This window comes from Paenibacillus sp. 7516 (assembly GCF_002272715.1).
Lineage (GTDB): Bacteria > Bacillota > Bacilli > Paenibacillales > Paenibacillaceae > Paenibacillus > Paenibacillus illinoisensis_A.
Map to the genome: position 1 here is coordinate 1 of NZ_NPBI01000025.1, position 57,671 is coordinate 57,671.

Consider the following 57,671-nt stretch of genomic DNA (forward strand, 5'->3'; position numbering starts at 1 on the left):
CTTGGTCTGCCGGGCTTTTTTGCTGTGTTTCGCAGAAATGACTTCCATATTTATGTGAAGTAATCGTGATTTATTGGATGATTTTATGTAGATTATCCGTTAATTTTTGTAAACAATGATCACCGTTCGTGTGATATTGAATATAGTATAGGACTATAGTAGTGGTGATAGTTACCACTAATAGACCCATTTTTGACCAGTTCAAACCAAATTATTTCCGAGGAAATGACAAGATCGATATCGAAATAGCGCTCTTTTATGTCGTTTTAGTCACAAAATCCCGATGGTTTAAAATTAAAATATTTTCAAAGTGGAAATCAATGTAATTGACAATGTATGATAAAAGAGCCTATATTCCATAGAGTCAGCAGAGATTGCAGCTGCGAAGATGAATTCCATGATCATTCACAGCCAGATTGTGCTGCTCGATGAAAGGGCAACACGAAGGATCTCCATATGGGATACTTCAGCGGTGAATCAGTTGTGTTGTGCTGGAACAAACCATTCTTATGACTTTTAATTAGGATGACAAGCAAAATTACGCTGGTTGCTGCAACAAATGTGGAGGTAATGAATATATGGATATTGATCTGACGAATCAGTTGAACCAGTCATTAAGCACAAATGGGTTAGTTTCGATTGTTGTCTCGCTATTGTGCATAGCACTCGCTTGGTGGGCGCTGCAGAACCTGAAGCTTGATCTGATTATCAGACAGCCGAAGGGTGCCCAAGGAAGGTTGCTGCATTTGCTGCTTGCCATTATTCTGGGTCATGCCGTATCCGGGTTTGTTATTGATTATTTATCATGGACCCAAATGCTGCGTCATTTGTTTTAATGTTGAGATGGTTGGTTAATCATCTGTTAGGTTCTTCATGCAGGCTGATTGTCGAATAACATCGATTGATTGTGTCAACAATTAGAGTATGACCAACCTGTTAACAATTAAGAAAAATGTGTGACATGTAATTGGTTGGATTGAGATGTTTTATGTAAAAATGCTTGTATCGTACAATTCAAAAATGTTATGATGGAAGTTAGGGAATTAACAATTGTTCACTTTAACCTGAGGTTATAAACGGGATCCCCGGTAGTTTACCGGCTAATAATTATCCCAATCCGTCTGTCCTGGTGTTTTGCTGACCTGTAGGCCTTAATTACAAGTTTGCAGGCAATCAGCACGGCAAGTGTTATCATCAATTTTGGATTATAAACCAATTCTTTTCTGAACAGACATCAGGCGTTTTTTGCCGGGCAATGTCGAAATTCCACACACAGCAACAGTCCTTTCTAACACAGAGGGCTTACGTATTCCGGAATGAAGAAAAGGGAATAAAAGCGCGGAGGGAACCATGATGAGCAAATTTATCGTCCGCGGTGGCAAAAGGTTGACCGGAAGTGTCAAAGTTAGCGGCGCTAAAAATTCTGTTCTTCCGATCATCGCTGCCTCTCTACTAGGGGAAGAAGGACAAAGCGTTATTATTGACGCGCCTCCTCTAGACGATGTGATGACGATTAACAAAGTGTTGGAATCGCTGGGAGCGGGTGTTACATACCGGGACGAAGTGATTACCGTGAATGCGGAAAAACTTACTTCCTGCGAAGCCCCGTATGAATGGGTAAGTAAAATGCGGGCGTCTTTTCTGGTCATGGGGCCTTTATTGACGCGTATGGGTCATACAAGAATTTCGCTTCCTGGTGGATGTGCCATCGGAACACGGCCGATTGATCAGCATTTGAAAGGTTTTGAAGCCATGGGTGCCGAGATCAGCTTGGGCCAAGGCTATATCGAAGCTCGCAGCCAAGGAAGGTTGCGTGGTGCAAAAATTTATCTGGATGTAGCCTCCGTAGGAGCTACTCAAAATATTATGATGGCTGCAACGCTGGCTGAAGGTGTAACTGTGCTGGAAAACGCAGCAAAAGAACCTGAGATTGTGGATCTGGCCAACTTCCTTAACGGAATGGGTGCCAAAGTCCGTGGTGCAGGTACAGGAGTTATTCGCATCGAAGGTGTGGAGAAACTCACTGGAGTGAAGCACACGGTGATTCCTGACCGGGTAGAAGCGGGTACTTACATGGCTGCTGCTGCAATTTCTGGTGGCGACGTGTACATCGAAGGTGCAATCTCCGATCATTTGGGTTCGGTTATTGCCAAGATGGAAGAGATGGGAGTGACCATCCTGCCAGATGAGAATGGGGTACGTGTCATTGCGGACCGTCCACTCAAGGCAGTAGATGTGAAAACATTACCATACCCTGGATTCCCTACTGACATGCAGTCCCAGATGATGGCGCTCTTGCTGGCATCAGAAGGAACAAGTGTCGTAACAGAGACGGTGTTTGAGAATCGCTTCATGCATGTGGATGAATTCCAGTTGATGAATGCGGAGATCAAAGTGGAAGGCCGTTCGTCCATCATTACCGGTAATGCGAAACTGAAGGGTGCCAAAGTTACAGCTACCGATTTGCGTGCGGGTGCTGCACTCATTATTGCGGGTCTGGTTGCTGAAGGCACAACTGAAGTCGGCGGTGTTCATCACATAGACCGTGGCTACGTTCACCTGGCTGAAAAGCTAAATGGACTGGGAGCCGACATTTACCGTATTTCGGTTGAAGAACCGAAACTGGACGCAGCTAAGCCTGCAACCGAAAAAGCTGAGGAAGAAGTGCCGATGTTCAAGGTACAACCGACTTGGGCTTAAATCATGTGATTAGTAAAAAGCTAAGCCATCTGGCTTGGCTTTTTTTAATGCCCTTTTTTGACACTATACTAGTAAAGTATGGCCAACAATTCAGTACCTGATTCTATTAATAGCTGGTCCTAATGGAAGAACTGTGGGTCCAACTTTTGAATATATACAATGGAATAAAAGAACATCAATAGAGAATGCAGTGCATGGTTAGGCATGACGGAAATGGCGGTATAGCGGCGGTTTATCCACTATAGCAGAGCAATGTTAATCTAACATTAAAAAGAACCAGAAGCTCTTTCTTTCTCTCAAATCAGGTTCTATCAGATCGAAACAGCTCATACCCTAAACTATGGATTTGAACAAAAGGACCGGTCTATGACGGCCTATGTACAACGGAGGGTATGTCGAAATGAAAGAAGCTCGTATACAGGTTAAGGTGCCCCTTGTCCCCCGTCCAATGATGGAGGAGTCCAAGCAGACTTCGGATGCCGGAATGGAGAAAGACAAGCTCGCAGCGATGAATACCAGAAATTCATCTGCAGAAGCCAAAAGAACAATCAATCCAAAACCAACAGGAGCATCAGACCAGTCTGAGCGTGAGTCAAGGGGAATCCGCGGACCGGTCATAGAACTGGATCAGTTCCGCCCAGTAAAGAGACGTAGGATGAGGACATTTGGAAGAGGACGCAGGTGGTCAAGCGGAACCAGGCGCTGGCAACCAGCTGCTGCTGTATCAGGGCTCTTGGCCTTGGCGCTCCTGATCCCTGCTATATTAGTGTGGCCCCGGACGAGTGATCCGGTGAAACCGATCCCTGTTGCACCATCAACAGGCAGTGTAACGAACACCGTCCCTGCCCCAGCTGTGCCAGTGACATACCCAGAACCCAATGTAAGAGTGTATCTGTCTGCAACGGGAACAACAATGAATCTTCCGCTTGAGGAGTACGTGACGGGTGTTGTTGCTGCAGAGATGCCTGCCGAGTTCAGGCTTGAGGCACTGAAGGCACAGGCCATTGCCGCACGGACCTTTATCGTCAGAAGGCTGGCAGCAAACGATACCAGCGGTGTACCTTCAGGTGATGCAGATGTAACGGATACGGTTAGTCATCAGGTGTTTCTTCCACCGGATCAGGTGGAGAAGGAGTGGACACGGTTGGGGAAAGCCGAAGAATGGGAGAAGTTACAGCAGGCCATCCGCGAAAGCCGGGATGCCGTGATGACATATCAGGGTAAGGCCATTACCGCATCCTTTTTTTCTACAAGTAACGGTTATACGGAGAACGCTGAGGATGTATGGGGAAATGTCGTACCCTATTTGAAAAGTGTAGCGAGTCCATGGGATCAGAAGTTAGCCCCGGGATTCAAGGAGACCGTCACAATGAAACGCAGCGAAATTCTCCAGAAGCTGAATTTGAGTGCCAGTGCTATCCCGGTCACTGCCCAGGAAGGTGGCTCCTGGATGGAAGTACTCTCTACAACAGAAGGTCACCGGATTAAGGAAATGCAGATCGCAGGTTCGACTTTCAGTGGACCAGAGGTGCGCAAGCTGCTTGGATTGAGATCCAGTCAATTCAGCTGGACGACAGAGGGTGACGAGGTGCAGATTACGACCTACGGTTACGGACATGGTGTGGGTATGAGCCAGTGGGGAGCGAATGGCATGGCGCAGGAGGGACACACCGCGACACAGATTTTGAAACACTACTATACAGGTATATCCTTTGGACAGGCATCGAAGATGCTGGCCTCGAAATAAGAGACATCATGACGGATGAATAAATGCGAATCAATCTGAATGGATCCGGATATATCCGAATAAATGCGAGTTAATCCCAATGAATTGAATGAATTGAAGTGTACGGAGATGAGTAGGTTAGGCTGTGCCTCTTATACCCATTGACTCTAACGAATCTGAGATACCATATTAGGCCATATCATTCAATTGGAAACTTTACCGAATCTCAGACATGTTATATCAAGAAATATCACCGAATTAAACCCACTAATAGCGTCCAAGGAGAATTAGAGTATCAACGATTCGTTAGAATTCCAAAGATGCGAATTTTTTGCTATTAAGGCCACTTGGGTTCGTTAGAGTCTAGAGCACAATAAGCTGGTTAATCCAATTACATCCTATATCGTGTCGTGTCACTTTCAGCCGATAAACTCACTTTAGAGAAGGATTGGCCAATACAGCCCATCCGGGCTTCTCTACCAACCACCCATTCCGGAGCTTTTAAGACTTGGCTATATCAGTCTGAACCATAGTTACACCGGAACGGAGAGCGCAGAAAAGACCTGTAGAAGCGAAGCGTCCGCCTTTACTCCCGGATTTTACCTTTTAAGAAGGTGATAGAAAAAATCTGGGAGTAACAGCGGTCGAAAGGTTGTTCTGCGCGCGGAGTGGCTCAGTGCAACTCCAATCAATCTTATATAGCACTCTCTGAAACCTCCGTGAAAAAAATTAGAGTCGCGCGTGTATAAAAGAGTTGCACCCGGTAACACTTGTTACTGAGGTGATCAAGATGAATGAACAAAACAAAAAAACAGTCCAAGAAGAAACTCCTAAAACAACTCAAGGAGTACCGGCCAGCCAGCCCTCTTCATGGAAAAGAGCAATGTCCAAACGTTGGGTCTTCCCGGCAGCCTACATCGCAGCAGCAGGCATTATACTAACATTAGTGTGGGTCTATCAGGGTACAGGCGAGAAAACGCTGAACTCCGATCCTGCTAGTGGAGTAGTAGAAACAGGAGCATCGGGTACAGAAGAAACAGCAGTTGGTGGAGAAGAAAGTGTGGAAGTTGTCGCCCAGTCGGAAAGTTTTGCATGGCCAGTAGCAAGTCCGTCGGAAATCTCTGTTGTTAAACCCTTCTATGAGAACGAAGGCTCTACCGAAGAACATGAAGCCGCAATGGTGCAGTACAACGATACGTTTATTCCGAACACAGGCGTAGACCTGGCGCGTGGGGATAACAAATCATTTGAAGTAAAAGCAGCACTCGGCGGTAAAGTGACACGGGTGGAGCAAAATCCGCTGACGGGTCAAGTTGTGGAAATCACACACAGTGATAACCTCAAAACCGTATACCAAAGCCTGTCTGACGTCAAAGTGAAACAGGATGATGAAGTGAAACAGGGAGATGCGATTGCATCCGCTGGCGTAAATGAACTGGAAAAAACGCTCGGCAACCACCTGCACTTCGAAGTATACGAAGACGGTCAACCGGTTAACCCGCAAGGATATCTTCCGGAAAAATAAATGATTTTTAACGCAGAATAAAAAGGGCAGAGGGGAATCCCCTCTGCTCTTTTTTGTGCTTTTCAGAAATTATTGGGACCTCCGAAGCTTGTCACACCTCTAAACCGCGAATATATAGGCATGCTCCTCATATAATGTACCAAACTATCCACACAGTAGGGAGGCGGGAGCGTGCACGATTACATCAAGGAACGGACCATAAAAATAGGTCGCTGCATTGTCGAGACGAGGAATACGGTCCGTACCATTGCCAAAGAGTTCGGCGTGTCAAAGAGTACTGTGCATAAGGACCTGACGGAGCGTCTGCCGGAAATCAACCCTGATCTTGCTGACCAGGTGAAACATATCCTGGAGTACCACAAGTCCATCCGCCACTTGCGGGGCGGCGAAGCCACCAAAATCAAATACAAAAAAACAAGCGGTAAAAAGCGTGAAGTACTGGCTTCCGCTAAATCGTAACCATCGCGAAAAGACGTAGGCCAAAAAGCTCACACATGGATTGAATCCCTCCCCTGAAGTATGATATGTTAAAAGCTGGTACAGGATCGAATTATGACATCTTATCAGCCCGATTTTTACATATATATGTTGCACTTTGTCGAACGAGCGGTGACGTGATAAGGGACTCTTTTTCACAGGATACGCTGACCAAATAATATCACTTTGGGGGCTCTTTTATGTTAAGCAAGGATATCGGTATTGATCTTGGCACGGCGAACGTGCTTATTCACGTGAAAGGAAGTGGGGTTGTCCTCGATGAACCTTCCGTCGTGACCATTGAAAGCGATACGAAGCGGGTCCTTGCTGTTGGGGAAGAAGCGCGTCGTATGGTGGGGCGTACTCCGGGTAACATTGTTGCCATCCGACCGCTGCGTGACGGCGTTATTGCGGACTTCGAAATTACGGAAGCGATGCTCAGACATTTCATTAACCGTGTGGGGGCGAGAAGCTGGTACAGCCACCCGCGTATTCTGATCTGTGCACCGACGAATATTACTTCCGTGGAGCAGAAGGCTATCCGTGAGGCTGCGGAGCGCAGCGGTGCCAAAGAAGTATTTTTGGAAGAAGAGCCAAAAGCGGCAGCCATTGGTGCAGGAATGGATATTTTTCAGCCGAGCGGCAATATGGTCGTGGATATCGGCGGCGGAACGACTGACGTTGCAGTCCTGTCTATGGGCGACGTAGTCACCGCCTCTTCTATTAAAGTCGCAGGGGACAAGTTCGACGAAGCGATTATCAAGTTTATCAAAGCCAAGTACAAACTCATGATCGGTGAACGCACGGCCGAGGATCTGAAGATTGCGATTGGTTCCGTGAACCCGGCTGGACGTCAAACCGAGATGGACATTCGTGGACGGGATATGGTATCCGGATTGCCTGTTACGGTAACGGTGTCGGGAAGTGAAGTACAGGAAGCGCTATGGGATTCCGTGCAATCCATTATCGTTGCAGCAAAATCGGTATTGGAGCGGACGCCACCAGAGCTGTCGGCAGATATTATTGACCGGGGTGTCGTGCTGACAGGCGGAGGCGCATTGCTTAATGGGCTGGACGAGCTGTTGTCCAATGAACTGCATGTACCGGTATGGGTTGCAGAGGATCCGATGCATTGTGTCGTAAAAGGGACAGGCATTATGCTCAATAATTTGGATCAAGTGGTTAAGAAAAAGTTCTGATCTGCCGATATAAATATCAAAGGTTCGCCTACGCTCGGGAACAGAACGGACAAGCAATGATCCTGCCGTGCAGGACAAGCGCTTGAGGAGAGGGGTTTATTCATGCTAAGAGGTTTGTACACCGCTACCGCGGGAATGATTACGCAACAACGCCGCCATGATACAGCGACTCAAAATATTGTTAATGCGAACACGACGGGATATAAACAAGTGAACAGTGTAAGCCGTTCCTTCCCCGAAATGCTCATTACGTTGGTCGGTGGAGATGCCAATGTTCCGACGAAGCGGCTGGGCAAGCTGAACACAGGGGTGTTCGCGGAAGAGAGTTTGTCCATGAATTTGCAGGGGGCGATTATGGAAAGTGGGCAGAAGAGTGACTTTGCCATCTCGTCCAATCTGTCCATAAATGATCCGCAGACGGGACAACCTGTCGCTTTTGACGGTTCGGGCAAATTTGTACGAGCTGATGGCACGGAGATCTATCAGCCTCAAGCGTATTTTACGGTGCGTGATGCGGAAGGCAATACAAGATATACACGTGATGGTCACTTCCAGGTTACCGGAACAGGAGAACTATTAAGCTCAACAGGAGCGCAGGTTCTGGATAATAATGGACAGCCTGTTGTGTTGACAGGCTCAGTGGACCAATTTAAAGTGGATGAGCAAGGCCGTCTTGTGGATGCAGTCACGGGTGCACCGACGGGGGTTACGCTTGGAATCAGCGTCATTGATCAGCCTAACCAACTGGTTCGTCAGGGTGACGGTAATTTTAGTCTGTATGACCAGGAAGGTGCTACAGCGCGAATGATGGCTGCGGGAGATAATGTGCAGATCCGTCAGGGCTACCTGGAAGGATCGAATGTGGATGCTTCTCAAGCTACGGTGGATATGAATGCCGCTTATCGTGCGTATGAAGCGAATCAGAAGGTAGTGCAGTTCTATGATCGAAGTTTGGACAAAGCTGTCAATGATGTAGGTCGTGTATAACGCGCGGCAATAGAGAGGATGATTTACTAAATGAATAATTCCATGATTAGTGCGAAGGTCTCGATGACCGCGATACAGCAACGTCTGGATGTCATTTCCGATAATATTGCCAACGTGAATACGGCAGGCTATAAAAGCAAGCAGGCGGCGTTCGAGGATGTACTAACCCGGGTGCAGCAGCAACCGGACAAGTATAAGCTCGATGGACGTTCCACCCCAATGGGATATAATCTGGGATTTGGTGCCCGTTTGACGAGTGTGACGAAGGATATGTCTCAGGGGACACTGAATGAGACAGGCAGTCCAACGGATTTGGCCATCGAAGGCAACGCGATGTTTGCCGTTGAAGCGAATGGTCAGAAAATGTGGACACGTCAGGGAGCATTCCATTTTGTCCCTGATCCAACACCTAACCCGAACCCCAATGCACCTCAGATGATGGTGCTGGTTAATGGGGAAGGCTACTTCGCGCTTGATCGTCAAGGTAACCGGATTACGGCTCCGAACAATAGTAAAGTGGCCTTCGACGAGAAGGGTAATCTATTGATCCGTCGCGGCAATGAAGCCAATGCAACGATTGGAGCCCAGCTGCAGCTTGTAGACATCGAACGTCCGGAAGGACTTGTGCAATACGCAGATAATCTGTTTGGTCTGGATGCCGGATTGACCGAGGATGATGTGTTTGGCGCTAATGCGGCTACACGTGATGCGGCAGCTACGATTCGTGCAGGCTATCTGGAGCAATCCAACGTGGATCTGACACAGGAGATGGCACTATTGATGCAAGGACAGCGGACCTATCAGCTGGCAGCACGTGCACTGACATCAAGTGATTCGATGGCAGGTCTTGCCAACACTATAAGAGCATAAAGGTGAATGCGATGACAGATACACAGAAGCAGAACAGCAAGCCGGAGAAGAAGGAAGTCAAGAAGAAGAAAAAGAGTGGATGGCGCGTCGCCAGATGGTTCCTGATCCCGGTCTTGCTTGTTCTTGCCCTCGCTGGCGGCATGGTCGCTGGTTATGTGGTACTGGGCAAACAGGATATTGGCTCCGTGTTCCAGTGGAGTACCTGGAAACATGTATATGATCTGGTGTTCGCTTCATGATCGTGAAATAGCGAAAACTCCTGCGCAGGCAGGAGTTTTCTTTTTCGCGTTGAAAACAGTATAATGATGGATGACGTTTGACGTCAAAAGAGGCCTCCCCTGCGAAAGACGATTGTCATCGCGAAGAGAGACCCCTTATCTCAACCTTCACTACTGCAGTCATGAAGGATATTAGTAGTGTTAACCGAAAATGCGTTTTTCATACCAAATAAAAAATAACCCATTTATATGTAATGCATTTAGCATAATGGTTTTGTTTTAGCGACGTAGTGGAGGGGACGGAATCGATTCTGAAGAAGCGAAGCGTTCGCCTTTGTCTCCAAATTTTTACCTTCAAAAAATGAATCGAGAAAATTTGGAGACAACAGCGATCGGAAGAACGATCCGTAACCGTAACGTCCACCGCGCAGACAAGCAATTATGTAGGGAATGATTCACATATAAATGACCTTGAAAGGAGATTACACTGTGCTCGATAGCAAACAGATTCAAGCCATTATCCCGCACCGTCCCCCGTTTCTGCTGGTGGACAAGATTGTAGAAATGGAGGACGGCAAACGCGCCGTTGGTCTGAAGAACGTCACGATTAACGAACCGTTCTTCATCGGTCATTTCCCGGAATATCCGGTAATGCCAGGGGTGTTGATCACCGAAGCACTGGCTCAAGTAGGCGCAGCAGCGATTCTTAACGTGGAGAGCAATAAAGGCAAAATCGGCTTTTTGGCGGGACTGGATAATTTCCGATTCCGTGGACAAGTTGTGCCCGGAGATACGTTGATGCTGGAAGTGGAAATTACACGTCTGAAGGGTTCGATCGGTAAAGGCAAAGCGACAGCACGTGTGGAAGACAAAGTCGTCGCTGAAGGCGAAATTATGTTTGCACTGTCTGACCCAAGCTGATTACAACCGTAGCATTTGCATCAGTGTGTATATAACGGATTGATGCAAAATGCTGAAGCAGCTCAGCAAACCATTGAATTTATATAGACGGAAGGGGTTTATAGGAATGGAACAGTTAAGCGGAACAGCAGCAGAGACGTTACAGCAGTGGTTGGAGGATGCTTCGATTGATGAAGCGACGAAACAGGAGCTTCGTGATTTGCAGGATCAGCCGAAAGAGCTGGAGGATCGTTTCTATCGAAATCTGGAGTTTGGTACAGGTGGATTGCGCGGGGTCATTGGCGCCGGAAGCAACCGGATGAACAAGTACACCGTTGGTCGGGCGACTCAAGGTTTTGCACGTTATCTGATCGAACAGCATGGGGACAAGGAAGGTAGACCTTCTGTAGTGATTGCCCATGACTCCCGTCACTACTCGCCTGAATTTACGCTGGATGCTGCGTTGGTTCTTGCCGGAAACGGCATTGTAGCCAAGCTGTTCACATCCCTGCGCCCTACGCCGCAGCTGTCCTTCAGTGTGCGTCACTTGCAAGCGACGGGCGGTATTGTGGTAACGGCAAGTCATAACCCACCGGAATATAACGGATACAAAGTGTACAACCATGAAGGTGGCCAACTGGTACCACACGAAGCGGAGAAAGTTATCCAATACATTCAGGAAGTTCCTTCCCTTGCCGATGTGAAAAAGCTGACCCAAGAAGAAGCTGAAGCACAAGGCCTGCTGGTATGGCTGGGGGAAGAGGAAGATCAGGCATTTGTCGATACGGTTGCCAGCGTAAGTCTGAGTCGTGATCTGATTCAATCAGGCGTAGGCCGTGACTTCAAAATCGTCTTTACTCCACTGCATGGCACAGGAAACATTCCGGTTCGTCGTGTGTTGGAACAGATCGGTTTTGAGCAGGTACATGTTGTAGCAGAACAGGAACAGCCGGATGCTGAATTCTCCACCGTGAAGTCTCCTAACCCGGAAGAACGCGAAGCATTCACACTTGCCATGAAACTGGGTGAATCCGTAGGTGCTGACATTCTGATTGGTACGGACCCGGATGCAGACCGCATGGGTGCAGTTGTGAAAGACAATGATGGCAAGTACTTCGTACTGTCTGGTAACCAATCCGGTGCGATCATGGTGCACTATGTGCTGAGCCGTCTGCAAGAGACAGGCAAGCTGCCAAGCAACAGCGCAGTTGTCAAAACGATTGTAACGAGCGAGATGGGCGCGGTCATTGCAGAGCATTACGGTGCAGAAGTGATGAACACCCTGACAGGCTTCAAATATATCGGTGAAAAAATGAACCAGTTCGAAGCAACCGGAAGTCATACATTCTTGTTCGGATATGAAGAGAGTTATGGCTACCTGGCAGGCAGCTACGCCCGTGACAAAGATGCCATCCTGGCTTCGATGCTCATTGCAGAAGCTGCTGCATATTACAAAAACCAAGGTAAAACGCTGTATGATGTCCTGCAGGAGCTCTATAGCCAGTTCGGTTATTTCCTGGAGAAGCTGGAGTCCCGTACGCTGAAAGGCAAGGATGGCGTAGCGCAAATCCAAGCGAAAATGACGGATTGGCGTTCCAATCCGCCACAAGAAGTAGCGGGCATCGCGGTACAAGATGTGCTTGATTACTCTCTTGGTCTGGATGGCTTGCCAAAAGAAAACGTCCTGAAGTTCATTTTGGCAGATGGATCATGGTTCTGCCTGCGTCCTTCCGGTACAGAGCCGAAGATCAAAGTGTACTTCGCAGTACGTGGTGAGAGCCTGGAAGATGCGGAAGGTCGCATTGAACGTTTGTCTTCCGCGGTAATGTCGCGAGTAGACGCACAATAAGTACGATTGTTGTACGAAGCACGAATGGTTAAAAGCCTCTCCGCACCGTAAGGTTGGTTGGCGGAGGGGCTTTTCTTTTAGGTGTGATTTTTGCAGAGGTTGAAACAGATTGATCGGATATTCGGAGGCTTGTTGACACAAGCTGTGTATATACCCGTTAATTATTTGAATGAATTACTTGAGCTGAACGTGGATTTGGTTCCAACACTTGAGGAGGTACATGTAGTGCGTCAAAAATGGCTTTATTGGAATACCGCTTCCCGGAAGTGGCTGTGGCTTGTTGTCATTATAGGACTGATCGCTTCCATCCCTGTCATCAGTGATCGGGTACAGACGGAATCGTCTGCCAAAAAGGTGGAGCTTGTATTCAATTATAGAGGTCTGTTGGATATATCGGCTTATCAAGCCCATCCCCAAGATTTTATGAATGAGCAATTGACTCGTCTGAAAGATGCCGGCGTAACAACGATGGCCGTATTCGAAAGTACACTGGATGAGCTTAGAAAGTCACGGAAACTGACCGTATATAACGGGCAGGATGTTGCTAACCTGACGCAGAACGTGGTTTCTCCTAACGAGAACTTCACGTATGTGTTGTTCACATCCGAAGAAAATGCCCAAACGTATACACCCATCATTGAACAAACGTTCGCGGATCGTCAGATTCCGGTGGTACCATGGGAATTTGAAGGTCGAAGCGGCTTGATTTTGCAGACTCCTCCGGAGAATGCCAACATGCAGCCAATGCAGCCTGATCCGGTTGCGATCAAAATGCTGCGTGATAAAGGATTTTACATTTTGCCAAGGATTGCAGATAGCGTGCCATACAGCCAGGAGTCCATGGAACGCCTGCTTACCTTCTTCGAAGAGAATGGCGTAAAGCGCATCCTGTTTGATGGCGATGCAGTGAAAGGGTACAATGATAATGCGGAAATGAAGAGTCTCGATCAATTCGCACAATTGTTGAACAAACATGACATTGGACTTGCAGCGATTGAAAACTTGAAGAAACCTCAATCCGGATTTGAAACCCTTGCCTACAAAACGGACTACAATGTTGCTCGTTTGTATTCGTTAAGTGAAGGAGACGCCAATCTGGATGTAGATGTCATTGCGGACCGTTTTGTGCTCGCTACCAAGGACCGTAACATCCGCATGCTTTATTTGAATGCAGGGCCTAGCCGGAATACGGCCAAAGCCATGATTACGGATCCGATTGAGAACCTGATTAACAGTCTGGGTGAGCCAGGGCATGCCATTGAACGCATGGAGAAGCGCGGATTCGAGCTGGGACAGGCTGAAGCATTTACAGTAAAAGAATCTTCGATTCAGCGTTATGCCAAGCTGGTTGCGCTAGTTGGTGCAATTGCCATGATTACCTTGATGGTGTCATACTTCGTACCACTGTTGACCTTGCTTGTGTTTGTATTAGGTTTGGTTGGAAGTGCGGGCTTGTTCCTTCTGAGACCGACCTTGCTTGAGCAGGGGATTGCCTTGCTCGTTGCGATCTCTGCACCAACCATCGCGATGGTGCTTGCGGTGAGAACCGTGAATTATCAGCAGCAGCGTCAACCCAATGCGTCTGCGGGTCGTCGATTGGCACAAACGTTGATCTTATATGTAAGAACGTCGATTCTGTCGTTCCTTGCCGTGCCATTTATGATCGCATTGCTCAACAGCATTACGTATAGTTTGGTCATTAACCAGTTCAGGGGTGTGAGCCTGCTGCACTTTGCTCCAATGGGACTGGTAGCTATTTATATCTTGTTTTATCGTGGATCGGGTACGATTTCCATTAAGCAGCTCAAAGGAATTCTGCGTACACCGGTTAATGTTCTGATGGTTGTTCTGGCGGTTATTGCAGCCGCAGCTGGATATTATTATTTGACACGTACAGGGAACTCGGGTTCAGTAACCCCATTTGAGATGTTCCTGCGTACAACGCTGGAAGATACATTTGGCGTACGACCAAGGTTCAAAGAATTTGTGCTGGGACACCCGCTGTTTATCGTTGGCGTGTTCGCCGCTTTAAAATATCGTCAAGTCATCTTTGTACTCATTATTGCAGCGATTGGACAGTTGTCCATGGTGGATACGTTCGCGCATATCCATACACCGGCTGTATTATCTCTCATTCGCGGAGTGATGGGACTCGGAATTGGCTTAATCTTCGGTATCATTGCTGTGGGTGTGTGGCAAGTAGCGGAAGGATGTTGGAAAAAATGGTCACCACTTCTCAAAAGTTAGTCATCTCGGGATATTACGGATTCCGCAATAGCGGAGACGAAGCGGTACTTAAGTCGATTCTAACTGCACTGGAAGAGGAGAGTCACAGATCTGGCGTCAACATTGAGCCGATCGTGCTCTCCATCGATCCGGAGTCGACAACCGCCATGTATGGGGTTCGTTCCGTTCACCGTATGAAATTGAAGGAAGTTCGCGAAGCGATCAAGGAAAGTGACGGATTGATCAGCGGCGGCGGAAGCTTGCTGCAGGATGCAACCGGACTGAAATCCATTCCCTACTATTTGGGTGTAATCAAGCTGGCCCAGTGGCTGAAAAAACCTACGTTTATTTATGCTCAGGGAATCGGGCCCGTTAATCGTAAATTCTTTAATCCAATGATCCGATCCGTATTCAAGGGTTGTAAGTATATATCGGTGAGGGATGAACAATCCGCTGATTATCTGCGCGGACTTGGATTGCAGTGGAATCAGATTCATGTTGTGCCAGACCCGGTTATGGGATTGCCTTTGCCTACGGATAGTAGGGAAAAGGATTTTACGACGGGGACTGCGCCGGATCAATCAAGCAATGGTTCATCTGTTGGGCAAACCAAGCTTCCGGTCATCGGTGTATCCGTGCGTTTCTGGGAGTCCGATCGGAAAGAACTGACGACGATTGCCTCAGGACTGAAAAAGCTATGTGCCAAAAAAGCAGTGCATCTGCGTTTTATGCCATTTCATTTGCCTAAAGACGAACAGGCCTCTAGGTTTATTATGGAGATGCTCGGAGACGTCACCAGTAAAGGCAGTTTGGTCAGCATAACTCCGAATCTGACTGATCCACAGCTCATGCTGGAGGAAGTCAGCAAGTGTGATGTTGTCATTGGCATGCGTCTGCACAGTTTGATCTATGCTGCATCGCAGTATGTGCCACCTGTGGCCATCTCATACGATCCCAAAATCGATCAGTTCATGCTTCGTCTGGATAGTGAACCCGTAGGAAGCACGACTGCACTCGATGGGGACAAGCTGGCGAAGAGCGTAGCCTCTCTGCTGGATCAACGTTCACAGTGGCTGAAGGAAAACGAAGATCGTATTACCGAACTGAAGCAGGAGGCCAGAGTGCCTGCACAGCAAATTATTAACTATTTAGGCCGCAAAGGGTGAGATAAAGATGAATCAGACCGGACCAATACCTACCGTTTCGATCTATGGCATTCCTTTTTCCAAACTGACGATGAAAGAAACGGTGGAGACTCTCCGGGAAGCCGTGTTGTCGAAGAAGCCGCATCAGGTCATTACAGCGAACCCGATCATGGTGATGGCAGCATTGGAGAATCCGTCTATGATGCAAGTGATGCAGTCTGCCGAAATGATTGTACCGGATGGTACAGGTGTCGTGTGGGCTGCCAATTATTGTGGTGATCCTGTAGCAGAGCGAGTACCCGGATTTGAGCTTTTACATGAATTGCTGCGGGTTGGAGAAAACTATCGCTGGGGTGTGTATTTGCTCGGTTCCACCCCTGAGGTGATTCAAGAAACGGCAGTTCGGTTACAACAGCAATATCCGGCGATCCGTATTGTAGGCTATCGCGACGGTTATTTTGGCCCGGCTGAGGACGAAGAGGTGGTGGCTTCCATTCGCGAAGCTGCACCTGATCTGCTGTTTGTGGCACGCGGCGCAGATACGCAGGAGCCCTGGATTCACAAGTATAAGGAGGCGCTTCAGGTTCCCGTAACCATGGGCGTTGGCGGCAGTTTTGATGTCATTTCAGGCAAAAGTAAACGTGCCCCAAAACTGTTCCAGAAGCTAAGACTGGAGTGGTTTTACCGACTGCTCCGCGAACCAAGTCGTGCAGGCCGCATGCTTGCGCTTCCAAAATTCGCGATTAAAGTGATCCAGGACAAAGAAAACGTGACTAAAGCCCGTTAAATACAGGCTATTACGAGAAAAATGCACGTTTTTGCTAAAAATTGAGGTTGGCGTTTCGCGTGTGATCAGCGTATAATTCATTCCGGATTACATGTGTGCCAAGAATGAATCAAACTGTTACACTTGGCACTACGATTGCAAGGCAACCTTCCGATTGCTGTTATCCCCAGATTTCTTTATTCCCTTTAGATAGGGAGAAATCCGGTGATAGCTCATGCTTTCGAAGTAGCTTTCCTTCAGAAAGCTTTTAGGCGAACGCTACGCTTCTACAGGTTATTTCTGACTTCTCCGTTGTAGTGCAAGTGTATTCATTAAATATGGCTAAAAATATTTCTTTATATATATAAAAGAGATCAGGGGATTTATAATTTCGTATGGGTATTATAATTGGGGGTCGAATGTTCAAATGGTAGCGATCTTTATCATTGGATTTATCGTGTCGATGGGACTGGCTCTTGCCCTGACACCGCTTGTCAAAAAGTTCGCGGTTAAAATAGGTGCAATGGACACACCGAATGCACGTAAGGTGCACACTCGGATCATGCCACGTCTCGGTGGTTTGGGAATCTTTCTTGCTTTTATAATTACAGTAGCTGCACTTCTTCCTTTTGTATCTGCATGGTTTACAACAAGAGATATGAGCTTTGTCAGTGCTTTTCTGATCGGTGGATCGATTATCGTTCTGATTGGCGCACTGGATGACCGTTTCGAACTGTCAGCCAAAGTTAAACTGCTTGGGCAGCTCGTTGCTGCTGCTGTAGTCGTATTCGGATTTAATATCCGAGTGGATTTCGTTAACATTCCTTTTCAGGATTCTTATTCCTCACTGGAAGCTTGGGTATCCATTCCGCTGACGATTCTGTGGATTGTTGGTGTGACGAATGCGATTAACCTTATTGATGGTCTGGATGGTCTTGCTGCCGGTGTATCCGGTATTGCGATTGGTACGATTGCCGTGATGTCCTTCCTGATGGGTAATATGATGATTGCCTTGATGTGTCTTGTATTGCTGGGGAGCATTATCGGGTTCCTGTTCTTCAACTTCCACCCGGCCAAGATCTTCATGGGAGATACGGGGTCTCTATTCCTTGGTTTCTCTCTGGCGATGCTCTCCATGCTTGGGTTTAAACAAATTGCTGTCGTGTCCTTCATCACGCCGCTGATCATTATCGGTGTACCACTCTCGGATACCTTCTTCGCGATCATTCGTCGTGCGGTACAACGGAAACCGATTTTCTCACCGGACAAAGGTCACCTGCATCACTGCCTGCGTGAACTTGGTTTCAGCCACCGTCAGACGGTGCTGATCATCTACGGTATTGCCGCATTCTTCGGTGTACTGGCGATCATTCAATCGTCGGCAGCTATGTTCGAAGCCAACTGGGTAACATTTGTCGTGATCTGTATCATGATGTTCTTCCTCCAGGTAGGTGCAGAAGTCATTGGACTTGTAAGTAAAACCAGAAGACCGGTTATTAATTTCCTGATGCGCATGCGTGTCAAAATTAATCCGGAGACTCGCTCGAAATCCTAAATAGATACGCTCGTTTACTGCAATTCTTGAATATTATCTAAGCCCCAAACCTTATCCGTTATGGATAAGGTTTTTTTGTTTAATTTGCTGTTTTTACTAAATAATTGGAACCTAAGCACCGATATAAGAGGTAACTGACTTAAAAAGAGGAGAGATGATTGCATGCAGCGTACGAAGAAGCCGATGATTTGGCTGATGATGGTGGCACTGGTTGTATCGTTGATACCGGCAGGCTTGACACCAGTCGCATCGGCGGCGGACAAACCAACGAGTTATTTTACTCCCGATATTTCGGAATTCAGAAATACGGTTGATCTGACATTGACAGCAGGGGCAAATCAGATAACACGAGATAAAGTATATAAAGTAACAGATGCTCAACAAGCGATTACGGGTACCTATACCAAAGTAACGGGTTCAACACTGGGTGCAAACATTCAATTGTTGAACTGGGACCAAAGCACAAATCGCTGGGTTGAAGATCCTGCACGTGTTGCTCCAGCAGTAGTCACATTAGATACAGATAGACCCGATAATCGTTTCAAGGCAAATCTTACTCTTTATCCGGGTATGAACCGCATCACATTCACTGGAGCACAAGGACAAAACGAACGTTCCGAAACGTTCTACATCTTGTTTGACCAAGTGCCCTACGTAGAAAAGTTGCAAGTACTAGGTGGATCCGATAACTTGGACCTTAATGAAGGGACTCAAATTGTAGTAAACAAGGACGAGATTACACTTCAAGGTACAGCTGTGAACGCTACGAAAGTGACGGTGTCTGTAAACAATGGCCAAGCTTTGGCAACACAGCTTTTACAAAATTATTCATTCTTCTCACCGCAGCTTAAGCTGAATCCAGGCGTGAATGATCTGAAGCTGGTTGTACAAAATGGTTCTGACACACTAACATTCAACTATTCACTATTATATTATGATGAGAAAAATCCAATCGTGAAGTTGGATCTGTTGGATTCCAGTAGAAATGCACAAAGTTTGCTTGGTGTAGAACCCGTATTTACTGAAGATACGGACCAGGCTAAAGTGCATGTGCAAATGTTGATTCCTTATGATGAAGTAAATAAAAACAAGTTCAGTGAAGGCGCTGAAATTTATGTTGACAACAATACGACAAAAGAGACACCTACTTTTACCGAGGAAGTTTTCATTCCAAGTCTGAAAGATAACACGCCTTCGTATTGGTTAGTTTCTTTTGATATTAATGCTGTGAATTTTAACAAGGGCACGAATGGCGAGATTTTAGAAGATCAAAATCATACATTGTCCGTAACTTACGGAACAAAGACTATAAGCAAAAATATGGACTTTCAGTACATGAAAGGTCAGACCGTCATTACTGATCTGAAGTATCTCAAGGGATATAGCGGAAGTGGGACCACTAATCTTCCGACAGGTGAGCCTTTGAACGGTGCTAAAGTGGACTCAGGTGACTTCTACATTATGGTCAACACGAACGGCAAACCAGCTGATCCGTTGACAGGATTGAAAGCCAATTACCTTCCACTCGGGACAAGCGGAATCACGGTGAACCATGTGGCTACAGTGTCAGATACCAGTTATATCTTCAAAGTGGTTGGATTAAAGAACGGTAACCAAACCGTTCGTTTTAACTACGATAGTTCAACAGCTTATAAAGATGTTACCATTTCATATGCATCCAAAAATTATATTTACGTTGAAAATCTGACTGATGGTCAAACGTATAATGTGGATTCTGGAGCAGGAAAAACACTTGCTGTCAAAGGACAATACATTGACTTTGAAGACACGATTAATAGTAATTATTTCGTTGCAGAAGTGTTTGCTAACGGTGTGAAGGTTAAATCAACCAACACTTCAGAGACTCTTGACCCTACCTGGTTAAATAAAACTACTGGCGCCTTCAATTTCACACTAAATATTTCCTTAGAGAACGGACCTTTGGTCTTTGGGGAAAACAGAATTATTTTGACAGGTACAGGTAAGGATGATAAAGGCCAAGCTCGTGAGATCCGCAAAGAGCTACGGATATATGTTGTAGATAATAATGTATCTACGATTACTAACTTCCAGCCTGCTGTGGGAAAAGATCGTCCTAGTTTTCCACCGAAAGAATTCAGCGCGGACAACCCGCAGCTTGCACAGATTTTCAATCTGACGCCTGAGTTTATTTACAATGATAGTAAGTACACGACTAGTTTGAAAAACTACGATTTGGTTCTGCGTGGTAGCGGTGCAGTCAAAATGAATTTAAATATGGGAACCAAAAATATTCTGTCTGTTGATTTGCCAGTTAACTCGGTAGATAATGCCGTGGTCACATTTGCCGGTGAACGCTACACTTATGATTTCGCAGGTAATCAAAAAGACTTTATTATGCGTATTCAGGATTTGGTTGCAGATGCCCCAGGAACATATGTGTACACCTTGGAGCTGATCAACGAGACCGGAGCGAAGACATCGCAAAAACTGGAGATTGTCAGAGAAGTTAGTGCCTATCGCATTCTGTCTCCACAACCAACGGTTGGTAATCAGATTGTAGTGAACAAAAACTTTGTTCACTTTGACATTGAAGCAGAAGGTGCAACAGAAGTCCTTATTGGTAAAGATCCTGCTGTGAAACGTACAGATTTGGGAGAAAACCGTTTTGTATATGACTATGTAGGATTAAAACAAGACAAGGAAAATAAAATCAAAATCACAATCACACGCGCTGGTACAAGTAACACGGATACCATTGAAGTGTTCTACACAGGTACTGTGGGTGTAGATGCTCAGTACATGGCACCTAAAGTGGCAACCAAATATACAGTATTTAACAAGGGACTTCAACTCAGTTTCCCAAAAGGTACTGTAATGCAAAGCACGAGCACAAGAGGTATTACGAAGTACTATCCAGATACGAAGCTTCTATTTGGTATTGCAGACCCGACTACGGGGATTGTAGAACGTCGCAATGACTATGGTAACATTATTGGCTTCCCTGGAACGGGTGAAAATAGTGGTGCTCCGGCTTGGAGTATTCCGGATGAGTACTTGCTTAACTTTGGATCAACAAGTGCATCAAGTAACTTTGGGGCAATCTCTGATATCTATTGGATTAATGGAGGTTTGGGTGAGTCGGGAGATCTGGGCTCAGCTACGTATGCAGCTCCAACGAATGGATTGACGCCTTACTCCGTAGAAGGATTGTTTGGTAATCCTCAGACACCTACAGAGCGCAAAATAACCCCATCACAGCGTGGAACTCTTACGCTCGCCTTTGATCCTAACGTGGTAGACGAAGCTGGTTCTACAATTACCGTATATCGTTATACAGCAACTCGTCAGTGGGAGAATATCGGTGGTGAGGTTGATACCAAAGCACATACGGTCACTGTGCCATTTGATGAATTCGGCTACTATAAAGTAATGAAGTTGAGTCGCAGCTATAACGACATAACGAATCATAACTGGGCTCGTAATATTTTGAATGGTCTCTATTCCAAAGGATTTATGAACAACTTGCGTTTCGAGCAATTTGGTACAGATGATCAGACAACACGTGGTGAGTTCGCGACACTGCTGGTTAAAGGTCTTAATTTGCCAATTAACTCGGACAATAATCGTACGTTCGTGGATCTCGTCCCAGGTGCGCGTTCTGCAACATGGGATTACGACCGTATTGAGACAGCGGCAAGAGCAGGGATTGTAACGGGTCTGACGGATGGTGTGTTTGGACCGGATCAACCGTTGACACGTGAACAAGCAGCAGTCATGATTGCTCGTGCTCTGAAGCTGAAATTGGCAGCGAATGATAGTAAGATGGATGCTTCACTAGCTAAGGCATTTTTGGATTCAGGCAGCATTGAGAAGTATGCAGGTCCATCGATCATGGCAGTATCAAAGGCTAAAATCATGGAAGGAGCCGCTATAACGGTTCCTGGCCAGAAGAAGCCACAATACAATTTCAATCCAAAAGGTAATTTGACTCGTGCAGAAGCGGGTAAAATTGCTGTTGAACTGCTCAAGAAAAGTACTAAAGTTTTCCCTAAAAACTTGAGCTAATTCATCAAAGTTCATTTATGCATTATTGGAAGGACCTGTCCCTTGTGCTAAAGGGGCGGGTCTTTTTGAATGTTAAGGAATTGGTGAAGAGCACTATTTATAATAGTAGAAAACTGTTTTTTACCAATAACTATTTTTGTAATTTGCTAGAGTTTAAGATACAATAACGGTAAATACACAATGATCTAGAGGGTGAAGTTAGCTAATGAAACCGATTTATTCGAAGGCCCAGTTGGGCTACATGAAGGCAAAGACACAGTTCGAGAAGCAGGCAGTCATTCTGGAAAAGAAAATAGAAGATACACGCAAAACACAGGAAGTAACCCAGGAAGTGATGGAAGGACTCGTGCAAGCGACTGGCTTCCATGACGCATATAACCAATTGGTAATCGCTGAGAATGAATTGATTGAATGGTCTCACACCACCATGAAGCATGAAAAGACATACCGTGAAAACAGACAACCAATTGATGATATGTATCTGAGACTGAATAGTGATCCAGAGATGCGTGCACAAATCATTGATCTTGCGATGAAAATCCGCTAAGTCTATATAGCAAGAACTGGATACGAAGGCATTCCTTACGGAATGCCTTTTATTTTTTGTTTTGGGACAATTTGTCGCTTCATGTACAGGCTGAGCGGGTATAAATAAACGTTCAGATCAATCCTGACTCAATAGAAACCCGTTATGGCTACCACAATAATACTGATTTTAAAGTTTTGGACCCAGTAAATTACCCGCACTGCATCAATACATAAATAAGTTCAAAACTTTTTTTGCAGAACCCGCAACTTTTTGAAATCTACTGCGTTTAAGATGTAGAGTCAAAAACATTGGGCCTCTTACCAAGATTGACCTCGTGAAGAATCTTGTCTATTTATTAGAAAAAATTGCTTTACGGCGAGAGTAACCCATTGTATAATACGTTAGGTAGGATTAGGAAACTACTCTATTTTCGTATGATTCTATGTTTAAGCTAGTTTACAAGTTTCTGTGATAAGCTCACAGACATCATTTATATTAACTTGCTCAGGACTCTGGAAAGGGGGTGCAACAATATATGAGGAACACGAGCGAAACTATTAAAGAAAATTCCCATGTTATGAACACCCAAGGAGGAGAAAAAAAGGTTATGAAGAAAATTTTATCCGTAGCTTTGTCTACAGCAATGGCATTCTCGATGTTTGCATCTGTAGCATTTGGTGATACAGCTACTACACCACAACAACAGTTTGATGCATTGAAAGCAAAAGGTATCTTCAACGGTTATCCGGATGGTACTGCAGGACTGAACAAAGAAATGACTCGCGCTGAGTTCGCTAAAGTCATCACTAAATTGCTCGGCCTGAAAGAAATCACTGGTGTATATTCTTACACTGACAAAAACTACAATGCTAAAAACTGGGCTGCTCCTTTCATCGAAGCAGTAACAGCTGCAGGCATCATGGAAGGTAAAAACACTGAGAAAAAAATCTTCGATTTCAACGGTAAAGTAACAATCGAAGAGATGGCTACCATCTTGACTCGTGCACTTGACCTTGAAGTTCCAACTGAAACTAACAACACAGCATCCGCATGGGCTAAAGGTTATGTTCAAGCGGCAATCAATGCAGGATTGCTTGATTCCAGCCTGAACTTCCAATCCAATGCTTCCCGCGAATTGCTCGTTGGCGCTGCTTATGCAGTTGATCAAGAGCAAAGCCTGAAAGTTGCTTCTTACGATGTAACTGAAGCTGGTAAAGTTGTTACTTTCAAAATGAGCGACGGTGAATCTGTTAAAGTAACTTTGGATAAAGCTCTTGAAGCTAACAAAGAAACTGAAGTGAAATTTACTTACAAAGATAAAGAGTTCACTGAGAAAGTTACTTATGTAACTACAGTAGCTCAAGCAGTACAATCCGTAAAAGCAGACAACCTGAAACAAGTTGTTGTAACATTTAACGGCACTGTTGATGAAACAACTGCTACTGAAGTGAGTAACTACACGATTGCCAACAAAACAATCGATAGTGCTACATTGTCTAGTGACAAAACTTCTGTAACATTGCTTTTGGCAGATGGAAGTTCCCTGAATTCTCAAAGAGCTACTGATCTGAAAATTGCTAACGTTAAAAATGCTGATGCTACAAAAACATTCTCTCAAACAGTAAGCTTTACACCAGCTGATATTACAATTCCAACTGTTGAATCTGTAACTGCACTGGGAACTAAAGCAATTAAAATCAAATTCAGTGAGCCAGTTGATAGAGCTCAAGCTGCCGTTTCTGGTAACTACCGTGTAGATGGTAATGTTGTTGCAGCTTCCGTAAGCTACAGCTACCCAGATACAGTAATCTTGACAACTAACCTGACTGAAGGCGAGCACACGCTGACAGTAAGTAAAGTTCAAGATTTCTCTGGTCTGACAATTGTTCCTGTTGATAACAAATTTACAGCAACTGTTGATACTGCAGCACCAGAAGTAACATCTGTAACTTCTACGGATCTGAAAAAAGTAGTAGTAACATTCAATGAGCCAGTTAAAAATGTAACTAGCGCATATGCTAACACTACTTCCAACTCTGCAAGTATCTCTGTGTCTGACAATAAAGTGACTCTGACATTTGCTAACAACTTGAACTTGTCCGAGAATGCTATTACACTTAAAGGTGTAAGAGACTACAGCGATAACTCTGCTGATCGTACAACTACAGTAACACCAACGTTGGATACTACTCGTCCAACAGTTGTATCTACTGGCTTTGCTCAAGATGCTAACGGCAACTACATCGCAACATTGAAATTCAGCAAAGACGTGTCCAGAACTTCTGCTGAAACACGTTCTAACTACGTTTTAACTGATAAAGATGGTAAAATTGCTAGCATTACTGGAATCAACACTTACGGATATCCTACAGGTGCTATTGAGTACAACAGCACTAACAAAACAGTTAGTGTAAACCTTGGTAAATCTATTGGTGATGATACTTACACATTGACAGTATCCGGTATTCAAGATACTTCAACAATTGCAAACACATTGCTGCCTTACGCACTTGTAGTGAATGGTGCAGAAGCAAGAGTTGGTAAAATTGATCGCTCTTGGCTTGCGAATGGATATGTTTACGTAGAGTACAACACTAATGTTGCAACTAGTGGTACAGGAAGCGCTTTGGAACCTGAGAAATACACAGTTAATGGAACAGCAATCACTACTTATGCTTCTGATGTAGAATTGGTTTCTGCTAATACTGTTCGTATCTCTCTTGACAACAAACCAGCTAACCTTACTGTAGGAAATGGTTCAACCCTGAAAGCAAGCTACATTGCTAATGCTGATGGAGAATACATTACTGAAAATGGATCTTATCAGTTGACATCTACAATTGGTTCTTCTTCTGTAGCTGCTACTTCAGCTTATGCAACTAGCAGAACTTCTGTAACAGTTGAGTTCAATGCTGCTATCTCCTACGTAAATCCTGCTGGATTCTCTGTAGATGGCAAAAAACCAAGCAACTACAGCTTGAGTAACGATCGTAAAACGTTGACACTTACGTTCTCCGATGCAAACAAACTTGCTGCTGATTTCACGGGACAAATCGCTGTAGAAGCGGGTGCTGCTCAGGATACATTTGGTAACAATGTAACTGTTGGTGTGCCAGTTAAAGACCAAATTAAACCTGAAGTTGATGAGGATTCTGCTGCATTCTCAGCAACAGATGCAACTTATCTGTATGTTACAGCAAGTGAAGATCTGCAAATCAACAGTGACTTGGTAACTCAAGCAGCTGTTAAGAGATTGTTTACTGTAACAGTTAATGACACTAAAACTACAGACTTTACTGTAGGTATTGATACTGCTAACGCTAACAGATTGTACATCAAATTTAATAACGCACCAGTAGCTACTGATTATGTTTCCGTATCATTCAACGGATCTAACAACGCTGGTTCCAAAGCAATCACAGATAAATCTGCTGACAAAAACGCTTTGACTACTTTTGATGTATCAGATCTCGTTTCTAACCTGAAATAATTATATTATTTCAACTTAAAAGACCTCCTTCGGGAGGTCTTTTTTATTTGTTTTAAATAGTATCATTATTGTTATACATAATCTGGTATTATGCTCTAGAATAAAGATATTGATGCAACTATGGTAATTATCTAAGCGTTTAAATAAGTAGAGTAATTTCAAATTAACAGGTTATTTCTTATATTGGAGGTTTCAAGTGAAAAATAAACTTAAGAAAATCATTGTCGTAACTACCGTGCTGGGGTTGGCTCAAACCGCTTGGCTTAATAATGTTTTGTTGGTTCAAGCCGCGACATCTTCTAGCAATACAGCTCAAACTCAAAAAGCTGTCAAAACGTTATCTAATATCCCGGCTGTCAAGCTATCATCTAAAAGCAGTGTTAAACTTACAGATGTCAATGTTCTGAATCAAGACGAAGGCAAGTTGATTACGTACACCCTCACATATACCAACAATGAGAAGCGAAGCTTGCAGTTAGTTGATTACTGGACAAAGGTTAGAAGTAAAGGTGGAACAAGTTATACATCTAAATTGTTGACGCAAGATGCAGAGAAAAAGAGTGTTGCTGCTGGCTCTACCTTATCCGTTACATATGTGACGACTGTGGGGAAAAACGTGCAGCTCAGCAATCTGAATTTTGAAATTGTGAAATGGGACTTCAGTAAGCCAAATTATGAAAGCATTCTGGGGAAAATCAATATTCCTGCCTCGTACACGGTGGCTACCCCAGTGAATACAGTCAAAAAGGTACGGATCAATGATATTCCGGTAAAAATTAAAGTTCAAGGCCTACAGACATTCTCTGCCTCGGACACATCCAACTATGCAAATGTGAAAATTAATCTGCATAACGTTGGTTATAAAGGGTTGGAGAATCCGAATGTGAAGTGGGTTCTGCGAACAAAAGGTGGCAGCAGCTATCCCCTTAATCTAAATTCGAACGATACATCTTACAGCGTACAGCCTCAAGAGTCCAAAAGCATCAATTATATAACAACTGTTCCCAAGAAAGTAAAGTTGGATGGGGCTGAGCTTATTATGGTACAAGAGAACGAAGCCGAGAAATCGGTTATTCCACTTGCGACGATGCAAATGCCGAAATCAACCTCGTTGCAGAATACAGAAGTTAAGGTTGGAAAGGTCCATACCATAACGCTCGAAGATAACAAGGGCAAGATGGCTACGAGTGTGGGGGATGTCAGTGTCAGTCAGACTCATGGTAATAACTACTATACAGTCAACTTCAAATTTAAAAACACGGGATCAAGGGAAGTTTCCGTACCCAAATATGATTTCTCGGTTCAAAACAAAAAAGGGAATGATTATCCGTTGTCTACCAAGGCACTGGATAATTTGAAATTGAAACCAGATGAAGAGCGCTTAGTTCGTCTGACATTTAGTTTGCCTTACGATGAAGCCGATGGAACACTGAAGTTGGTTATGAATACACCAAAAGCTGAGGACAACGAGGGTACAGAAAGCAAAGAAATTAAATTTTCGTATCCTGCGGGAACGTACATTCTTCCGAAAGCTACTTCCATGCAGCAATCTATTGGTACAGAGAGTACCCTTCAGATTGAGAATGGAACATTGGGAGTCACATGGAATTCTGTTCAGCGTCTTCCTTGGGACAACGCGGATGTTTTATCCGCAAGAGTTACTTTACGCAATGTTTCAACCAATACTCTTAAACTCCCGCAGCTTAAAGGGATGTTATCGATAGATTCAGCAGATATAGCAGATACTCAATTGTTAATTAGTCAGAACTCAGCTTTGCTTGGGCCAGGCATGTCGCTTGATGTACATCTATTAACATCGTTACCTACCAATCTGGATGTAGCTCAATTACAAGTGGCACTGTCTGAAGTAGTGGGCGAGAACACATCTGAATTGATCAGACTGACTCACATCGGTCAGCTTCCGCAGGTACCGCAAGTAGAGTTGGGGTCCAACTATGCGTTGAATACGCCTGGAAAGAAATCCGAACTCCAAGTGAAGAGAACATTGATCTACCCCGGGACATCTTCTGATATCGTATACACGGAACTCCAGGTGAAGAACGTTGAGGATCGGCAGATTGACCTAGCCAAATTAACGGGATATTACGAATCGAAGAATGGTGAGTATTATAAAACAACGGTTAAGCAGATTGATTATCCAGCAGGACCAGGTGATTCTGCATTAGTGACCATGTGGTCCAAAATTCCAAGGAAGACGGTTGTCTCTGATATGAGATTGTTGATTGGTGAGACTGTGGGGGGAGAAACCACAGATAAAGAGGGAGCGGTTGCTGGCAAAGGGTATGTGGATGCAGCATCGTTCGAACTCAAACCTGATCAAGAGCCTACATTGACAACAATTAAAAATGTGGATGTTTATCCTTATATCATTCAAACTAGAGATTTCAAAGCTTCTCTTAGCGGTGGCTCTACAGTTAACCTTTCATGGAACTACGATGCTGTACGAAATAATGAATTGAACTTGCCGGAAAGTGAACACAAACTTATTGTGCAGCTGATTGAACCTACTGGAAAAGTATTCGACAAAGAAATTGTGCTTGATAAAGACTTGAAAGAAGGTAACAATCAATTTTTGAATTGGACCATTCAGGATGTTGTTTTTGAAGATCGACGCAGTGGAGCTTATACCATTGCCATATATGATGAGTTCCAAGGTCAACGGATTAAACTGGCAACACAGGCGATGGGCTTTGTTCCAGCCGTCGGCAATCTACCAGGTGCTGAACAAATCCTGGAGTAAGCATCGTTGTTAAATCTTTCTATTAAAGATATGATAGAAAATGACGACAAATATATGTAGATTGTTTTAATAGAAGGGAAGGTACAATCATTAATGAAACCTTATATAAAAGTATCCCTAGCTGCGCTGGCTATCGGTGTTGGCGTGTGGGTTGGGTCTGTATACAGCAACACAGCTATCGGTGCAGGAACAAGTCAACCAGGCACAGCGGATGATCCAGTTGTGACAAAGAGTTATGTAGATCAACAAATTCAAAAGGCTTTAAACGGAGGTACTAATGCCGGCTCGGGAGGCTCCGCAGGCAATAATAGCGGATCTACAGGGACAGGCAGCACAGGTGGTGACACCTCGCTTCCACCGGTGGTATCTGGAGCATCTGATGCGGTAGAGATTGTTACCGTGAAGCCGGGTCAACAGCTGATCGGTGCATCTGGCGCGGAGTTCATTGTACGCAGCGGCAAGGCAGTTATCGTCAGTGAAGGTACGAACGGTGTAGCTGATCTGACGGACGGGGTTGACCTGACGAATGGACAGGCAGCGCCAACCAATCACCTGCTCTCTTTTCCAAGGGATGGACGGGGTATAACGGTATTGGATGGTAACAAGTACAGCCTGACAGTTATGGTTCGCGGCGGATATTCTTTGAAATAGGTTAAGCATTTATGCGCATTTTTATTCATTTTCATATGTGTAGATTAACCAGTTCTAACAAACATTTATACGGCTAGCCATCAGGGTTCCTGCTCACTCTATAATTGTACAAAACCAATTAACGGAGGTGCAGGAATCATGGCTAGAAGTAACCGCAGAGTGGTACCGGAAAGTCGTCAGATGCTGGATCAGATGAAATATGAGATTGCTGCCGAGTTTGGTCTGAATGTAGGGTATGGGCAAAATGCCCTTGCTGGTGCAGATACCGAGTTTGGTTCTGAGCTGGGAGCTGTGAGTGATCATTCCTATGGTCAATACAAAGGCTGGGGCCATCTGACTTCCCGTGAGAACGGATCGGTTGGTGGCGAGATTACGAAAAGGCTGATTCGTCAGGCAGAAAAGCAGTTATTATAAGGTTTTTCCTTATCCGACTTGGTTTGACACGGCTTGACAAATGCGATAAGATGGCATTTGAGGTATGCAACCTTTTCCAGGAGGAAAAGGTTGATTTTTTGTTAAGGCAATTACCTGAAAAATCCTTATCTTCGTAACTGCGGACCCTGCGTCCTTATTCCGCCCGGAAAGCTTTCGAGGGTACAGTGAACGAATCACCGTAAATGTTTTGTTCGGGCAATCGCCATACTACTAGTTATGGGAGGTTGAAACTTCATGTCTGTTAAAGGCCGACATCTATTCACATCGGAGTCTGTAACCGAAGGACATCCGGATAAGATTTGCGACCAGATCTCGGACGCCGTATTGGACGCGTTTCTGGCGAATGATCCAAACGCTCGCGTAGCGTGCGAAGTTTCCGTGGCTACAGGCTTAGTGCTTGTCATCGGTGAAATCAGTTCAGCTTCTGAATACGTAGACATTCCGGCCATTGTACGTAATACGGTTAAGGAAATCGGGTACACACGTGCCAAATATGGTTTTGACTACAACACTTGTGCCGTTCTGACTTCTCTAAACGAGCAGTCTGCGGATATCGCGCAAGGGGTTAACGCAGCACTGGAGAACCGTGATCCGGCTCAAGTCGCTCGCGAAACAGAAAACATCGGTGCGGGTGACCAAGGTCTGATGTTCGGGTTTGCAACGAATGAAACACCAGAACTCATGCCATTGCCAATCGCATTGTCCCACCGTATTGCACGCCGCCTCGCTGAGGTACGTAAAAACGGTACACTGGATTACCTCCGTCCGGACGGTAAAACTCAAGTAACGATCGAATACGACGGCGACAAAGTAGTTCGTGTCGATACAATTGTAGTATCCACTCAGCACGCTGAAGAGACTACCCTTGAGCAAATCCAAAAAGACATTAAAGAACAAGTTATCCTGCCTGTTGTTCCGGCTGAATTGTTGGATGAGCAGACTAAATATTTCATCAACCCAACAGGACGTTTCGTTATTGGCGGACCTCAAGGAGATGCAGGCCTGACTGGACGTAAAATCATCGTAGATACCTACGGCGGTTATGCACGTCACGGCGGTGGCGCGTTCTCCGGTAAAGATCCGACAAAAGTAGACCGTTCCGCTGCTTATGCGGCTCGCTACGTAGCGAAAAACCTCGTTGCTGCAGGTCTTGCAGACAAAGTGGAAATCCAGCTCGCTTATGCGATTGGTGTAGCCAACCCGGTATCGATTAACGTGGATACATACGGAACTGGCAAAGTCAGCGAAGAGAAGCTGGTTGAGTTGGTACGTAGCAACTTCGATCTGCGTCCGGCTGGCATCATCCGTATGTTGGATCTGCGCCGCCCAATTTACAAACAAACGGCAGCTTACGGTCACTTCGGCCGTACAGATCTGGATGTACCTTGGGAGCAAGTGGACAAAGCAGATGCTTTGAAAGCTCAAGCGGGTCTGTAAGTTTAATTGCGATAGATCAAAGCCTTTGGTTCCGATCAGGAATCAGGGGCTTTTTTGCGTACATAAGTAGTTGGCTAAGTAGGAGGTTTTATAAACGAATTTAGATTCCTTTTATTCCCTTTTGGCTAAATAAAATGTCTGTTCTAACCGACATACATAATGAGGTCTGTTCATTAGACAGGAGAAGAAATATAAGATGAGGGGGACGAATTGGTGCGTTTGAAAAGAATGGCCAAGAAGAGTACAATCGGGCTTTTAATCGTGCTATTAACTGCCCAAGGTTGGCTAACAGGTCTGCTTGGAGTGGAAAACACTGCTTATGCAGCAGATGACTTAACTACGTTAGGGGTCACGGCAACGTTACCTGTAACAGGAGAGAAGAACGTAAATGGAGCAGCCCCATTGGAGATCGAATTTGGCCAACCTGTTCGAAAAGCAGCGGGGACTGCCAGTGGATACATATCAATAAAACGTGTGTCAGATGATTCGGAGGTTATTCCACCTATCTTAGTGGACCCAACGGAATCAAGTAATATTAGCATTACACCAGATGACGCCAGTGTTCCGGATTTAGGGAGAAAAGTGACCATTAATCATGCACCTCTGCCAGGAGGAACATATTATGTTCAAATCGATAAAAATTCATTTGTTTACGCGGATGAGAATAATACTGCTTTCAATGGACTTAGCAAAGAATGGACGTTCCATACACAAGGTGTAGGCACAGCATCCTTAGTAGAGAAGGTTCCCGCGAATGCAGCGATGCAGGTATCACCTTCATCTAATATAACGATGACATTTGATAAAAAGGTTTTTGCAGGTGCTGGGAAACTGCAGATTTTTCAAGGGACTACATTATATGAGGAAATACCTGTGAATGCAGGTTCTCCACGTGTTAATGGTTTGGGGACGAATTCCATTGTGATTGATCCAGAGAAAAACTGGAATAGCAGCAGCACATATTATGTTGTTATGCCAGAAGGTCTTTTAAGAGATGAACTGGGGAACGACACCAGTGGAATTACAGGAACTGAGTGGGGTTTTGGCGTCATTTCGGATCCTACTGCTCTCACCGTATCATCTGTTTCCCCAACGAACGGTACGACGAATGCACCTTTGACGGGAGAACTAACGGTTACATTTAATAAAGAGCTTGATACCAATTATCCAGGCAATGCAACGTTGAGAAAGGCCAATGGTGGAACCGTAGCCGCAACAACAACCATTAGCACTTCAAACAATAGACAGCTGCGAATTGTTCCGCAGAGTACACTGGAAAGCAATACGAATTATTATGTGGATATTCCTGCTAACGTGTTTAGGGACAAGGCTGGTAACCTCTTTACAGGATTGACAGGTAGCAGTTCATGGGGCTTTAAGACGCTTAGCAGAGATACTACAGCCCCGGTTCTCAAAACAGTTAAGATGTATAGTAACAATACGATTCGACTTACTTACGATGAAAGTTTGTTCAGTGCGAATCCAGCTTATAGCAGCTTCACCGTAACAGTAAATGGGGAAGCACGTAATGTCAGCACTGCATATGTATCAGGAGATAGCGTATATGTCGTACTTGATACAGGTGTAGCTGTAGGGCAGGTTGTCCGGATTGGGTATACGCCTGGACTGCGTCCTATACAGGATACTTCCCTGAACCCGGCTGCTTCGTTTGCAGCACGAGATGTGGAAAATACACTGGACTCCGTCATGTCCAAACCACGGGAAGGTACTGTATATTACAGTACAATTAATCTATACTACCCTGAGACAGTATATATCAACTCCAGTGATGCGGTGTCACAATTCAGTGTGACTGCAAACCAGTCTTCGGTAGGAATTAACAGCATATCCTTAACTAATAGTTCAATGGTGACATTGAATCTGAGTCGTTCCATTACCGATGGGGAAGTGGTTCGTGTCTCGTATGCACCTGGCTCTTCTCCTGTAAAAGACAGTCGGGGACAAGCTCTTGCGGGATTCAGCGGCTTCTATGTTCGGAATAGCATCGATACCAAGGCGCCTGAATTTCAGAGTGCCGAAATAAGTGGCTCCAAGCTATGGATCCGTTATAACGAGCCACTTAGAACAACCAACAAACCGTTAAAAAGCCAGTATTCTGTCCTTGTAGATGGTAAACCTTTATTTGTAAACGACACGGATATTGAAGATGAAACCGTCACGCTGACTTTGGCTTCAGCCGTAGGCACGAACCAGAATGTAACACTTTCTTATGTACCTGGTGCATTGCGTTTGACAGACCTAAACGGGAATCCTGCTGGTTATATCAACTTAACACCTGTAAGCTACACAGCGGGTAATGGTATGGTGAAATCAGCTATATTGCAAGGGGATACCGTAACTATTACTTTTAGAGAATCTCTACAGTCACAGACGCTGCTTACCCCATCTCAATTCGGTGTACAGTTGGGAGGCTCACAGGTAAGTGTGGTTTCTGCAGCATCAACTGGTACAACACTAACTCTGAAGTTGTCCAGCTCGGGCACCAACGGACAAACAGGAACGGTAAGTTATGCACCGGGGATAATCCCGCTGCGTACGCTTGATAACGTCATTGTTGAGGCGTTTGGACCTTTATCGATTAGTCAGACTCAAAGCACAGGTTCAACTACCAATACTGGAAGTTTAAGTGGCAACCTGCCATCATGGCTAACCGTATCGGACACATCGGCTTTTAACCAGTCCATGTATGTCATGAGCACGGAAGCAGCGACAACAACTTCCGCCCAGTCACGCAATAGTCGCTCTACCCGTCAGTTTAATGTGGATGCTAGCAAGCTAAATCAGGCTTTTCAATATGCAAGCCTAAGCAACAATTCAAGTCGAATGGTCGTATTTGAAGTTCCTGCAACAGAAGCATCAGCTTATGTAGGATTCCCAATAGACACGCTAACAGAAATCGCTTCCCGTGAACGTTTTTCATTTATTGGGGTGAAATATGGTGATCGTCTGTGGTCAGTGCCTTTGTCAGATTTGAAGCCTTCCAGTATTGCGCAAAGCGTGAACGCAGGTTCGGGCTCATCATACTTTTATGTTCAACTCGAATCGGTTCCTGTAACGGTCTCTGGTACAATGGATGGTATGCTTGCATCCGCCGGAGCACAAAGAGTATCTGACATTACGGATGTTTATCTCTCAGCATATAATGGCTATAGTGGCCAGCGTGCAGAACAACTGGTGAAGAGTTCAATTGCACTCAGATTGCCTTCAACGACAACAGGACCGGCCACGGGTCTCGTCTACATTGATCAGGGTACTTCAGCTCTGGCTAATATTCCTCATCATTTCTCCAATGCAACTGGAGCGGTTATTATAACAGGACAGCTGAAAGGCAATCAGGCTATTGTGGCTGCATCCCATCCCGTTTCATATCGGGATACTGCTTCACACTGGGCTAAGGACGTCATTGGTGAGCTGTCTGCAAAATGGATTATCAATGGACAAAATGGAACCTTGTATGTTCCTGATCAGCAAATAACACGAGCAGAATTTGCTACTTTAGTGGCAAAAGGGTTGGGGCTGCCAGGCGACTATACTAGTGCTCAACAATTCAAAGATGTTCGTTATGGTGATATATCAGGTGCATATATTGGTGCAGCGGCTAAAGCGGGTATCGTCACGGGTAATACGGACGGTACTTTCAAACCGGATAGCCTCTTGACTCGTGAGCAGATGGCCATCATGATGGTTCGGGCTTTGGATTATGCAGGTCAGCCAACCGTACTCAAAACTTCGGCAGCATCAACACTGTCCAAGTTTAAGGATAGTAACAAAATTCAATCTAAGGAGTCTGTTGCTAAGGCCGTACAGGAAGGCATTATTCAGGGAATGACATCGAAGACGTTTGTACCACAAGGTAATGCAACTCGTGCACAAGCAGCAGTAATGTTGAAACGTGTCCTGAACAAATTGGGTTATCTGTAATCCGAGTGGAATTAGACTGTTTTATCTAGTTAATGTGGAGAGTGACAGTTTGACGAATTGATTTTCTCTTTTTTTCCAAGTTAGTAGCAGTATAAACTATAATCTACTATTTAACATGTGACTCTAAGTGTGGCAATTCCATGCCATGCTTGGGGTCTTTTTTTGTGCGGAATACCCTCAAAGTTGGCTGCGGGCGTAACTTTTTCCACGAAAAGCAGTCTATTAATAGTAGAGTATACTAGGGATCCGGCTGTTCTCTGCCATCTGGCGGCAGGACACGTGATGTCTAAGATTGATATACAAGATGGGAGAGACGTTTCAAACATGCTGGGGAAACACGGGAAACCGCTGGAAGACGTGAAGGGCAGCAAGGCGAAGAAATGGGCAATTGTGACACTGGCAGGTGTGATCTGGATTGCACCGGTTTTGGGAGCAGGGCAGCAGGTCTGGTCGGGAACGACGTGGCAGTCGGTAGCTGCTGCGGCATCTACAAGTACAAGCAAATTAAGTGAGGAAATTTTGACTTCCGGCGCGAAGCTCATGAAATACAAATATACAACCACAAGATCCGGCTCGAAAGTGAATGTGCTGGCAGACGTAATTCAGGTAGATCTGCAAAACCCTTATGTGAAACTCGATGTGATGACTGGTAAGGGCGGCAACTTGAACAGCAAACAAAGCACAGGCGGCATGGCCAAGGAAAACGGTGCAGTTGCTGCCGTGAACGGTGATTATTTTAACGTATCCGGGGAGCTTGCTCCAATTGGTGGACAGGTCTCAGACGGTGTTCTGATCTCCACACCTTCGGAACTGACGGGCATGTATGCCCTCACCGTGACCAAGGATGGCAAACCGATGATCGACGAATACTCTTTCGACGGTACAGTGAAGGCCGATGACGGTTCAACGTTTGCTCTGCGCGGAATGAATAAGGAGGATTACACGGTAGAGTCAGGCTCGGTCAAATATAGTCATGCCAACTCGATGTATATTTATACATCAGCCTGGACATCAACCAAACGCCCGAATGACCCTTCTACCACACCGACAGAGGTGCCGGTGCAGAACGGCGTCATCACACAAATTTCCGACAAAAAGGCATTGGACATGACGGTACCTGAAGACGGGTACATTTTGCGTGCACACGGAACAGCGGCTACCTGGATCATGACTCACCTCTCCGTGGGACAGACGCTTAGCGCGGATTACAAGCTCGTAGCCAAAACAACGGGGCAATCCGTTGACCCAAGTAACCTCGACATGATGATTGGTGGTCATACCATTCTTGTCAATGGAGGTAAAGCTGCAACGTTTTCCCGTGATATCGCCTCTTCCGGTATTGGAGGTATTCGTGCGAGAACAGCGGTAGGTTATTCTCAGGATGGTCGATATGTCTATATTATTGCGGCTGAGAAAAACAGTAACAGCAGCGGCATGTCGCTGACTGAATTGCAATCCTTCATGACCAGTATCGGCGTATGGAAAGGCATGAACCTGGACGGCGGCGGCTCTACCACCATGGTGACACGTCCGCTTGGGGAAGAAAATGCAAGTCTGACCTTCAACACGGAATATGGTACAGAGCAGCGTCAGGTCGTAAACACGCTCGGCGTATTCTCTACGGCTCCGGAAGGCAAGCTGAAAGGCTTCGCTGTAAGTGGCAGCCAAACGCTGCTGGTAGGACAAGAGGGCAAGTATTCAGCCAAAGGGTATGACACGTATTACAACCCGATTGCGACCGGAGACATCAAGCTGACCTGGAAATCAAGCAACAATGGTATCGTCAGCGTAAGTAATGGTGTGATCAAGGGTGTTAAACCAGGAACGGCTACGCTCACAGCAACAAGCAACGGAGTATCTTCTGCCATTAAAGTAACGGTGCTCGGTGGAAGCGAGCTGTCCTCTCTAACTGCGGGTTCTGGTCTTGGTTCGCTGAAAGCGGGAACGACCATGTCCATCCCTGTGACTGCGAAGACGAAAGATGGGCAAAGTGTAAGCGTTCCGGCTGATTCACTGACATGGGAATTTATCGGTTTTAAAGGTAAAGTGGCTGGCGATCAATTAACGGTATCTTCTGTAAATTCAGGAGCACAGGTTGGATATGCAATCGGTCGTTATGACGGATACAGTACGGTCGTTGTTCTTACGGCTGCTGACAGCGAAACCACCTGGGAGAACTTCGAGAATGTGAGTTATCCAATCAACTTTACAACGAATGCCACTGGCGTAACTGGTTCAGCAGCCGTAACGGCGGGTACAGGTGAAAAGGCTGGCTCCAAAGTGCTGCAGCTGAGCTACGACATGACTGCAGGTACAGGGAAAATGTATGCTTATGCCCAATTGAACGGGACAACAGGCAGAGAAGTATCTTCAGCCGCAACGTCCATGTCGATGGATGTAATGGGTGATAAGAGCCTGAACTGGCTCCGTGCAGAGTTTACGGATGCCAATGGCAAAACCGTATATGCCGATCTTGCGAAGGCCATTGACTGGAGCGGGTGGAAAAATGTGAACGTGGACCTGAGTGGTCTGAACATTGCATATCCAGCCAAGCTCAAACGTGTCTATGTAGTCAATGTAGAAGAGGGCCAGGATGAGCGCGCCATGACAGGTACCGTTGCATTTGATAACATTGCCTTCACCATGCCATCGAAATCCAGTGAAGTAGGACTGCCTACAGGAACAGCTTCCCTGGTGCTTGGGCAGAAGTCGATGACCGTGAACGGAACGAAAAAGGCAATTGATGCAGCACCGGTACTGAAAAATGGTACAACATATGTCCCAATCAAACATGTACTGGATGCCTTTGGCGGACAGGCAAGCTGGGATAGCAAAAATCAGCGGATCACCGTTATTCGCGGCGGGAAACTGATTGATCTGGTTGTGGGACAGAAAGAATTCATCTTGAATGGAAAAAGACAGAGCGCAACAGTAGCCCCATATGTATCTGGAGGTAGGACTTTAGTCCCGCTTCGACTCGTTTCCGAGCAGCTTGGATTGACTGTAAAATGGGAACAGAAAACGAAGACCGTTACCATCTCATCGTGATATGGTATGATATATACCGGAAACGATAGAAATGGAGTCGAACTAACGTGGATTTACAAGCCGATGCCATAGACCGCGTCATTAAAAACGCCATACAAGTCATGGAAAACAGCAAATATCAAATGTTCGAAATCATGGACTCAACCCGTGAGGAGCTAAAAACTCTGAATGAGGAGTTGAAGTCGGTTCTGAAGGAGACGGCGGAAACGATCGAGAAAGTAGATCAATTGGAGCTCAACTACCGCCGCTCCCGGATCCGTCTGACTGAGGTTAGCCGTGACTTCGTCCGTTATTCCGAGCATGATATCAAGCAGGCGTATGAGAAAGCGACGCAGTTGCAGCTGGACCTGATGATTTATCGTGAGAAGGAAATGTATCTGAAGGCCCGTCGGGATGATCTGCAGAAGCGTGCCAAAAATGTGGAGGCTTCTGTGGAGCGTGCCGAAACGATTGGTTCGCAAATGGGGGTCGTACTGGAGTACTTGTCGGGTGAGCTGGGTCAAGTGACCCGGATCATTGAGTCCGCCAAGAATCGACAAATGATTGGTTTGAAAATAATTTTGGCCCAGGAAGAAGAGCGGAAGCGTATTGCACGTGAGATACATGACGGGCCTGCGCAGATGCTCGCCAATCTAGTACTTAGGACGGAAATTGTAGAAAGAATGCTCATTAAGCAGGATTTTAAGATGGTCCAGGCCGAAATAATAGATTTGAAAGGCCAGGTTCGTTCCAGTCTTGAAGAAATGAGAAAAGTAATATTCAATTTGCGTCCTATGGCACTGGATGACTTGGGATTGATTCCAACGCTTCGGAAATACGTGCAGGATTTTGAAGTAAAAACAAAAATCCGCTCGATTTTTGAAACAAGAGGCAAGGAACACCGCTTGTCTTCTGCAATGGAGGCTGCAATCTACCGTCTCGTGCAGGAGGGTCTGTCCAATGCTGCAAAGCATGCTTATCCCACTCATGTTGTAGTGGAAATTACATACCAGGCTCAGCTCGTTAAAATTGTCGTTCAGGACAATGGGCTTGGCTTCAAACCGGAGCTTCTTGCGAAGAAAAGCAAGGATCACAACCATTTCGGTCTGATTGGGATGAGAGAACGGGTTGAACTGCTGGAAGGCAGAATAGAGATTGAATCCGCAGAAAATCAAGGAACCAAAATCGTGATTCATATCCCGACAAACGTGGATAAGGGAAAGGAGTAGCAGGATGGAAAACCGTGATACTGGTAATACATCAATTAAAGTTCTTTTGGCTGACGATCATCAGCTGTTCCGTGAAGGGCTAAAACGCATTTTGAATATGGAGGACGATATTGAGGTCATCGGCGAATGTGGCGATGGGATTCAGGTGCTTGAATTCTGCAACCAGGAGAAGCCGGATATCGTTCTGATGGATATCAACATGCCTGTGGAGAACGGGGTTGAAGCGACGGAGAAACTGCGTGAGCTGTTCCCGGACGTTAAAGTCATTATTCTCTCCATTCATGATGATGAAAGTTATGTATTTGAGACTTTGCGTAAAGGTGCCAACGGATACTTGCTGAAGGATATGGAGGCTGAATCCCTAATCAATGCGATTCGTTCCGTTCATGAGGGGCATGCGTTCATTCACCCTAAAGTAACAGGCAAACTGATCATGCAGCTGCGTCGTATGACGTATCTTAATGAAACAGGTGCGATGAGCGAAGGTGCTTCAAAAGAAGCTGGGGTTAAATTTGTCGCTGGCGATAACAACCCGCTCACTCGTCGTGAAGCAGAAGTGCTTCGTCTGATGGCTGAAGGTAAGAGTAACAAAATGATTGGTGAATTCCTGTTCATCAGTGAAAAAACGGTGAAAAACCATGTCAGCAGCATTCTGCAGAAGATGGAAGTGGACGACCGTACACAAGCCGTTATCAACTCCATCAAGTATGGTTGGGTTACGCTCTAATATAAGTATAAGATTTCATTTTTTTAAAATAAGAACGGTACTATAGATCTCTGTTCACTCGCACCCTTCCCGATTGCCCGGATTGGTCTGCGGGTTAATGGACTTTATCACTGCATAAGAACAGAGAGTGAAACCGCAAGGAACAAATGTTCAACCTTGGTATGAATGAGTGGACGAATGACTTGGCCTGTCGTTTCCTTGACGAAATCACTAGAAAGAAATATGGCGCTTGCAATGTGCAGGTGTAACCCTTTCGGGAGTACGGCATATACTGTCGTATACAGGGATGTTCGCCATGGGTGAGCATGACCTTCCGAGGAGGTGCAGTTGCCATGGTTGCTCATTTGACTATGATTCTGCTCATATACTTCCTGGCGGCAGTGGCCGTTCACGCCATGCACCAGCGTCATCTTTCTCGTCCGGAATCCGAGGGTTACGAGCAGATTCTGCTCATTCCTTCTAATCAGGAACAGCGGATCGAAGGCGTTGTAAGAGCACTTTGCCGGGAGCTGTTTTACCGTGGAAAGAGCTTCACATTGACAGTTGTTGCTGATCGTATGGAATCGGAAACGGTTCGGATTATTGAAAAGCTGATGCGCAAGCAGGGGTTGGAGCCTTCATACCTGGCAGCTGTACCACCCGATATGGAACGTCCGAAACCAAATGCAGATCGTGCGTTTCGACTTATTGATCTGCGTGAGCCTGAGCATTAATTTTATTTAACGCCTGAATCGAATTCGTTTCCATAGATCCACATGAAGATTACAGCATAGCTGTAATCTTTTTTTGTTCATTGTAGCCAAGTCTGCTGTTAAATTAAAAATGGGTTTTTATGCAATCTATGGTTATTGTTTGGATGTGGAGCTGCTGTGTTTGATGTAAGAAGCAATTTGAAAACCGTACATCTTAACTTAAAAGTATAGACGGTACCGATTGGAAAAAGTTTCGCACTTTATGAGATTGATTTGGGGTATTCGTTAAATTGGTAAAATGGGCCTAAAACAAGAATTTTAAATTCCTAAAGCTTGTCCTGCAATGAATCAATTGATATAGTAAAAAGATAATAAGATAAGACATTGGATGAAATCAGGACATGAAGCACATGCTCCGGCAGATAGCCGGGTAAGCGTGTGCTTTTTTTGCGTTTCTAGCAATTATTAAGTTTGGGGGAGGGGATTTGATGAGAGTTGCGCTCTATGTATGCCGAGTCAGGGATAGGTGGAACATGCTATTGTCCTTGGATCTGCGGGTGGATGTCACTTGGTGGTTGGAAGGTGCGAGTGGTCAGCAGGTGCTTAGCTGGTTGTTGTTGGATGAAGCGTTGCCGCTAAGTCAGGCGTCATGGCTGGTTGAACATTTTGAGCCGGAGCGTGTAATGGATCAGTGGAATGAGGGACATTGGCTGGCATATATGCGCCGTAAAGTGGACGAGTATGAGAAGCTGTCAGGGGAACAGGCAGCTAGAAAAGAAAGTGCAGGTTTAACGGGAAAAGCGGTGATGATTACCGCTGAACGTATCGCTGGGACAAGTGGGATGGCTGCTGCCTCAAGTGGAGCTGGGGCGGGCGGGATGCCAGCAGCTTATCCCGCTGATCAGTGGGATAAGCTGGAGCAGGGTGCAGCTCTGCTGGCTGAGCGGCTTTGCGGCCGCCAATTGCTGGCGGCCGAGGCGGAGGCGCTGCTGGCGGACACCGTCCCGCAGCTGGCCTCCTGGCGCGCGGCTGTGCAGCTCGCGCGCTTGCATGGGCGGCTGCGCATCACAGCCGCCCTGGAACTGCCCACGCGCCGCCGGCCCGCGTGGCTCAGCGCGCAAGGCGCGCCCCGCTGCCGCCGGTGCGGCAGCGTTGCCAGGCAGCGCGTGCCCTGCGCTGCCTGCGGCCTGGCGGCGTGCGCCTACTGCGAGGCCTGCCTCGCATTGGGGCGCAGCCGTGCCTGTGCGCTGCTTCTGCGCAGCGCAGCGCCTGCGGCCGTGCGGGGCACGGCCGCTCTTGCCACCGGCGGCGTGCTCGCCCGGTGGGGGCTTAGCGCAGCGCAGAGCGCGGCAGCTTCTGCGGCGCTGGCGTATTTGGCCCGGCCCACCTCCGCTGAGGATGGGCCGGGGCGGTTCTTGCTGTGGGCCGTGACCGGGGCCGGCAAGACCGAGATGATCTTTCCGCTGCTCCAGCATACGCTGGACCGCGGAGGGAGAGCGCTTGTAGCAACGCCGCGCAGAGACGTGGTGTTGGAGCTGGCGCCACGTCTGGCCAAAGCCTTTCCTGACGTTACGCTGGCGACCTTATACGGAGGCAGTACCGAGCGGTGGAAAGACGCACAACTCACCCTCGCGACCACACATCAACTGATGCGTTTTTACCAAGGGTTCGATCTGGTCATCATTGATGAGCTTGACGCCTTTCCCTATCACAATGATCCCATGCTCGCTCATGCCGCGGTCGCTTCCTGCAAACCAGATGGGAATTTCATATATCTCTCGGCTACCCCGCCAGCCCGGCTGCAAAAAGAAGTATCACAGCGGAAACTCGCTCATGCGCGGGTACCGGTACGCTTTCACCGCTATCCTCTGCCCGTTCCGCATTTGATCAAGATACCGACTGTTGCTGAATGTATCAAAAAGAGAAGTCTTCCCACTGCCCTGAAGAATAGTATCCAAACCTCTTTGCAGCGTGATGCTCAGGTATTTGTGTTTGTAACACGTATTGCCCAGATTGAGGCCTTTGTTAACCTGATGCGGCGCCTATTTCCTCAAATCCATATCCAAGGGACATCTTCCCAAGATGCGGACCGGGCAAGTAAAGTTATGGCATTCCGCGAACGAGACATCCGTCTTTTGGTGACGACCACCATTCTGGAGCGGGGAGTGACCATTCCGCGCAGCGATGTCTTTATTTTGGATGCAGATAATGGGCTCTTCGACGAGGCCTCATTGGTACAGATGGCGGGCAGAGCAGGGCGTTCCATGGATGATCCGGCAGGCAGAGTCGTCTTTGCATCCTCCCGGCGCACACGTTCCCAGGTCAAGGCGGTAGCACAGATCCGGAAAATGAACACCATTGCACATCGCAAGGGTTACCTACACCAGCAGACCCAACGATAAATCCGCTCCATTTAAGGAGGTACTGGCATCATGTTCAATCGACTTAACGATATAACCGACTTTGTTCACCAGCTGACCCATCGCCTACATAACCTGTTTGCCCCGCCTGGGGCAACCTGCCTGACCTGTGGCACCCGTGCCATACTAACTCCAACCTACCCGGGGATTTGTGCACGCTGTGCTCAGCAGATCCCATGGATTCGCTCCATCCGCTGTCTGCGTTGTGGCCGGGCCATCGGTTGTCCAGACTGCATCCGTCCACATATGGCCAATCGTTCGTTTATCTGCAACCGCAGTGCCGTTCAATACAATGCTCTTATGAAAGAATGGATCGGCATGTACAAATTCAGGGGCCACGAGCGCTACGCACCGCTGTTAACGTCACTTCTCATTCAAGCCTTTCAAGCCATGAGTGAAGAACTGAGTTTGGTTGCCGTAAAAGAAACCCAGGCTTCTGTGGCTTATTCCGCCACCTCTGCTTCACCTCCGGTGGATGCCAGCTCGCATCCACCTAGCCCGCGCGCGTCAACTTACGCGCGCGTTCAACCGCCTGGCGCGCACGCATCAGCAGCCGTGCGTGCTAACCCTCAAGCAGCGACACGTCAACCGAAGTCGCTGCTCCCAAGCCCCAAGCCGCGATGGCAGCCTGACGTGGTGACTTACGTCCCCGTCAGCAGCGAGCGCCTTGCTGAGCGCGGCTTCAACCAGGCCGAGCGGCTCGCTTCCGGACTCGCCGCAGCCTGCCGTCTACCCGTAGTTGATCTGCTGCAGCGCAGGATCAACACGATCAAGCAGAGCTTCAAGACACGTGGCGAACGGATTGAGACGATGAAGGAAGCCTTTTCAATAAGCCCCGGTGTAATGGATACTTTAAGGGACCTCTACATAGGCAAAGCAGAAACTATTTCAGCTAGAGAGCACTCTTGTCCACTTCAATTGCTATTAATTGATGATATTTACACAACGGGCAGCACCTTGGACGCGTGTGGTAGGGTTATTTTAAATGCAGCTGTCATAGATGACATTCCGGTAGAGATCTATACATTATCATTGGCGCGATCATAGCAATATTTAAGATTACAGGAGAGTTTGAATTTTAGAGATGTAATAGATTATCATGAGATATAAGAAAAAAATCTTTTTCACAATGAGGAAAGTATAGAAATTATTCAACTATAGCCGTAAAATATCATCTGAAAATTTGCGTATGTACGCATTCTTGGTCCTCTTGGTGCGCAAATAGACTATGGACTAGATGTGAGAAAATAAGGTAATGTATAGGTATTATCCATCGGAATGAGGAAGTTTGAGAGGGGCGTTTAAGCGATGAATCTGGGTAATTGTCCTCGCTGTGGCAGGTTATATGCATTGAACTTTCGGGATGTATGCTCGAATTGCATTAAGGAAATAGAACAGGAATATCAGACTTGCGTAGATTATTTACGGGAGAATAAAGGCACTAACATACAGGAACTATCTGATGCAACGGAGATTTCCATTAAGCAGATCACCAAGTTCATCCGGGAGGGACGGATTTCCATCGAAAACGCCCCGAATATGATGTATCCTTGTGAGGTATGCGGTACGCTAATCCGTGAAGGGCATATGTGTGACTCATGCCGTAATCGTTTAACGAAAGACTTGGCTGGGGCAGCACGTGAGGTAGGTCAGAAGGATAATGGCAATATAGGCGGACGAGCCTACAATGCTGTCGACAAACTGCGGGATTCATAGGAACGAGGGCTTAAATGCAGTTCCTGCTATAACAAATGTTTTAGAACGTACCGATAAACTTATTAAAGATTATCGGTTTTTTTTATTATCCGAATTGTTCGCAATGATAAAGATAATGTAAAAATCCTAAGGTGAAGGAAGTGTATTTCGTATGAAAATCAATGAACCGAATAGAATTGGTGCTATTAATTCCTATCAAAGGAACATTGAATCCAATCAGCAGGCTGACGCTAAGAAAAGCCGCCGTAAGGACGAAGTATCCATTTCTCCGGAGGCGATGAAGATGCTTGAAGATCAAAGTCGTACACAGGATGCAGCACGTACGCAGCGCATTCAGGAATTGAAGGAACAGGTAAATTCGGGAACGTATCAAGTAGACAGCCAGAAGCTCGCTGAGAAGCTCGCTCCATACTTTAAGAACTTCCCTAATCAATAGGAGGACACATGGCAATTGAATCAATAATCGATGTACTTGAACAGCTGCAAGCCGCACATGAGGATATGCTGGTATTGGGAGAACAAAAGAAGGAAGCGGTTGTGGCCAACAAAGTCGAGACACTGATTGCTCTAATCAATCAAGAATCCAAATTGGCTAAAAGAATTGAATTGATTGAGCAGCAGAGACTTCAGGCGGTCCATCAGTTCCTGGAGGAACGTGGCATCAAGTCGAAACTGAATCTAACGATTAGTGAGCTAATGAGACTCGTTTTTGATGCGGCTGAGAAGAAGAAGCTTCTCCAGGCTCAAACCTCATTAACGGATGTGCTGCAAAAGGTGAAGTTTCTGAATGAAGCCAACCAACAGCTGATCAAACAGTCACTATCGTACATCGACTTCTTTATTGAGACAATGTCATTTCATTCTGAATCAGAGGCCACTTATCAGAATCCTTCAGAGAAGCCTTACGGTATGGCTCGCTCCGGACTCTTTGATACTCGGGCTTAATAATGGGGGAAAAACAACATGGCTTCAACATTCCATTCAATTGAAACGGCCAAACGCAGTTTAATTACGCAAACCGCCGCTTTGAACACCACAGGACATAACGTTGCCAATGCAAATACACCGGGTTATTCACGTCAAGTCGTCAACATGACTGCGGCAGATCCGATTGATGCTGTGGCCTTTTATCGCACGACATCTCCAGGTCAGCTTGGAACAGGGGTTGAGTTTAACTCCATTATGCGTGTGCGTGAATCTTTTCTGGATGGCCAATTCCGTAATGAGAATACATCACTTGGGGGCTGGACTGTTCGGAACAGTACACTGGAGAAGCTCGAAACAATCATGAATGAGCCTTCGGATACAGGGATCCGTACAGTTCTGAATAACTTTTGGAACTCCTGGTCCGATCTGAGCCAAGACCCACAGGATGTTACCAACCGCAAGATCGTGAAGGAAACAACGTTAGCGCTAACAGATGGTTTGAATCAGATTAGTCTCCAATTGGACGCGTTGACTAACGATCTGACCAACAACGTTTCTTTAAAAACAACCGAAATTAACTCATATCTGCAGTCCATCGCGGACCTGAATAACAACATTGTAAAAGTGGAGCAGCTTGGGGACAATGCCAATGACTTGCGTGACCAACGCGATTATGCAGTAGACCAGCTCTCCAAGATTGCTGGCGTTCAGATAACAGAACTGGATAGCGGCTACCAGGTGACGATTGCAGGCCAAGTCGCAGTTACCGGAGCAGCAGTTGTTCCCGTAACGGCTGATATTCTGGAGAATGCCTATCAAGCGGGGACGCTAACGGGTGGCGAAGTCTACGGAATGATCCATTCCCGTGATCAATATGTAGCAGACTATCGCAACCAAATTAATCAACTGGCGAACACACTCGCAACCGGAGATATTGAAATTACCATTCCTGCTGGATCCGTATTGCCTAGCGGCACGGTGTTCAACAATGTCACCTATTCCGATGCCAATAACAATAGAACGTTAACATCAGATTTGAAAGTGACAGTTCAAGGGATTAATGGGCTGCACAAACTGGGTTATACGCTTAGTGGGAATACGCCAACAGCAGGTGGAGACTTCTTTACAACCAAAGACGGTTCAGGAACAATTACGGCTGGGAATATTACATTAAGTACAGATATTCAGAATGATCCGAATAACATTGCAACTTCGATGCGTACGACCGGAACAGGTACAGGTGAGAGTGTTGTTCTCGGGAATAACAGCTTGGCGTTGGCACTGGCCGGTCTAAAAGATGCCAAATTCGATTTTGGCACAGCAGTGTCCAAACCGACCACAGTAGATGACTTTTTTGGCGCGATTGTAGGACAACTTGGTGTGCAGACCCAAGAAGCCAACCGTCAGGCACAAAATGCTCAACTTCTCACGGAGCAGGTCGACTTGAATCGTCAATCGGTAAGCGGCGTATCTCTCGATGAAGAGATGAGTAACCTGATCAAATTCCAGCACGCGTATAGTGCAGCCGCCCGTTTCATGACTGCCTATGACGAACTGCTAAATAAACTCATTAACAGCACCGGTGTAGTCGGGCGCTAAGACATAGAGAGGAGTAACCAATAATGGCTATTCGCGTAACCTCAGGCATGATGAGCACTCAGATGCTCAGTAACCTGAACCGCAACCTGAACCGAATGGATAACATGTCCAACCAGATTTCTACTGGGCGCAAAATCAATAAACCATCCGATGATCCCGTTGGTGTGACTTACGCGCTTCGTTACCGTGCAGAGCTCGCGGCTAATGAGCAGTACCAGACTAATACTGACGCTGCAGTCAGTTGGTTGGATACAACTGACTCTAACATGCAGCAGGCATTAGACGTTATAAAGCGTCTTAAGGAGTTAGCAATTCAAGGTTCAAATGGAACGTTATCTGGTTCCGATCTAGAAGCTGTAAATCTTGAAGTAGATGAATTAAAGAATCACTTGGTTGACATTGGAAATACACAAATTCGTGGGAAGTACATTTTTAATGGAGAAACTTATGATCAAATGCCTTACCAACTTTCGGGCGGTGTAACAGAATTCGCAGATGTGGAGACAGATAATGGAGGAGTAATCTACTCTATAAGTCAGCAAGTGACATTTCAGATTAATACATCGGGAAACGAATTCTTTGGTTCAAAAACAGAAACAGATAATATCTTTAGAATCATAGATAATCTTTCTGCTGCTCTGAATAGTGAAGATCAGGATGCTGTTAGTCAGCAGTTAGAGAACATTGAATCAAGATCGAATAAAATGCAAGCTGCCCTTTCTGAAGTAGGGGCTCGTTCAAATCGAATCGAATTAGTTCAAAACCGACTACTTGATCAAAATTTAAACTTTACTACACTGCAATCCAAGACGGAGGATGCAGATGTTGCGAGTCTAATGATTCAAGCTACATCTGCGCAAACCATTTACGAAGCTTCATTGAAGTCTTCTGCTCAAATTATGCAGCCTTCTCTGATGGATTTCATGAGATAATTACAATTAGATAAATACTTTAGTAAGCTATGGATATAGATGCTCCATAGCTTTTTTATTCCAAACTAATTTTGACTAATTTGTGTGAAGAGGTGGATGAAATGAAAGAGAAAGAAATTATAGATATGTTTACTTTTAACAAAGGATTACCGGGTTTCGAAGATTTAAGAAGCTTTACGTTGCAACAGCATGATGAAATTTTCAGTTTGTTAAGCTCGGTAGACAATGCTGCAGTGACATTCGTGACTGTTAATCCATTTGATTTTCATAAAGGATATGAGTTTGAGCTTTCTCCTGAACATTTGGAGGAGCTTTATATTACCGAACCTGAGCAAGTAATAGTAAGGTGTATTGCTACACTGCATGAAGACCTACAAAAGGCAACATGTAATCTACTTGCGCCTGTTGTATTCAATCATCAGAAAAAAATAGGAAAACAAATCGTATTGCATAATACTGAATACCAAACAAAGCACTTTTTATGGGAGAATGGAGAATCTTTAAACAAGGATGGTGACCTTTGATGCTTGTATTAACCCGAAAAAAAGGCGAATCGATTGTCATAGCTGACAATATTGTTTTGACTGTACTTGCGATAGATGGTGATAACGTTAAGATTGGGATTGAGGCACCGCGTGAGATCGATATCTATCGCAAAGAGGTTATAGAGGCTATTCAGCAAAACAATAAACATGCTGCCATGGATATGGAAGGATTAAAAAATATCATACATCAGTTAAGTAAGCATGATGATTGAACTGAAGTTTAAAGATTATTTTCATTGATCTAAAAGATTTTTTGAAAAAATATAAGATTGCTATAAACAAACTGCAAATGTGGGTCGATATATATATTAAGGCGGTAATTCTTCAGGGCGGCCGACCTGTGAAGACGCTAATACCACATGGATGTGGGCATATAACCATTTCAGGGAGGAAATAAACAATGATTATCAATCACAATATTTCTGCTGTTAACACACACCGTAACATGGGTCTGAACCAAACAGCATCTAGCAAAAACATGGAGAAATTGTCTTCCGGTCTGCGTATTAACCGTGCGGCTGACGATGCAGCTGGTCTGGCAATTTCCGAAAAAATGCGCGGTCAAATTCGTGGTCTGGAGCAAGCACAACGTAACGTCCAAGACGGGATTTCCTTCGCTCAAACTGCTGAAGGCGCAATGAACGAAGTAAGCTCCATGCTGACTCGTATGAAAGAACTGAACGTACAAAAAGCGAACGGTACTTACACTTCGAGCGATACTGCTAATATCGACTCCGAGCTGGGTCAATTGCAATCGCAAATTCAAGCAATCATGACAAACACTACCTTCAACGGTATCAAAATCACAAAAACTGCAGCTTCGTCAAACATCAAAATTCAAGCAGATGATTCTAAATTCCAAATTACTATTACAAAAATTAAGACTACAGGCATCACTGATGTTGCAGCTAAAGGTAGCAGTGCTACTACAATTGCTTCTCAGGCTGCAGTTGGTTTGAGTAGTGTCAATGCAGCGATTAAAACGGTTGCTACGCAACGTGGTAACTTGGGTGCGCTTCAAAACCGTTTGGAATATACTTCCAACAACTTGGGCACAACTGTTGAAAACCTGACAGCTTCCGAGTCTCGTATTCGTGATACTGATATGGCGAAAGAAATGGTTGCTTTGTCCAAAAACAACATCCTCTTGCAAGCTTCGCAATCGATGTTGTCACAAGCAAACCAAGCGCCACAAGGCGTACTTTCCTTGTTGCGTTAATTATTGGTTTCTACGACCAATTTTTGATCTTTTTGGAGTCCTGCACATGCAGGGCTCTTATTTTTTTCTGAATACATAAATTAATGACAAAGTATTGCCGATATATAGTAGTGAATGGAAGACATTACGGAAAGTACGGGAGGGAAAAGGATGAGTACAAACGCAACCCAAGGTTCTTTGGGCATGACTGCGAATATGGCAACTTCATCTTCTTATGTGAAAACGACCCGCGATTTGTCTGAAGGAAGCAAACAGTCACCGAATGTTAATTCCAGTATCATTGCCGCTGGAGCATCAATTCCGCAGATTGCACAGGATCGGGAACAAATTATGAAAGATTTGGAACGTGCGATTCGTGCCATTCAAGGACCGCAGAAGACATTGGAAATTTCCGTACACGACGCTACACATACTATAATGATTAAAGTGAAAAATCAGGAGACTGGTGATGTGATTCGTGAAATTCCATCGGAAAAAATACTGGACGTGTTGTCCAGTATGATGGAGCATGCAGGAATTGTTATTGACAAAAAAGTATAGGGGGAAGGACGAATGGTAACACGTGTAACGGGACTTGCTTCAGGTATGGATATAGACACTCTGGTTAAGAAGTTAATGACATCTGCAAGTGCACCGCTTGACAGAATGAATCAGAAGAAGCAACTGTTAGAGTGGAAACGAGAGAATTATCGTGAACTAAGCACTAAGCTAGTTACGTTCACACAAGATAAAATCAAAGACTCGTTAAGTAAGGCATCAACTTTAAACACACAAAAAGCAACAGTAACTGGAAATAATACAGCTGTAACCGCTACAGCATCTTCAAGTGCTTCGGGAACAATGACTGTAGATGTTAAAAACCTTGCAACTTCGGCAAATGTTGTGTCGGACACAGGTCTCGGTTTAAGTGCAAGCACTTCACTGGCTACGTTGATTACAGTGGGTTCAACCATTGAGGTGGGCGGAGACTCCACAATTACGGTTGAGGCAGGAGACACGATCGAATCTTTGGTCAAAAAGATTAATAATAGTAAGACAGCTGGTGTTACGGCTATTTATGATGCCACCAACGGTTTGTCTTTGACAGCTCGTGCTACAGGGAAAAGTGCAGCAGGAGTAGATAGCGGAGGTAACTTAAAGGTTAGTGATAACTTGAAAGCCGCATTTAACTTAGGAGACGGTACGGCGGCAGAAAATGCTGTTGTAGAAGTTAATGGGTTAAAAATGGAACAAACATCGAACACCTTTGACATCAATGGTGTATCACTTACATTGAATGCTGAGAGTGCTGGCTCAGTTTCGACAATTGCAATTACCAAGGATACAGATGCCATCGTTTCAGCAGTGCAATCTTTTGTAGATTCATATAATGAACTTCTAGGTTTGATGAACAATAAGTTAAGCGAAGAGCGGTATTCCAAGTACACACCTTTAACAACAGCTCAGAAAGCTGAAATGGAAGAATCGGATATTACAGCCTGGACAGAGAAAGCCAAAAGCGGCATGTTGAAGAATGATAGTATCCTCCAGGAGACGGTTTCGAATATGCGAATGGCTATGGTTCAAGGTGTAACTCTTGCGGACGGAAGCAAGGTAAGTATGACAGACTTAGGCATTACTACGGGGGATTATACAAGCAAAGGAAAGTTGGTTCTTGACACAGATAAATTAAAAGAAGCATTAGATAAAGATCCTGATATCATAACTAATTTCTTCTCGACTAATTATTCGAATTCATTTTCTAACAATAAATTCATTGAAACTGATGGTATCCTAGCTAAACTCCAGAAAATTACAACCAATACGTTGACTTCACTGAATAAAACGGCAGGTACTTCATTGTCGAGTAAGGAGCTGACGGCTTCGTTTATAGTCAATAGTTCGATGGGTGAACAGTTGACTTCGTTGGATCGCCAGATTTCCGAATTCACTTCAAAATTGAATAGAATGGAAACAAGTTATTATAGTAAATTCACAGCCATGGAAACTGCTATAAATCGATATAATACTACAGCATCTAGCTTATTTAGTTCTTGATGTTTAAAGGAGGATGAGTAATTTGATTAGTTCCCCTTATCAGAAGTATCAGCAAACTCAAGCCCAGACCGCTTCGAAATCCAAGTTGTTAATCATGCTCTATGATGGTGCAATTCGTTTTACAAAGGCAGGGATTGAAGGAATTAACTCGAAAAATATAGAAATGGCTAACAATAACCTTTGTAAAGCTCAGGCCATCGTTAATGAGCTTATCTCTTCTTTAAATTTTGATTATGCTATATCAAATGATCTAGTACGTATCTATGAATACCTGCTTAATCTTCTACTTCAATCCAATATTAAAAAGGATGCTGCACCCGCTATTGAAGTTGTGGAACATCTTTCGGAGCTTCGTGAGGCTTGGGTAGGAGCGAGCAAACTAGCAGGTAGCATTTGATGGGAGAATCCAATATTAAATCTATTCTGGACGAACTGAAGAGTTTAACAGAGGATGCGGCTTTTCGACTTCAGACGATGGACGAAGAAGAGCTGCTTCGTCTGGCAAATCAGCGCCAAACTCTGGTTGATTTGTTTATAACGATGAAGGATCAGGTGACAGAAGATGATCGAGAACAAATAGCATATATTTTGAGCTTTGACCCGGCTATTGTAGAAAGAATGGAATTTCTTAAACAAGAGGCTGGAAAGTGGTTGCAGCGCCAGGGCTCGATTAAACAGCAACGAAATGGGTACCAACAGAATTATGCAGTAGATAGTTGGTTTATTGACCATAGAAAGTGAGATTAAGGCTCTAGAGTTTAAACTCTAGAGTTTTTTCTATTCATTATACATAAATAAGTCCGATATACTAATATAGAGAATAAAGCATAATAGACAGCAAAGTGGTGATGTGTAATGTCATATTTTGATAATAATATGAAGATTATTCGAGAAAAGTTTCCTAACGTTTCACTTATGTTGCAAGAACTCCATGCTAACAAGGAAACCTCTGAATCTTTTAGTATAGAATCGGGAGAATTTGATGCAGCTTGGATAGAAGCTGTAGACGGAGCTATTGGCGATATTAAACTGATTTTCGTATATGGATTTAGTCAGGGTATTGGATTATCTGATATTATCGAGAAGTACCCGGATCGTTTAATTATTGTCTACGAACCGGATGAATCTTCCTTTTTGCATGCAGTCCATCAGTATGATCTTTCTCCTGTTTTGGAGTGGCCTAAAATTATTTGGTTCTCGCTGGGTGAAGATCAATTAAATATGTTGTTCTACAACATCTGTACTTATATGGATGGTGAGTTGGCTTTTGTTGCGTTAAGACAGTATTTAAACGACTCATTTGATAGCTTGAAGGAAGTGAAATCGAAGTTTCTAGAATATCAATTTACATTTGAATCCAATAGATTAACGATGAATTTTTTTGGTGAGGACTGGGTTAGAAACCCTTTAAACCAGTTACATGTTACTGTAAATCAACCTTCCGTTATTGATCTCAACCTTCCTTATCAGGGAGCAACAGCTGTTATTGTTGCATCTGGACCTTCGTTGAATGGTGATATCGAGTGGCTCAAAAAAATGAAGGACCATGCACTTATTATCTCGGCCGGTTCAAATATTCAAGCTTTGCTCAATTATGGATTAACCCCTCATTTAACCACTATACTGGACGGGTCACCCATTAATGAAAAAGTGTTCTCAGTTCCAGGGGCTCTAGAGCCGCCACTATTATTCTCTTTAAGCGCTTATTATGGGATAAGCGACATGAAGAAAGAGAACATGATCTATGCAGTATTTCAAAATGATCTGGTTAGTCGTTATGTGCTTGATTTAGATGCAACGTACCCTTACTTTTATTCTACTCCTACGGTCAGTGGTACTGCTATTCAAGCTGCTATTAGTTTGGGGGCAAAACGGATTGTTTTAATGGGACAAGATTTGTCGTTTCAAAATGGACAGTTTTATGCAAGTGGGGTTAAGCATGCTGACCAAGATGAATTAGAAAGCCAAGTCCAAAATGCTAGATTTAAAGTTAAAAATGTTTTTGGAGAAGAGAATGATACTACTCCCGCATTCAAATTAATGAAAGATAGCTTAGAGAGTGTAATATCGGTTTTCTCAGAAGTTGAGTTCCTAAATGCTACTCGCGGAGGCGCAAGGATCGAAGGTGCCAAATGGATGGATCCCGAAAGAGTTTACGAGCTAATTAAAGAAGAATCCATACCACAAGACGCTATATTGAAGGTAGTACGTGAACTAAGTGAAAAATCTAAGAATACTCAAGCAGAGAAAGTTGGGGCTTTAGAAAACAGGATAACACTTTTGACAGAAGAGCTTTTGATAGTGAAAGGAACGTTATTTGATATCAAAAAGAAAATAGGGAAGATAAGAGAATTTGCACGAACCAAACCTAAAAAGGCATGGGATGCACTTGCAAACATTGAATTAGCATGGAGAGATATTGTAAATCGTCCCTGGTTTGAAGCTGTTTTTTTAACTTTAAATCCGAAGTCTATCCACGATTTTGACCGCTTGCTTCCAAGCGCTTCGTTAGAGCAGGATATTATTAAAAAGGTGGATTTAATTCACGAGCATTTGGGCAGTTTGGTGTCTTTAATGAGTGATGAGATACCAAGAGTTATGGATATGATCGAAGAGTCAATGAATCGGATCAAGAATGAAACAAATAAACTTCCACAGTAAGGAGAGAATTTAGTGTTCCAGAATAAAGTTATACTCGTTACTGGGGGAACAGGTTCGATAGGAAGTGAGATTGTACGCCAACTCCTTCTGTATCAGCCTAAAGCCATCCGTATCTTTAGTCGTGATGAAAGCAAACAATTCTTAATGCAGCATGAGCTAAAGGAATACTCTAATATACGTTATTTAATAGGTGATATTCGTGATAAGCAGCGTCTTAGTTATGCGATGGAGGGGGTAGATTACATCTTTCATGCAGCTGCACTCAAACATGTGCCCGCCTGTGAGTACAATCCGATGGAAGCTGTTAAAACTAATGTTATTGGAGTTCAAAACCTGATTGAAGCCGCTCTCGAAAATAATGTCAAGAAGGTCATTTCCATTAGTACGGATAAAGTGGTAAATCCGACCAACACGATGGGAGCGACAAAGCTTCTATCTGAGCGCTTGGTTTCAGCGGCAAATCTTTATAAGGGAGACAAGGCAACCATATTTTCTTGTGTTCGCTTTGGGAATGTAATGGGTTCACGAGGCTCAGTTATTCCACTATTCCGTGAACAGATTGAACAGGGGCGAACGTTGACGATTACTCATCGTGAAATGACGCGCTTTATGATGTCTATTCCTCAGGCCGCCGAACTTGTACTGAATGCTGCAAAGTATTCAAAGGGCGGCGAAGTCTTTGTGTTAAAGATGCCAATTCTTAAAATTGTCGATTTGGCAGAATGTTTGATCGAATCTTATGAACAAGCGACAGGTATACACTACTTAAATAAAATTGAAGAAGTTGGTATACGTCCGGGTGAAAAGCTCTATGAAGAATTAATGACTTTGGATGAATCGGAACGTGCTGTTGAGAATGAGACGATGTATATTATCCCTACTGTGTTTGATACAGATCGCCCAAACTATGAGGGTTTTACACCGGCTCCATATCGCGAGTATTCCTCGCATACTGCGCCGGTGTTTCGAAAAGAACCATTGCGTCAACTACTGGAGGCCAATAATTTAGCTTTTCATAAAAGAAAGTGAGTAATAGTATGAATCGAGAACGGTCTACCTTAACAACCAATACTTGTTTAGCAGTTATCCCTGCGCGGGGTGGATCTAAGGGGCTGCCGGGGAAAAATATTCGTTTATTAAAAGGTAAACCATTGATTGTGTATACGATTGAAGCAGCGTTGGAGAGTGGTTATGTTACAAATGTGGTTGTTTCGACTGATGATGAAATGATCGCGGACGTTGCACGAGGTGCTGGTGCCGAGGTGCCTTTTCTGCGCCCGGCTGAGCTTGCTACAGATGAAGCGAAAAGCATTGACGTCTTAAAGCATGCAGTTCAATATTTTGAGAATCGTCGGCAGAACTACGAACATATTTTGTTGCTACAGCCAACCTCACCGCTTCGTACAGCCAGAGATATTCAAAAGGCAATGGGGCAATTTCTCCAAAGTGGGGCAGACTCGTTGCAGAGTATCACTCCAGCACAGACTCATCCGTATCTTCTACGTCAGCGGAGTGATACAGGCCAGCTGAATCCATTTCTTCAAGTAGAAGACCACATACGGCGTCAGGAATTGACAGAGCTCTATGAATTAAATGGAGCTCTTTATCTAATGAAACGTGATCTGTTGATGGAGAGTGGTCAAATTGTAGGTCCGTCCAATCAAGGGTATATTATGCCTGTTGAACGTTCTGTTGATATCGATACACTCTGGGATTTTCGTCTGGCGGAATGGATTCTGCAGGAATTTGATGAAAGCGGAAGGGAGTAACCCATGAGCATTACACGGTTATTTGAAACAATAAGTTCAAATCAGAACGGAATGAATTCCGTATATGTTATTGCTGAAGTTGGTGTTAATCATAACGGCTCGCTGCAGCGTGCGTTTGAGTGTATTGACGCAGCAGTTGCGGCAGGCGCAGATGCGGTGAAATTTCAGACTTTTGTAAGCGAAAAACTTGTAACGCGTCAGGCTCAGAAGGCTGATTACCAGACAGCAAATACGGCTTCAACTGAGAGTCAGTTGAAAATGCTTAAAAAGCTGGAGCTTCGTTTTGAAGATTTTGTGAAACTTAGAAGATATTGCGATGAAAAAGGAATCGACTTTCTATCTACGCCTTTTGATGAAGAGAGTGCTGCATTTCTTGATTCGATTGATGTTGAGGCATTCAAAATTGGATCTGGAGATATGAATAACATTCCGTTCCTTCATCAGCTTAATAGTTATCGTCGTCCAATTCTGCTCTCAACGGGAATGGCTGATTTGGAAGAAATAAGGGAATCCCTTGAGGCACTATCGAATTGCCCTGTCGTTTTATTGCACTGCACATCTGATTACCCGGCTCCACTAGAGGATGTGAACCTCTTGGCAATCAGGACATTAAGACAATCTTTTGGAAGAGCGGTAGGATACTCAGATCATACAGAAGGTATAGAAATCTCCATCGCTGCAGCCGCGTTCGGAGCACAAGTGATAGAGAAGCATTTTACACTTGACCGTACACTGC

Annotated in this window: 47 protein-coding genes (1 of these 47 running past the window's edge); 45 read left to right on the forward strand and 2 right to left on the reverse strand. The window is 45.1% G+C overall.

All coding sequences use genetic code 11. The features are described from left to right. Positions 1–578: 578 nt before the first annotated feature. From CHI14_RS21970 to CHI14_RS22095, 26 genes are all read left to right on the forward strand, one after another. Positions 579–836, forward strand: a complete 258-nt coding sequence (locus CHI14_RS21970; RefSeq protein WP_095291312.1) for a DUF1146 family protein — start codon at positions 579–581, stop codon at positions 834–836. Between the two features lie 517 nt (positions 837–1,353). Beyond that, entirely contained in the window at positions 1,354–2,700 is a 1,347-nt protein-coding gene (murA, locus tag CHI14_RS21975) for a UDP-N-acetylglucosamine 1-carboxyvinyltransferase (RefSeq protein ID WP_095291314.1), read from the forward strand. Between the two features lie 400 nt (positions 2,701–3,100). Continuing rightward, entirely contained in the window at positions 3,101–4,447 is a 1,347-nt protein-coding gene (gene spoIID / locus CHI14_RS21980; protein ID WP_095291316.1) for a stage II sporulation protein D, read from the forward strand. Positions 4,448–5,216: 769 nt separating this feature from the next. Continuing rightward, a complete protein-coding gene (locus tag CHI14_RS21985) occupies positions 5,217–5,951 on the forward strand; it encodes a M23 family metallopeptidase (protein ID WP_095291317.1) in 735 nt (244 codons plus the stop codon). A 171-nt stretch (positions 5,952–6,122) separates the two neighbouring features. Beyond that, positions 6,123–6,410 (forward strand): sporulation transcriptional regulator SpoIIID, encoded by a 288-nt coding sequence (gene spoIIID / locus CHI14_RS21990; RefSeq protein WP_024632710.1) that lies wholly within the window; start codon positions 6,123–6,125, stop codon positions 6,408–6,410. 218 nt (positions 6,411–6,628) lie between these two features. Next, positions 6,629–7,627: a rod shape-determining protein gene (mreB, locus tag CHI14_RS21995; RefSeq protein ID WP_095291319.1), complete on the forward strand. Its 999-nt coding sequence runs from the start codon at positions 6,629–6,631 to the stop codon at positions 7,625–7,627. Between the two features lie 102 nt (positions 7,628–7,729). After that, positions 7,730–8,614, forward strand: coding sequence for a flagellar hook-basal body protein (locus CHI14_RS22000; RefSeq protein WP_095291321.1), 885 nt, complete (start codon positions 7,730–7,732; stop codon positions 8,612–8,614). Positions 8,615–8,644: 30 nt separating this feature from the next. Next, positions 8,645–9,484: a flagellar hook-basal body protein gene (locus CHI14_RS22005; RefSeq protein ID WP_095291323.1), complete on the forward strand. Its 840-nt coding sequence runs from the start codon at positions 8,645–8,647 to the stop codon at positions 9,482–9,484. An 11-nt stretch (positions 9,485–9,495) separates the two neighbouring features. Beyond that, positions 9,496–9,723 carry a DNA-directed RNA polymerase subunit beta gene (locus tag CHI14_RS22010; protein WP_095291325.1) on the forward strand — a complete coding sequence of 76 codons (228 nt, stop codon included), beginning with the start codon at positions 9,496–9,498 and terminating at the stop codon, positions 9,721–9,723. 468 nt (positions 9,724–10,191) lie between these two features. Continuing rightward, a complete protein-coding gene (gene fabZ, locus CHI14_RS22015; protein ID WP_095291326.1) occupies positions 10,192–10,623 on the forward strand; it encodes a 3-hydroxyacyl-ACP dehydratase FabZ in 432 nt (143 codons plus the stop codon). A 106-nt stretch (positions 10,624–10,729) separates the two neighbouring features. After that, on the forward strand, positions 10,730–12,451 hold the full coding sequence (locus CHI14_RS22020; protein WP_095291328.1) for a phospho-sugar mutase: 1,722 nt from the start codon (positions 10,730–10,732) through the stop codon (positions 12,449–12,451). 225 nt (positions 12,452–12,676) lie between these two features. Further along, positions 12,677–14,698 (forward strand): DUF5693 family protein, encoded by a 2,022-nt coding sequence (locus CHI14_RS22025; RefSeq protein WP_095291476.1) that lies wholly within the window; start codon positions 12,677–12,679, stop codon positions 14,696–14,698. After that, positions 14,674–15,843 (forward strand): polysaccharide pyruvyl transferase CsaB, encoded by a 1,170-nt coding sequence (gene csaB, locus CHI14_RS22030; RefSeq protein ID WP_095291330.1) that lies wholly within the window; start codon positions 14,674–14,676, stop codon positions 15,841–15,843. The genes CHI14_RS22025 and csaB overlap by 25 nt, the downstream gene beginning before the upstream one ends. A gap of 7 nt (positions 15,844–15,850) precedes the next feature. Beyond that, entirely contained in the window at positions 15,851–16,609 is a 759-nt protein-coding gene (locus tag CHI14_RS22035; RefSeq protein WP_095291332.1) for a WecB/TagA/CpsF family glycosyltransferase, read from the forward strand. A gap of 406 nt (positions 16,610–17,015) precedes the next feature. Beyond that, positions 17,016–18,143: a glycosyltransferase family 4 protein gene (locus tag CHI14_RS22040; RefSeq protein WP_095291333.1), complete on the forward strand. Its 1,128-nt coding sequence runs from the start codon at positions 17,016–17,018 to the stop codon at positions 18,141–18,143. Positions 18,144–18,305: 162 nt separating this feature from the next. After that, positions 18,306–22,190: an S-layer homology domain-containing protein gene (locus CHI14_RS22045; protein ID WP_095291335.1), complete on the forward strand. Its 3,885-nt coding sequence runs from the start codon at positions 18,306–18,308 to the stop codon at positions 22,188–22,190. A 205-nt stretch (positions 22,191–22,395) separates the two neighbouring features. Then, positions 22,396–22,737, forward strand: coding sequence for a hypothetical protein (locus CHI14_RS22050; RefSeq protein WP_095291337.1), 342 nt, complete (start codon positions 22,396–22,398; stop codon positions 22,735–22,737). 559 nt (positions 22,738–23,296) lie between these two features. After that, entirely contained in the window at positions 23,297–26,209 is a 2,913-nt protein-coding gene (locus tag CHI14_RS22055; protein WP_212677017.1) for an S-layer homology domain-containing protein, read from the forward strand. 196 nt (positions 26,210–26,405) lie between these two features. Continuing rightward, entirely contained in the window at positions 26,406–28,970 is a 2,565-nt protein-coding gene (locus CHI14_RS22060) for a DUF4352 domain-containing protein (protein WP_095291341.1), read from the forward strand. Positions 28,971–29,063: 93 nt separating this feature from the next. Next, positions 29,064–29,621 carry a hypothetical protein gene (locus CHI14_RS22065; protein WP_095291343.1) on the forward strand — a complete coding sequence of 186 codons (558 nt, stop codon included), beginning with the start codon at positions 29,064–29,066 and terminating at the stop codon, positions 29,619–29,621. Between the two features lie 138 nt (positions 29,622–29,759). Beyond that, entirely contained in the window at positions 29,760–30,035 is a 276-nt protein-coding gene (locus CHI14_RS22070; RefSeq protein WP_095291345.1) for an alpha/beta-type small acid-soluble spore protein, read from the forward strand. A gap of 255 nt (positions 30,036–30,290) precedes the next feature. Beyond that, positions 30,291–31,493 (forward strand): methionine adenosyltransferase, encoded by a 1,203-nt coding sequence (gene metK / locus CHI14_RS22075; protein WP_095291347.1) that lies wholly within the window; start codon positions 30,291–30,293, stop codon positions 31,491–31,493. A gap of 213 nt (positions 31,494–31,706) precedes the next feature. Further along, positions 31,707–35,435 (forward strand): SwmB domain-containing protein, encoded by a 3,729-nt coding sequence (locus tag CHI14_RS22080; RefSeq protein ID WP_095291349.1) that lies wholly within the window; start codon positions 31,707–31,709, stop codon positions 35,433–35,435. A gap of 324 nt (positions 35,436–35,759) precedes the next feature. After that, on the forward strand, positions 35,760–38,483 hold the full coding sequence (locus tag CHI14_RS22085; protein WP_095291351.1) for a stalk domain-containing protein: 2,724 nt from the start codon (positions 35,760–35,762) through the stop codon (positions 38,481–38,483). A gap of 47 nt (positions 38,484–38,530) precedes the next feature. Beyond that, positions 38,531–39,691, forward strand: coding sequence for a sensor histidine kinase (locus tag CHI14_RS22090; RefSeq protein ID WP_095291353.1), 1,161 nt, complete (start codon positions 38,531–38,533; stop codon positions 39,689–39,691). A 4-nt stretch (positions 39,692–39,695) separates the two neighbouring features. Continuing rightward, positions 39,696–40,418, forward strand: coding sequence for a response regulator transcription factor (locus CHI14_RS22095; protein WP_095291355.1), 723 nt, complete (start codon positions 39,696–39,698; stop codon positions 40,416–40,418). A gap of 107 nt (positions 40,419–40,525) precedes the next feature. Here the strand turns inward: CHI14_RS22095 and CHI14_RS29780 are convergent, their stop codons facing one another. After that, entirely contained in the window at positions 40,526–40,762 is a 237-nt protein-coding gene (locus CHI14_RS29780; protein WP_141236722.1) for a hypothetical protein, read from the reverse strand. 6 nt (positions 40,763–40,768) lie between these two features. Between CHI14_RS29780 and CHI14_RS22100 the strand changes: the two genes are divergently transcribed. Both CHI14_RS22100 and CHI14_RS30860 read left to right on the forward strand, forming a co-directional pair. Next, positions 40,769–41,131: a hypothetical protein gene (locus CHI14_RS22100; RefSeq protein ID WP_141236723.1), complete on the forward strand. Its 363-nt coding sequence runs from the start codon at positions 40,769–40,771 to the stop codon at positions 41,129–41,131. Between the two features lie 467 nt (positions 41,132–41,598). Next, the gene (locus CHI14_RS30860; RefSeq protein ID WP_095291359.1) at positions 41,599–43,512 is read left to right on the forward strand and encodes a helicase-related protein; all 1,914 of its coding nucleotides are present in this window, start codon (positions 41,599–41,601) and stop codon (positions 43,510–43,512) included. Between the two features lie 144 nt (positions 43,513–43,656). On the opposite strand, the gene CHI14_RS30195 is transcribed toward CHI14_RS30860, so the two are convergent. After that, a complete protein-coding gene (locus tag CHI14_RS30195; RefSeq protein ID WP_170948229.1) occupies positions 43,657–43,869 on the reverse strand; it encodes a hypothetical protein in 213 nt (70 codons plus the stop codon). Between the two features lie 216 nt (positions 43,870–44,085). On the opposite strand from CHI14_RS30195, the gene CHI14_RS22110 reads away from it, so the two are divergent. The 17 genes from CHI14_RS22110 to neuB all read left to right on the forward strand — a co-directional run. Further along, positions 44,086–44,577 carry a ComF family protein gene (locus tag CHI14_RS22110; protein WP_170948230.1) on the forward strand — a complete coding sequence of 164 codons (492 nt, stop codon included), beginning with the start codon at positions 44,086–44,088 and terminating at the stop codon, positions 44,575–44,577. Between the two features lie 261 nt (positions 44,578–44,838). Then, positions 44,839–45,246: a TIGR03826 family flagellar region protein gene (locus tag CHI14_RS22115; RefSeq protein ID WP_095291363.1), complete on the forward strand. Its 408-nt coding sequence runs from the start codon at positions 44,839–44,841 to the stop codon at positions 45,244–45,246. 151 nt (positions 45,247–45,397) lie between these two features. Beyond that, positions 45,398–45,682, forward strand: coding sequence for a flagellar biosynthesis anti-sigma factor FlgM (gene flgM / locus CHI14_RS22120; RefSeq protein ID WP_076287615.1), 285 nt, complete (start codon positions 45,398–45,400; stop codon positions 45,680–45,682). Between the two features lie 8 nt (positions 45,683–45,690). Continuing rightward, positions 45,691–46,191, forward strand: coding sequence for a flagellar protein FlgN (locus tag CHI14_RS22125; protein ID WP_095291365.1), 501 nt, complete (start codon positions 45,691–45,693; stop codon positions 46,189–46,191). Positions 46,192–46,209: 18 nt separating this feature from the next. Continuing rightward, positions 46,210–47,772: a flagellar hook-associated protein FlgK gene (flgK, locus tag CHI14_RS22130; protein ID WP_095291367.1), complete on the forward strand. Its 1,563-nt coding sequence runs from the start codon at positions 46,210–46,212 to the stop codon at positions 47,770–47,772. Positions 47,773–47,795: 23 nt separating this feature from the next. Next, a complete protein-coding gene (gene flgL, locus CHI14_RS22135) occupies positions 47,796–48,704 on the forward strand; it encodes a flagellar hook-associated protein FlgL (RefSeq protein ID WP_095291368.1) in 909 nt (302 codons plus the stop codon). A 101-nt stretch (positions 48,705–48,805) separates the two neighbouring features. Then, complete coding sequence (gene fliW / locus CHI14_RS22140) at positions 48,806–49,228, forward strand: flagellar assembly protein FliW (protein ID WP_095291370.1); 423 nt, start codon at positions 48,806–48,808, stop codon at positions 49,226–49,228. Continuing rightward, the gene (csrA, locus tag CHI14_RS22145) at positions 49,228–49,461 is read left to right on the forward strand and encodes a carbon storage regulator CsrA (RefSeq protein WP_095291372.1); all 234 of its coding nucleotides are present in this window, start codon (positions 49,228–49,230) and stop codon (positions 49,459–49,461) included. The genes fliW and csrA overlap by 1 nt, the downstream gene beginning before the upstream one ends. A gap of 188 nt (positions 49,462–49,649) precedes the next feature. Continuing rightward, complete coding sequence (locus CHI14_RS22150) at positions 49,650–50,468, forward strand: flagellin N-terminal helical domain-containing protein (protein WP_095291374.1); 819 nt, start codon at positions 49,650–49,652, stop codon at positions 50,466–50,468. Between the two features lie 150 nt (positions 50,469–50,618). After that, positions 50,619–51,008 carry a flagellar protein FlaG gene (locus tag CHI14_RS22155; protein WP_249281206.1) on the forward strand — a complete coding sequence of 130 codons (390 nt, stop codon included), beginning with the start codon at positions 50,619–50,621 and terminating at the stop codon, positions 51,006–51,008. A 12-nt stretch (positions 51,009–51,020) separates the two neighbouring features. Next, positions 51,021–52,505 carry a flagellar filament capping protein FliD gene (gene fliD / locus CHI14_RS22160; protein ID WP_095291376.1) on the forward strand — a complete coding sequence of 495 codons (1,485 nt, stop codon included), beginning with the start codon at positions 51,021–51,023 and terminating at the stop codon, positions 52,503–52,505. Between the two features lie 22 nt (positions 52,506–52,527). Beyond that, complete coding sequence (fliS, locus tag CHI14_RS22165; protein ID WP_095291377.1) at positions 52,528–52,902, forward strand: flagellar export chaperone FliS; 375 nt, start codon at positions 52,528–52,530, stop codon at positions 52,900–52,902. Next, entirely contained in the window at positions 52,902–53,246 is a 345-nt protein-coding gene (locus tag CHI14_RS22170; protein WP_095291379.1) for a hypothetical protein, read from the forward strand. Before fliS ends, CHI14_RS22170 begins: the two co-directional genes overlap by 1 nt. Before the next feature lie 135 nt (positions 53,247–53,381). Next, positions 53,382–55,166 carry a motility associated factor glycosyltransferase family protein gene (locus CHI14_RS22175; protein ID WP_170948231.1) on the forward strand — a complete coding sequence of 595 codons (1,785 nt, stop codon included), beginning with the start codon at positions 53,382–53,384 and terminating at the stop codon, positions 55,164–55,166. A gap of 12 nt (positions 55,167–55,178) precedes the next feature. Then, positions 55,179–56,195: a UDP-N-acetylglucosamine 4,6-dehydratase family protein gene (locus CHI14_RS22180; protein WP_095291382.1), complete on the forward strand. Its 1,017-nt coding sequence runs from the start codon at positions 55,179–55,181 to the stop codon at positions 56,193–56,195. 8 nt (positions 56,196–56,203) lie between these two features. Next, a complete protein-coding gene (locus CHI14_RS22185) occupies positions 56,204–56,935 on the forward strand; it encodes an acylneuraminate cytidylyltransferase family protein (RefSeq protein WP_095291384.1) in 732 nt (243 codons plus the stop codon). 3 nt (positions 56,936–56,938) lie between these two features. Continuing rightward, positions 56,939–57,671, forward strand: the 5' portion of a protein-coding gene (gene neuB, locus CHI14_RS22190; RefSeq protein WP_249281207.1) for an N-acetylneuraminate synthase. It continues 317 nt past the right edge of the window; only the first 733 of its 1,050 coding nucleotides appear in the window; the start codon lies at positions 56,939–56,941; the stop codon falls past the right edge of the window.

Bases quoted from the DNA above. Each gene is read 5' to 3' on its own strand.
- CHI14_RS21970 (WP_095291312.1), top strand. From the start codon at position 579: ATGGATATTGATCTGACGAATCAGTTGAACCAGTCATTAAGCACAAAT.
- murA (WP_095291314.1), top strand. From the start codon at position 1,354: ATGAGCAAATTTATCGTCCGCGGTGGCAAAAGGTTGACCGGAAGTGTC.
- spoIID (WP_095291316.1), top strand. From the start codon at position 3,101: ATGAAAGAAGCTCGTATACAGGTTAAGGTGCCCCTTGTCCCCCGTCCA.
- CHI14_RS21985 (WP_095291317.1), top strand. From the start codon at position 5,217: ATGAATGAACAAAACAAAAAAACAGTCCAAGAAGAAACTCCTAAAACA.
- mreB (WP_095291319.1), top strand. From the start codon at position 6,629: ATGTTAAGCAAGGATATCGGTATTGATCTTGGCACGGCGAACGTGCTT.
- CHI14_RS22000 (WP_095291321.1), top strand. From the start codon at position 7,730: ATGCTAAGAGGTTTGTACACCGCTACCGCGGGAATGATTACGCAACAA.
- CHI14_RS22005 (WP_095291323.1), top strand. From the start codon at position 8,645: ATGAATAATTCCATGATTAGTGCGAAGGTCTCGATGACCGCGATACAG.
- CHI14_RS22010 (WP_095291325.1), top strand. From the start codon at position 9,496: ATGACAGATACACAGAAGCAGAACAGCAAGCCGGAGAAGAAGGAAGTC.
- CHI14_RS22020 (WP_095291328.1), top strand. From the start codon at position 10,730: ATGGAACAGTTAAGCGGAACAGCAGCAGAGACGTTACAGCAGTGGTTG.
- csaB (WP_095291330.1), top strand. From the start codon at position 14,674: ATGGTCACCACTTCTCAAAAGTTAGTCATCTCGGGATATTACGGATTC.
- CHI14_RS22035 (WP_095291332.1), top strand. From the start codon at position 15,851: ATGAATCAGACCGGACCAATACCTACCGTTTCGATCTATGGCATTCCT.
- CHI14_RS22040 (WP_095291333.1), top strand. From the start codon at position 17,016: ATGGTAGCGATCTTTATCATTGGATTTATCGTGTCGATGGGACTGGCT.
- CHI14_RS22045 (WP_095291335.1), top strand. From the start codon at position 18,306: ATGCAGCGTACGAAGAAGCCGATGATTTGGCTGATGATGGTGGCACTG.
- CHI14_RS22050 (WP_095291337.1), top strand. From the start codon at position 22,396: ATGAAACCGATTTATTCGAAGGCCCAGTTGGGCTACATGAAGGCAAAG.
- CHI14_RS22055 (WP_212677017.1), top strand. From the start codon at position 23,297: ATGAACACCCAAGGAGGAGAAAAAAAGGTTATGAAGAAAATTTTATCC.
- CHI14_RS22065 (WP_095291343.1), top strand. From the start codon at position 29,064: ATGAAACCTTATATAAAAGTATCCCTAGCTGCGCTGGCTATCGGTGTT.
- CHI14_RS22070 (WP_095291345.1), top strand. From the start codon at position 29,760: ATGGCTAGAAGTAACCGCAGAGTGGTACCGGAAAGTCGTCAGATGCTG.
- metK (WP_095291347.1), top strand. From the start codon at position 30,291: ATGTCTGTTAAAGGCCGACATCTATTCACATCGGAGTCTGTAACCGAA.
- CHI14_RS22085 (WP_095291351.1), top strand. From the start codon at position 35,760: ATGCTGGGGAAACACGGGAAACCGCTGGAAGACGTGAAGGGCAGCAAG.
- CHI14_RS22095 (WP_095291355.1), top strand. From the start codon at position 39,696: ATGGAAAACCGTGATACTGGTAATACATCAATTAAAGTTCTTTTGGCT.
- CHI14_RS29780 (WP_141236722.1), bottom strand. From the start codon at position 40,762: ATGAGCAACCATGGCAACTGCACCTCCTCGGAAGGTCATGCTCACCCA.
- CHI14_RS22100 (WP_141236723.1), top strand. From the start codon at position 40,769: ATGATTCTGCTCATATACTTCCTGGCGGCAGTGGCCGTTCACGCCATG.
- CHI14_RS30860 (WP_095291359.1), top strand. From the start codon at position 41,599: ATGAGAGTTGCGCTCTATGTATGCCGAGTCAGGGATAGGTGGAACATG.
- CHI14_RS22115 (WP_095291363.1), top strand. From the start codon at position 44,839: ATGAATCTGGGTAATTGTCCTCGCTGTGGCAGGTTATATGCATTGAAC.
- flgM (WP_076287615.1), top strand. From the start codon at position 45,398: ATGAAAATCAATGAACCGAATAGAATTGGTGCTATTAATTCCTATCAA.
- CHI14_RS22125 (WP_095291365.1), top strand. From the start codon at position 45,691: ATGGCAATTGAATCAATAATCGATGTACTTGAACAGCTGCAAGCCGCA.
- flgK (WP_095291367.1), top strand. From the start codon at position 46,210: ATGGCTTCAACATTCCATTCAATTGAAACGGCCAAACGCAGTTTAATT.
- flgL (WP_095291368.1), top strand. From the start codon at position 47,796: ATGGCTATTCGCGTAACCTCAGGCATGATGAGCACTCAGATGCTCAGT.
- fliW (WP_095291370.1), top strand. From the start codon at position 48,806: ATGAAAGAGAAAGAAATTATAGATATGTTTACTTTTAACAAAGGATTA.
- csrA (WP_095291372.1), top strand. From the start codon at position 49,228: ATGCTTGTATTAACCCGAAAAAAAGGCGAATCGATTGTCATAGCTGAC.
- CHI14_RS22150 (WP_095291374.1), top strand. From the start codon at position 49,650: ATGATTATCAATCACAATATTTCTGCTGTTAACACACACCGTAACATG.
- CHI14_RS22155 (WP_249281206.1), top strand. From the start codon at position 50,619: ATGAGTACAAACGCAACCCAAGGTTCTTTGGGCATGACTGCGAATATG.
- fliD (WP_095291376.1), top strand. From the start codon at position 51,021: ATGGTAACACGTGTAACGGGACTTGCTTCAGGTATGGATATAGACACT.
- CHI14_RS22170 (WP_095291379.1), top strand. From the start codon at position 52,902: ATGGGAGAATCCAATATTAAATCTATTCTGGACGAACTGAAGAGTTTA.
- CHI14_RS22175 (WP_170948231.1), top strand. From the start codon at position 53,382: ATGAAGATTATTCGAGAAAAGTTTCCTAACGTTTCACTTATGTTGCAA.
- CHI14_RS22185 (WP_095291384.1), top strand. From the start codon at position 56,204: ATGAATCGAGAACGGTCTACCTTAACAACCAATACTTGTTTAGCAGTT.